This window comes from Sinomonas albida, assembly GCF_004919045.1.
Taxonomy (GTDB): Bacteria; Actinomycetota; Actinomycetes; order Actinomycetales; family Micrococcaceae; genus Sinomonas; species Sinomonas albida.
Map to the genome: position 1 here is coordinate 1 of NZ_SWDW01000011.1, position 56,400 is coordinate 56,400.

General features: G+C 70.1%; 55 protein-coding genes, 1 rRNA gene, 1 pseudogene and 1 riboswitch (1 of these 58 only partly in view). Of the genes and pseudogenes, 26 read left to right on the forward strand and 31 right to left on the reverse strand.

The features are described from left to right. Positions 1-98: ribosomal RNA gene (locus E6A26_RS11855) — 16S ribosomal RNA — on the reverse strand; the annotation flags it as partial. 602 nt (positions 99-700) lie between these two features. Between E6A26_RS11855 and E6A26_RS11860 the strand changes: the two genes are divergently transcribed. The 3 genes from E6A26_RS11860 (at position 701) to E6A26_RS11870 (ending at position 3,740) form a co-directional block, all read left to right on the forward strand. Then, positions 701-1,042, forward strand: coding sequence for a metal-sensitive transcriptional regulator (locus tag E6A26_RS11860; RefSeq protein WP_136611414.1), 342 nt, complete (start codon positions 701-703; stop codon positions 1,040-1,042). An 82-nt stretch (positions 1,043-1,124) separates the two neighbouring features. Next, positions 1,125-1,355: a heavy-metal-associated domain-containing protein gene (locus tag E6A26_RS11865; protein WP_136611415.1), complete on the forward strand. Its 231-nt coding sequence runs from the start codon at positions 1,125-1,127 to the stop codon at positions 1,353-1,355. A gap of 144 nt (positions 1,356-1,499) precedes the next feature. Continuing rightward, the gene (locus tag E6A26_RS11870) at positions 1,500-3,740 is read left to right on the forward strand and encodes a heavy metal translocating P-type ATPase (RefSeq protein WP_136611416.1); all 2,241 of its coding nucleotides are present in this window, start codon (positions 1,500-1,502) and stop codon (positions 3,738-3,740) included. A 21-nt stretch (positions 3,741-3,761) separates the two neighbouring features. Here E6A26_RS11870 and E6A26_RS11875 read toward each other — a convergent pair whose 3' ends face one another. Next, entirely contained in the window at positions 3,762-4,730 is a 969-nt protein-coding gene (locus E6A26_RS11875) for an EamA family transporter (RefSeq protein ID WP_211129100.1), read from the reverse strand. Between the two features lie 79 nt (positions 4,731-4,809). Between E6A26_RS11875 and E6A26_RS11880 the strand changes: the two genes are divergently transcribed. Together E6A26_RS11880 and E6A26_RS11885 are read left to right on the forward strand one after the other, a co-directional pair. Then, positions 4,810-5,355, forward strand: a complete 546-nt coding sequence (locus E6A26_RS11880) for a CGNR zinc finger domain-containing protein (RefSeq protein ID WP_136611417.1) — start codon at positions 4,810-4,812, stop codon at positions 5,353-5,355. Positions 5,356-5,481: 126 nt separating this feature from the next. Continuing rightward, entirely contained in the window at positions 5,482-6,204 is a 723-nt protein-coding gene (locus tag E6A26_RS11885; RefSeq protein WP_136611418.1) for a hypothetical protein, read from the forward strand. Between the two features lie 62 nt (positions 6,205-6,266). Here the strand turns inward: E6A26_RS11885 and E6A26_RS11890 are convergent, their stop codons facing one another. From E6A26_RS11890 to E6A26_RS11905, 4 genes are all read right to left on the reverse strand, one after another. Continuing rightward, positions 6,267-6,530: a TM2 domain-containing protein gene (locus tag E6A26_RS11890; protein WP_136611419.1), complete on the reverse strand. Its 264-nt coding sequence runs from the start codon at positions 6,528-6,530 to the stop codon at positions 6,267-6,269. A 90-nt stretch (positions 6,531-6,620) separates the two neighbouring features. Further along, the gene (locus E6A26_RS17920) at positions 6,621-7,022 is read right to left on the reverse strand and encodes a hypothetical protein (protein WP_234865402.1); all 402 of its coding nucleotides are present in this window, start codon (positions 7,020-7,022) and stop codon (positions 6,621-6,623) included. 96 nt (positions 7,023-7,118) lie between these two features. Beyond that, positions 7,119-7,703 carry a hypothetical protein gene (locus E6A26_RS11900; protein WP_136611420.1) on the reverse strand — a complete coding sequence of 195 codons (585 nt, stop codon included), beginning with the start codon at positions 7,701-7,703 and terminating at the stop codon, positions 7,119-7,121. Positions 7,704-7,733: 30 nt separating this feature from the next. Next, a complete protein-coding gene (locus E6A26_RS11905; RefSeq protein WP_136611538.1) occupies positions 7,734-9,041 on the reverse strand; it encodes an MATE family efflux transporter in 1,308 nt (435 codons plus the stop codon). A 188-nt stretch (positions 9,042-9,229) separates the two neighbouring features. Here E6A26_RS11905 and E6A26_RS11910 point away from each other — a divergent pair, with 188 nt between their 5' ends. Together E6A26_RS11910 and E6A26_RS11915 are read left to right on the forward strand one after the other, a co-directional pair. Beyond that, complete coding sequence (locus E6A26_RS11910; RefSeq protein WP_136611421.1) at positions 9,230-10,816, forward strand: MFS transporter; 1,587 nt, start codon at positions 9,230-9,232, stop codon at positions 10,814-10,816. Further along, positions 10,813-11,406, forward strand: coding sequence for an acyl-CoA-like ligand-binding transcription factor (locus E6A26_RS11915; RefSeq protein ID WP_136611422.1), 594 nt, complete (start codon positions 10,813-10,815; stop codon positions 11,404-11,406). The genes E6A26_RS11910 and E6A26_RS11915 overlap by 4 nt, the downstream gene beginning before the upstream one ends. Here the strand turns inward: E6A26_RS11915 and E6A26_RS11920 are convergent. Next, complete coding sequence (locus E6A26_RS11920) at positions 11,390-12,175, reverse strand: SDR family oxidoreductase (RefSeq protein WP_136611423.1); 786 nt, start codon at positions 12,173-12,175, stop codon at positions 11,390-11,392. The two genes, E6A26_RS11915 and E6A26_RS11920, sit on opposite strands and share 17 nt — an antisense overlap. A 76-nt stretch (positions 12,176-12,251) precedes the next feature. On the opposite strand from E6A26_RS11920, the gene E6A26_RS11925 reads away from it, so the two are divergent. Both E6A26_RS11925 and E6A26_RS11930 read left to right on the forward strand, forming a co-directional pair. Further along, entirely contained in the window at positions 12,252-13,130 is an 879-nt protein-coding gene (locus E6A26_RS11925) for a sigma-70 family RNA polymerase sigma factor (protein WP_234865404.1), read from the forward strand. A 46-nt stretch (positions 13,131-13,176) separates the two neighbouring features. Beyond that, on the forward strand, positions 13,177-14,154 hold the full coding sequence (locus E6A26_RS11930; protein ID WP_136611425.1) for an NAD-dependent epimerase/dehydratase family protein: 978 nt from the start codon (positions 13,177-13,179) through the stop codon (positions 14,152-14,154). 106 nt (positions 14,155-14,260) lie between these two features. Here the strand turns inward: E6A26_RS11930 and E6A26_RS11935 are convergent, their stop codons facing one another. Then, on the reverse strand, positions 14,261-14,722 hold the full coding sequence (locus E6A26_RS11935) for a hypothetical protein (RefSeq protein WP_136611426.1): 462 nt from the start codon (positions 14,720-14,722) through the stop codon (positions 14,261-14,263). A 119-nt stretch (positions 14,723-14,841) separates the two neighbouring features. Next, a complete protein-coding gene (gene dnaB / locus E6A26_RS11940; protein WP_136611427.1) occupies positions 14,842-16,236 on the reverse strand; it encodes a replicative DNA helicase in 1,395 nt (464 codons plus the stop codon). 586 nt (positions 16,237-16,822) lie between these two features. On the opposite strand from dnaB, the gene E6A26_RS11945 reads away from it, so the two are divergent. Beyond that, positions 16,823-17,506, forward strand: a complete 684-nt coding sequence (locus E6A26_RS11945; protein ID WP_136611428.1) for a hypothetical protein — start codon at positions 16,823-16,825, stop codon at positions 17,504-17,506. 85 nt (positions 17,507-17,591) lie between these two features. On the opposite strand, the gene E6A26_RS11950 is transcribed toward E6A26_RS11945, so the two are convergent. The 6 genes from E6A26_RS11950 to rpsF form a co-directional block, all read right to left on the reverse strand. Next, complete coding sequence (locus E6A26_RS11950) at positions 17,592-18,785, reverse strand: dipeptidase (protein ID WP_136611429.1); 1,194 nt, start codon at positions 18,783-18,785, stop codon at positions 17,592-17,594. Positions 18,786-19,103: 318 nt separating this feature from the next. Then, positions 19,104-19,754, reverse strand: coding sequence for an FMN reductase (locus E6A26_RS11955; RefSeq protein WP_136611430.1), 651 nt, complete (start codon positions 19,752-19,754; stop codon positions 19,104-19,106). Positions 19,755-20,198: 444 nt separating this feature from the next. Further along, entirely contained in the window at positions 20,199-20,651 is a 453-nt protein-coding gene (gene rplI, locus E6A26_RS11960; protein ID WP_136611431.1) for a 50S ribosomal protein L9, read from the reverse strand. A 19-nt stretch (positions 20,652-20,670) separates the two neighbouring features. After that, the gene (gene rpsR / locus E6A26_RS11965; protein ID WP_010144869.1) at positions 20,671-20,910 is read right to left on the reverse strand and encodes a 30S ribosomal protein S18; all 240 of its coding nucleotides are present in this window, start codon (positions 20,908-20,910) and stop codon (positions 20,671-20,673) included. Positions 20,911-20,972: 62 nt separating this feature from the next. After that, positions 20,973-21,578 (reverse strand): single-stranded DNA-binding protein, encoded by a 606-nt coding sequence (locus tag E6A26_RS11970; RefSeq protein WP_136611432.1) that lies wholly within the window; start codon positions 21,576-21,578, stop codon positions 20,973-20,975. A 62-nt stretch (positions 21,579-21,640) separates the two neighbouring features. Further along, positions 21,641-21,946 carry a 30S ribosomal protein S6 gene (rpsF, locus tag E6A26_RS11975; protein WP_136611433.1) on the reverse strand — a complete coding sequence of 102 codons (306 nt, stop codon included), beginning with the start codon at positions 21,944-21,946 and terminating at the stop codon, positions 21,641-21,643. Positions 21,947-22,245: 299 nt separating this feature from the next. Here rpsF and E6A26_RS11980 point away from each other — a divergent pair, with 299 nt between their 5' ends. Continuing rightward, positions 22,246-22,911: a DUF1345 domain-containing protein gene (locus E6A26_RS11980; RefSeq protein WP_234865406.1), complete on the forward strand. Its 666-nt coding sequence runs from the start codon at positions 22,246-22,248 to the stop codon at positions 22,909-22,911. Positions 22,912-22,991: 80 nt separating this feature from the next. On the opposite strand, the gene E6A26_RS11985 is transcribed toward E6A26_RS11980, so the two are convergent. From E6A26_RS11985 to E6A26_RS12015, 7 genes are all read right to left on the reverse strand, one after another. Continuing rightward, a complete protein-coding gene (locus tag E6A26_RS11985) occupies positions 22,992-24,269 on the reverse strand; it encodes a M18 family aminopeptidase (protein ID WP_136611434.1) in 1,278 nt (425 codons plus the stop codon). A 102-nt stretch (positions 24,270-24,371) separates the two neighbouring features. Then, on the reverse strand, positions 24,372-25,103 hold the full coding sequence (locus E6A26_RS11990) for a glutamine amidotransferase (protein ID WP_136611435.1): 732 nt from the start codon (positions 25,101-25,103) through the stop codon (positions 24,372-24,374). Positions 25,104-25,179: 76 nt separating this feature from the next. Further along, the gene (locus E6A26_RS11995) at positions 25,180-25,866 is read right to left on the reverse strand and encodes an HNH endonuclease signature motif containing protein (protein ID WP_136611436.1); all 687 of its coding nucleotides are present in this window, start codon (positions 25,864-25,866) and stop codon (positions 25,180-25,182) included. Positions 25,867-25,976: 110 nt separating this feature from the next. Continuing rightward, entirely contained in the window at positions 25,977-26,681 is a 705-nt protein-coding gene (locus tag E6A26_RS12000; protein WP_136611437.1) for a response regulator, read from the reverse strand. After that, positions 26,681-27,964 (reverse strand): histidine kinase, encoded by a 1,284-nt coding sequence (locus tag E6A26_RS12005; protein WP_234865408.1) that lies wholly within the window; start codon positions 27,962-27,964, stop codon positions 26,681-26,683. The genes E6A26_RS12000 and E6A26_RS12005 overlap by 1 nt, the downstream gene beginning before the upstream one ends. A 20-nt stretch (positions 27,965-27,984) precedes the next feature. After that, the gene (locus E6A26_RS12010) at positions 27,985-28,854 is read right to left on the reverse strand and encodes an ABC transporter permease subunit (protein ID WP_136611438.1); all 870 of its coding nucleotides are present in this window, start codon (positions 28,852-28,854) and stop codon (positions 27,985-27,987) included. Then, the gene (locus E6A26_RS12015; protein WP_136611439.1) at positions 28,851-29,831 is read right to left on the reverse strand and encodes an ABC transporter ATP-binding protein; all 981 of its coding nucleotides are present in this window, start codon (positions 29,829-29,831) and stop codon (positions 28,851-28,853) included. Before E6A26_RS12015 ends, E6A26_RS12010 begins: the two co-directional genes overlap by 4 nt. Before the next feature lie 222 nt (positions 29,832-30,053). Between E6A26_RS12015 and E6A26_RS12020 the strand changes: the two genes are divergently transcribed. Together E6A26_RS12020 and E6A26_RS17925 are read left to right on the forward strand one after the other, a co-directional pair. Beyond that, positions 30,054-30,956 carry an S-methyl-5'-thioinosine phosphorylase gene (locus E6A26_RS12020; RefSeq protein WP_136611440.1) on the forward strand — a complete coding sequence of 301 codons (903 nt, stop codon included), beginning with the start codon at positions 30,054-30,056 and terminating at the stop codon, positions 30,954-30,956. After that, the gene (locus E6A26_RS17925) at positions 30,953-32,020 is read left to right on the forward strand and encodes an NAD-dependent epimerase/dehydratase family protein (RefSeq protein ID WP_136611441.1); all 1,068 of its coding nucleotides are present in this window, start codon (positions 30,953-30,955) and stop codon (positions 32,018-32,020) included. Before E6A26_RS12020 ends, E6A26_RS17925 begins: the two co-directional genes overlap by 4 nt. Before the next feature lie 54 nt (positions 32,021-32,074). Here the strand turns inward: E6A26_RS17925 and E6A26_RS17930 are convergent. Beyond that, positions 32,075-33,226: pseudogene (locus E6A26_RS17930) on the reverse strand (sensor histidine kinase); the annotation flags it as partial. Continuing rightward, complete coding sequence (locus E6A26_RS12035) at positions 33,226-33,936, reverse strand: response regulator transcription factor (protein WP_136611541.1); 711 nt, start codon at positions 33,934-33,936, stop codon at positions 33,226-33,228. The pseudogene E6A26_RS17930 and the gene E6A26_RS12035, both read right to left, overlap by 1 nt. 185 nt (positions 33,937-34,121) lie before the next feature. Here E6A26_RS12035 and E6A26_RS18100 point away from each other — a divergent pair, with 185 nt between their 5' ends. Both E6A26_RS18100 and E6A26_RS12045 read left to right on the forward strand, forming a co-directional pair. Next, positions 34,122-35,513 carry a DUF2064 domain-containing protein gene (locus E6A26_RS18100; protein WP_168928736.1) on the forward strand — a complete coding sequence of 464 codons (1,392 nt, stop codon included), beginning with the start codon at positions 34,122-34,124 and terminating at the stop codon, positions 35,511-35,513. After that, the gene (locus tag E6A26_RS12045) at positions 35,510-36,274 is read left to right on the forward strand and encodes a class I SAM-dependent methyltransferase (protein WP_136611443.1); all 765 of its coding nucleotides are present in this window, start codon (positions 35,510-35,512) and stop codon (positions 36,272-36,274) included. The genes E6A26_RS18100 and E6A26_RS12045 overlap by 4 nt, the downstream gene beginning before the upstream one ends. A gap of 56 nt (positions 36,275-36,330) precedes the next feature. On the opposite strand, the gene E6A26_RS12050 is transcribed toward E6A26_RS12045, so the two are convergent. Beyond that, on the reverse strand, positions 36,331-36,543 hold the full coding sequence (locus E6A26_RS12050; protein ID WP_136611444.1) for a hypothetical protein: 213 nt from the start codon (positions 36,541-36,543) through the stop codon (positions 36,331-36,333). After that, on the reverse strand, positions 36,540-37,721 hold the full coding sequence (locus tag E6A26_RS12055) for a molybdopterin-dependent oxidoreductase (protein WP_136611445.1): 1,182 nt from the start codon (positions 37,719-37,721) through the stop codon (positions 36,540-36,542). The genes E6A26_RS12050 and E6A26_RS12055 overlap by 4 nt, the downstream gene beginning before the upstream one ends. Positions 37,722-37,832: 111 nt before the next feature. Here E6A26_RS12055 and E6A26_RS12060 point away from each other — a divergent pair, with 111 nt between their 5' ends. From E6A26_RS12060 to E6A26_RS12110, 11 genes are all read left to right on the forward strand, one after another. Further along, complete coding sequence (locus tag E6A26_RS12060; RefSeq protein ID WP_168928737.1) at positions 37,833-39,251, forward strand: glycosyltransferase family 87 protein; 1,419 nt, start codon at positions 37,833-37,835, stop codon at positions 39,249-39,251. 119 nt (positions 39,252-39,370) lie between these two features. Continuing rightward, positions 39,371-40,945 (forward strand): HlyD family efflux transporter periplasmic adaptor subunit, encoded by a 1,575-nt coding sequence (locus E6A26_RS12065; protein ID WP_168928738.1) that lies wholly within the window; start codon positions 39,371-39,373, stop codon positions 40,943-40,945. Continuing rightward, positions 40,914-41,705: an ABC transporter ATP-binding protein gene (locus E6A26_RS12070; RefSeq protein ID WP_136611448.1), complete on the forward strand. Its 792-nt coding sequence runs from the start codon at positions 40,914-40,916 to the stop codon at positions 41,703-41,705. Before E6A26_RS12065 ends, E6A26_RS12070 begins: the two co-directional genes overlap by 32 nt. Next, positions 41,702-42,931, forward strand: coding sequence for an ABC transporter permease (locus E6A26_RS12075; protein WP_136611449.1), 1,230 nt, complete (start codon positions 41,702-41,704; stop codon positions 42,929-42,931). Before E6A26_RS12070 ends, E6A26_RS12075 begins: the two co-directional genes overlap by 4 nt. A gap of 23 nt (positions 42,932-42,954) precedes the next feature. Next, positions 42,955-43,533, forward strand: a complete 579-nt coding sequence (locus E6A26_RS12080) for a hypothetical protein (RefSeq protein WP_136611450.1) — start codon at positions 42,955-42,957, stop codon at positions 43,531-43,533. Positions 43,534-43,664: 131 nt separating this feature from the next. Further along, positions 43,665-43,836: riboswitch (M-box (ykoK) riboswitch) on the forward strand. 223 nt (positions 43,837-44,059) lie between these two features. Continuing rightward, entirely contained in the window at positions 44,060-45,790 is a 1,731-nt protein-coding gene (locus E6A26_RS12085) for an Nramp family divalent metal transporter (protein WP_136611451.1), read from the forward strand. 76 nt (positions 45,791-45,866) lie between these two features. Continuing rightward, positions 45,867-47,123 carry a magnesium transporter MgtE N-terminal domain-containing protein gene (locus E6A26_RS12090; protein ID WP_136611452.1) on the forward strand — a complete coding sequence of 419 codons (1,257 nt, stop codon included), beginning with the start codon at positions 45,867-45,869 and terminating at the stop codon, positions 47,121-47,123. Between the two features lie 110 nt (positions 47,124-47,233). Beyond that, entirely contained in the window at positions 47,234-47,821 is a 588-nt protein-coding gene (locus tag E6A26_RS12095; protein ID WP_136611453.1) for a hypothetical protein, read from the forward strand. Positions 47,822-47,906: 85 nt separating this feature from the next. Further along, positions 47,907-48,638, forward strand: coding sequence for a YcnI family copper-binding membrane protein (locus tag E6A26_RS12100; RefSeq protein WP_136611454.1), 732 nt, complete (start codon positions 47,907-47,909; stop codon positions 48,636-48,638). 71 nt (positions 48,639-48,709) lie between these two features. Further along, a complete protein-coding gene (locus E6A26_RS12105) occupies positions 48,710-49,327 on the forward strand; it encodes a copper resistance CopC family protein (RefSeq protein ID WP_136611455.1) in 618 nt (205 codons plus the stop codon). A gap of 128 nt (positions 49,328-49,455) precedes the next feature. Beyond that, the gene (locus E6A26_RS12110; RefSeq protein WP_136611456.1) at positions 49,456-50,670 is read left to right on the forward strand and encodes a S53 family peptidase; all 1,215 of its coding nucleotides are present in this window, start codon (positions 49,456-49,458) and stop codon (positions 50,668-50,670) included. Between the two features lie 55 nt (positions 50,671-50,725). Here E6A26_RS12110 and E6A26_RS12115 read toward each other — a convergent pair whose 3' ends face one another. The 5 genes in view from E6A26_RS12115 to E6A26_RS12135 are tightly spaced (at most 50 nt apart) and all read right to left on the reverse strand, a layout consistent with a single transcriptional unit that may run on beyond the window. Next, a complete protein-coding gene (locus E6A26_RS12115; protein ID WP_136611457.1) occupies positions 50,726-51,982 on the reverse strand; it encodes an MFS transporter in 1,257 nt (418 codons plus the stop codon). Beyond that, entirely contained in the window at positions 51,979-54,054 is a 2,076-nt protein-coding gene (locus E6A26_RS12120) for a penicillin-binding transpeptidase domain-containing protein (protein ID WP_136611458.1), read from the reverse strand. The genes E6A26_RS12115 and E6A26_RS12120 overlap by 4 nt, the downstream gene beginning before the upstream one ends. Positions 54,055-54,104: 50 nt before the next feature. After that, on the reverse strand, positions 54,105-54,623 hold the full coding sequence (locus E6A26_RS12125; RefSeq protein ID WP_136611459.1) for a GNAT family N-acetyltransferase: 519 nt from the start codon (positions 54,621-54,623) through the stop codon (positions 54,105-54,107). Between the two features lie 21 nt (positions 54,624-54,644). Next, on the reverse strand, positions 54,645-56,108 hold the full coding sequence (locus tag E6A26_RS12130) for a sulfatase family protein (protein WP_136611460.1): 1,464 nt from the start codon (positions 56,106-56,108) through the stop codon (positions 54,645-54,647). Between the two features lie 25 nt (positions 56,109-56,133). Beyond that, positions 56,134-56,400, reverse strand: the 3' portion of a protein-coding gene (locus tag E6A26_RS12135) for an SDR family oxidoreductase (protein ID WP_136611461.1). It continues 762 nt past the right edge of the window; 267 of the gene's 1,029 nt are visible here — the last part of the coding sequence; its start codon lies off the right edge, out of view; it ends in the stop codon at positions 56,134-56,136.

Genomic DNA, 56,400 nt, shown 5'->3' on the forward strand with positions numbered 1-56,400 from the left:
TCGCCACTAATCCACCCCGAAGGGCTTCATCGTCCGACTTGCATGTGTTAAGCACGCCGCCAGCGTTCATCCTGAGCCAGGATCAAACTCTCCGTCAAAAACAAAAACAACAAAGAAAACCAGGACAAAGCGGAAAAACCCCGCCCCGGCAATCCGATCCAAGCCGAAACCCAGCCCACACACACGGGGTGCGCACAGACCAGGCAAACAGCCATCAAAAAAATGGCATCAATCCAAACATGGCACGCTATTGAGTTCTCAAACAACAGGCCCAACAGGAATAACCGGAAACCTCCCGGCATCGCCCCTGCGGACGAGGTACTAACTTACCAGATCGTCTCGCTCGCCTCAAATTCCTTTTCGGGAACTAATTGGTCCGCAAACAATCTGTTCCTTCGAGCGCACAACGCGCAGCGGTGCTGCCATTCTGGCTGGTTCGAAGGGGTTCGGCCGCCCGGTCTCGCGCTGTCCGCGCTCCCCGTGGCGACTCGGAATACATTACCGGGCCGGGTGGGGCGCAGCAAATCAGAACGCTGTGGGTTCTGCCACAACGCCCGGCGGCCTGGCGCCGTCGTCCGCGACACCCTTGGCCCCTCCGCCCTCATCGCCGCCCCGCCATGGGACGCCTCCGGAAAGCCGGTCCCTCGAATACCCCCTGGGGGTACTTGACCGATACCCCCTCTGGGTATAGGTTCGACTCGTGGAACCTACAGAATCCCTCCTGGACGGGGCGGACGCGGACGCGCCCATCTACGGCTACACCCCGAACAAGGCCGCGTATCTCCGCCGACTCAAGCGGATCGAGGGCCAGGTGCGTGGGATCGCGCGCATGGTCGAGGACGACAAGTACTGCATCGACATCCTCACGCAGGTCTCGGCCGTCACGAAGGCTCTGCATGCCGTGAGCCTCGGCCTCCTCGAGGAGCACATCGGCCACTGCGTGGTCGGCGCCGCGAGCGAGCCGGACCCCGACCGCCGCTCGGAGGAGATCGAGTCCAAGGTCAAAGAAGCCTCCGACGCCATCGGCCGGCTTCTCCGCTAGTCAGCGCGCTACGCCGTCCGTCAGACCACCGGCCACCCGAACCTCCAGACGCAGACGCAAACCCCACCCCGAAGGAGCCGAAATGACCCACTTCACCACCACCGTTCACGTAGAAGGCATGACCTGCGGCCACTGCGTCGCATCCGTCACCGAGGAGCTCGAGGCCCTCGAGGGCGTCGAGACCGTCTCGGTGGACCTCAACGCGGGCGGCGCGTCCCGGGTCACGATCGCGTCTGACCGCAAGCTCAAGCACGAGGCCATCAGCGAGGCGGTCGCGGAGGCCGGCTACCTCGTGATCGACAACAACGCGTAGCGCCGCCCACCGCACCAGCCCCACCCCCCCCACGGCTAGCCACGACCAGCCCGGCCGCCAGCCACCTGAGCCACCAGCCACCTGAGCCGCCAGCCACCTGAGCCACCCGCACCAGCCCCCGCCCCACCCATCGCGAGGAGAGACATGGAACAGTCCACGTACGCCACCGCGCGCGTCGTCGAACTCGACATCCAGGGGATGACGTGCGCTTCGTGCGTGGGCCGCGTCGAGCGCAAGCTGGACTCAATCGCCGGTGTCCAGGCCACGGTCAACCTCGCGCTCGAATCGGCGCGCGTGCTCGCACCCGCAGGCGTCGGCGACCAAGACCTCCTCGATCGCGTGGCGTCGGCCGGCTACAGCGCGAGGCTCCACGAGCGGAAGCCGGCCGCAGGGGCAGAAGGGGGCGAGCCCAGCCCCGGCGCGGACCTGCGCCCGCGGCTCGTGGTCGCCGCGGTGCTGACCGTCCCGACTTTCGCCATCTCCATGATTCCGCTCCTCCAGTTCCCCAACTGGGGCTGGTGGGTCGCGGTCCTTGCGCTGCCGGTCGTGACGTGGTCGGCGTGGCCGTTCCACCGCGCGGCGGCCATCAATGCCCGCCACGGTTCGTCGACCATGGACACCCTCGTCTCGCTCGGGATCGTCGCGGCCTATGCGTTCTCCGCGGGCCAGCTCATCGCGGATCCCGCGCTCACGGCCCACGGCATGGAAGACAGCGGGACGGGCATGGGAGGGCTCTATTTCGAGGTCGCGGCCGTCGTCGCGACGTTCCTCCTTCTGGGCCGCTATCTCGAGGCGCGCGCGAAGGCACGCGCAGGAAGTGCCCTGCGGTCGCTTCTCGACCTCGGCGCGAAGGAGGCCAATCTCCTCAAGGACGGCGTGGAGTACAGGATCCCCGCGGAGAGCCTCGTCCCGGGGGACACTTTCGTGGTCCGCCCCGGCGAGAAGATCGCGACCGACGGCCTGGTCCGCGAGGGCCTCTCGGCGGTGGACACCTCGCTGCTCACCGGCGAGTCCGTGCCGGTCGAGGTGGGGCCCGGCGATGCCGTCACGGGCGCCACGATCAACGCCTCCGGCCGGCTCACCGTCGAGGCGACGCGCGTGGGCGCGGACACGACCCTCGCCGCGATGGGACGGCTCGTCTCCGAGGCGCAGACCTCGAAGGCCCCGATCGCTCGGCTAGCGGACCGGATCAGCGGCGTCTTCGTGCCGGTCGTGCTGGCCGTCGCGGCCCTGACGTTCGTCGCGTGGCTCGCCGCGGGCGGCTCGCTCGACGCAGCGTTCGCCGCCGCCGTCTCGGTCCTTGTCATCGCCTGCCCGTGCGCGCTCGGCCTCGCGACGCCGGTGGGTCTCCTGGCTGGGTCGGGCCGCGGGGCCCAACTCGGCATCCTGATCCGCGGCCCGCAGGTGCTCGAGGACACGCGCACCGTCGACGCGATCGTCCTCGACAAGACCGGGACGGTCACCACGGGCCGCCTCTCGGTTGACGCGGTCGACGTCGCCGACGGCTGGGCTGCCGGCGAGGCGTTGCGGCTCGCGGGTGCAGTCGAGGCAGCAAGCGAGCACCCTATCGCGCGCGCCGTCGCCGACGCGGCACGGCAGTCGATCCAGGCGAACGACGGCGGCGCCCTCCCGAGCGTCGAAGGCTTCAGGTCCGCGCCGGGCGGCGGGGTCTCGGGCCAAGTCGAAGGCCGGCGCGTGGCCGTGGGACGCGAGACGTGGCTGCTGGACAACGGCATCGCCATCCCCGAGTCTCTGCGGGAGCGGTTCCGCTCGCGCGAGGCCTCGGGCGCCACGGCGGTGTGGCTCGCCGTCGACGGCTCCGCCGTGGGGACCGTCAGCCTCAGGGACACGCTCAAGCCGGGCTCTAGGGCCGCCGTCGAACGTTTCAAGGCGCTCGGCCTGCGCCCGTACCTCGTGACGGGCGACAACGCCGCGGTCGCGGCGCGGGTCGCGGCCGAGGTGGGCATCGCGCCGTCGGACGTGCTCGCCGGGGTGCGCCCCGAGGGGAAGGTCGACGCCGTGCGGCGGCTGCAGGGGGAGGGCGCCACGGTCGCGATGGCGGGCGACGGCGTCAACGACGCCGCGGCGCTCGCGCGGGCGGACCTCGGAATCGCCATGGGCTCGGGTACGGACGTGGCGCGCGAGGCCGCCGACCTCACGGTCATGGCGGACGACCTCGGGCAGGTCGCGACCGCCATCGAGCTCTCGCGGGCGACGCTTCGGACCATCAAGGTCAACCTGTTCTGGGCGTTCGCCTACAACTCGATCGGCATCCCGGTCGCGGCGCTCGGGCTGCTCAACCCCATGATCGGCGGGGCCGCGATGGCGGCGAGCTCGGTGCTCGTGGTGGCCAACTCGCTCCGCCTCACGCGCTTCGCCCGCTAGCCGACCATCGCGAGGGGCGGGCTACGCGGCCGGGAGGGCCTCGGGTGCGGCCTCCTCGAGGGCCGGCTCGGGGATCGGCGCACGCAGCTCGTCGACGCGGACCAGAAGGACGCCCGCCACGATGAGCACTCCGCCGAGCGCCTGGATCGGCGCGGGAACGTCCCCGATGAGGATCCACGACGCGAGCACCGAGAACAGGACCTCGGTGAGCGAGACGAAGCTCGCGACCTTCGGACCGAGGCGCTGAACCGCAACGATGCCGAGCGAATACGCGACGACGGCGGCCACGATCGTGATCCCGAGCACGGGCACGATCCAGCTCGTCTTCGTGCCGAGGAGCTGCACGGTGCCGAACGTGGCGGCGAGCGGGAGCACGCCTACGAGGGCGAGGACCCCGAGGCCCAGCGCGCCGAACACCATCCCGCCTCCGACGACGACGAACGGCGGCAGGACGCCGTCGGCCTTCGCGGACAGGACAAAGTAGACGGCGAGGCACGCGGCCGCGCCCATGCCCCACAGGACGCCAACCGGGTCGACGTGCGTCGCGCTGAACAGGTTGAGGACGAGCACCAGGCCCGCCATCGCGACGACCGTGCCAGCGACGGTGAGCATGCCCGGCCGACGACGGGTGCGCAGCCAGAGCCAGCCCACGATGACGATCGGCGCGAGGTATTCGAGCATGAGCGCGACCGGCGGACTCATCCTCGCGACCGCGTTGAAAAAGCAGAACTGGCACAGGGCCACGGCGACCATGCCGTACGCGGCCATGATCCCGATGCCGCTCCGCAACCGGCCCCACCGGCCGCGCATCATCACGAGCGCGGGCACGATCATCACGGTCGCTGCGAGGCCGATGCGGGTGCCGACCGTCGCGCCGGGGCTCCAGCCGGCCTCGAGGAGAGACTTGCCGAGCGGCCCGCTCACGCCGAACGTCGCGGCCGAGAGCACGGCATAGACAAGACCGGAAGCCGAGCGGTTCGCGGACAGCACAGGGCACCTCCAACAGGATGTCAGGACCAAAACGAGTGTATGGTGATGACAGTAGACCCGAGAGGAGTCATGAGTCAAAGTGTTGTTCGCCCCTGACACCGAAGTCGCGCTGCGCAGCGTGGTCAACCTCATCAACACGCTGGAATCGGACGGGACCGAGCACCTGAGCACGCGCGCGGACCTGGACCGCTTCATTGAGGAGGAGGAGTTCACGGGCTCCCGCACGCACGACGACGGCGAGCTCGCCTCAGTGCGCACCCTGCGGCAGCGCCTCAGGACGCTGTGGGACGCCTCGGAGGACGAGGCTGTGACCCTGGTCAACGCGATCCTGCTGGAGTCGCGTGCCCTGCCGCAGCTCGTCAAGCACGACCACTGGGACTGGCACCTCCACGCCACCACGCCCGAGGCACCCCTCGCGGAACGCATGAGCACGGAGGCCGCGATGGCGTTCGTGGACGTCATCCGTTCGAAGGAGCTGGACCGCCTGCGCGTGTGCGCCGCGGACGATTGCGAGGCCGTCCTCATCGACCTCTCGAAGAACCGCTCGAAGCGCTACTGCGACACCGGAAACTGCGCCAACCGCGCCCATGTGCGCGCCTACCGCGAGCGCAAGGCGGCGGGCTGACCGGCCCAGACCCGCTCGCTTGATACCCTTTTTGACAGGTCCTGGAATGGACCGGTCACATTGAGAGGTTTCCGTCGGCACCACCGGTTCACCGGCCCCCGACGCCGCAAAAGGGTGGTGATCGCTATGCCGACGAGCTCGCTGCTGGCAGGGCTGCGCAGAATGGTCCTTGGCGCGCGCCACGAGGGCCTCGCGTCGGCGTCCAACCTCGGCGGCGCTGGCCTCGGCGGCGACGGCCTCGACAGCGCCGGCCTCGAGCCGCTCGCTGGTGCCCGTCGCTTCACCCTTCCGGACCTTTCGCCGACGCCCGCTCGCGAGGACGTGGGCCGGATGCTGCACGGCATGGGGGCGCCTGTCGTGGTCGAGGACAACGTCGGCAGCGCCCCGCTGCGGGTGCCGGGCAGCCTCATCGTGGTCGCCGCACCGCACGACGCCGCCCTCGGACCCGCCATGGCTCTCGCCGAGGCGGTTCGGGGACAGCTGCACACATCCGGCCTCATCGAGGCCTACCGCATCCCGTCCCTCGAGGGCCGCCGGGAGGCGGCAGCCGCCCGGGCCGAGGCGGCCGCGGCCGGGCAGCCCGTGGTCGTCGCATACGGGCTCGGGCGCCCGGCATGGACGGCCACGCACGCCGCGAGCGCAGAGCGGCTCAGGGCCGATCAGACCTGGCTCGTGGTCGACGCGCGGCACAAGCACTCCGACACCGCGGCCTGGGTGGCTGCGGTCCAGACGCGACTCGTGGTCCACGCCCTCGCAGTGGTCGGGGCAGCCGAGACCTCGACACCGCGCACCGTGGAACGGCTCGGGATTCCGGTCGGCTGGACCGATCAAGGTCCCGTCTGGGGCTGAGCCCCGCGGAACCGCGCGCCCTCACCGCCTAGCCGCGCGCCTCGCGCCGAGCCGGGCGAGTCCTAGCGCAGCTCGCGACCGTACGCATCCGTGCGGAACGGTTGCGCGCCGAGCACGATGAGCGTTCCCTCGACGATCCCCCACAGGAAGATCGCGCCGTACGTGGCCCTCGCGAGCAGGATGGCTGCAAGCACCTGCGCGACGCCCATAGCGGTGTAGCCGAGGTAGAAGCGGTGCGCGCCGAACGCGCCCAGATAGATACCGAGCAGCCCCGCGACGGCGCGGCGGCGCGGCGAGGGGCTCGTACTCGCATAGGTCTGCATCATCCGGGCGGCTCACAGTTCACTCGAAGAGAGCATCAGCTTACGGCACGCGGAGGGCCCGAAGTGGACGTGTACAAGCCGGTGACGCGAGGGTCAGGCCTGGGGCTCGTCCCCGCCTGCGGAGTCCGCCCGATCGGTCCCCGGAGTGTGGCCTTCGGGGCGCTCCGCGGCCTGCCCCGACGAAGGGCTCTCGGCCCCCGGCCGCTCCGCGCCGTGACGCTTGAGGCGATCCTCCGAGCGCAGATTGACGCCCGAACCGTGGCCGAGGTGGTCGGCATTCTCCTTGTACGTCATGGAGAGCATCGCCGCGATGACGAGGCACACGATGAAGGCAATCCCGCCCGCGGAGAACGCGAGGTCGAAGCGCAGGCCGTGACCCGTCCCGCCGGAGCCGAAGATCAGCACGGTCACGAACGCGACCACGCCGAAGAAGGCGGAGAACATGAGGGGGCCCTTGATGCCGACGCGGGGTCCGCGCGGGGTCTGGTCAGTCATGGGCCCTCCTTGCGCTGTTCGCGCTCCTGTGGGTACGGCGGATGCGGGGTCTCCGTCAGATTCTGGGAGTTCTACGCCGAGTAGAACCACTCAATTCTAGGCCACGCGTGCGTCAGCGGCTGCATCGTGCCTGAGACTCAGGCCGGCAATGACGAGCAGCACCCCCGTGATAACGGCCGCCCCGCCCGCGACCCCAAGAAGCGCGTGCGGCCCGGAAGCCGCGAAGAACGGCAGGAGAATGCCCGCACCCAGATTGACGACCCCCGCAATCAGGGCGTCGCGCGCGAGTGGCGACACCCCGCTGCCGGACGCGCGCCGCGAGAGGGCTCCACGCACGACGTCGGAGATCCCCACGAGCGCCAAGGCGGCGGCCCCCGCGCCACCCACCACGGCGTCGCTCGGCAGGGCGGCGATCACGACGCCGAGAACGGCCGCGCCCGCGTAGGGGGCCAGGCCGATCAGGGCGGACGCGCGCCCCGGGGCCGGGCGCTCCGAGCGGATCAGCCAGACCTCCGCGGCGAGCAGGAGCCACAGGTAAGGCGCCACGGCCCAAGCCGCGCCCGCCGTCGTCGGATGTCCCCAGAACACCGTGACGGTCCCGAACGCCAACGCGACCACCGCGCGCCCCAGGACGGGTGGCCAGAGGCGGGCACGGGAAGGCGAGGACTTGTCGGCAGGCACGGGGCCAGTTTAGTCGCGCGGTCCGCCGAGCTAGGCCGCCCCGAGGACAACCCACTTGGCGCCGCGGGCCCGCAGCCCCAACGTGAGCGCCCGCGCGAGCATGTACCCGCCGGCGAACGCACCCCACAGCCATGCGAGCCCCGAGGGGCCGCTCAACCCGGCTGCCCCCACCCACACGAGGAGTGGTCCGTAGACCACGAGGTTGAGCACGCCCGCGAGCGCGAGGTACCGGGCATCTCCCGCGCCGATGAGTACGCCGTCGAGCACGAAGACGAAACCGCAGGCGGGCTGGCTCGCGGCGAGGACCCAGAGCGCGGGCGTGAGCGCCTCGTGCACGCCGGCATCTGTGGTGAAGATCCATCCGATCCACGGCGCGGCCGCTGCGAGCACCGCGCCGGTCACGAGCCCGAAGCCAAGGGACCACCGCACCATGATTCCCGTGAGCTCGCGGGCCCTGGCGGCGTTCGAGGCCCCGAGTTCCTTGCCGATGAGCGACTGTGCGGCGATCGCGAGCGCGTCGAGCGCGAAGGCTAGGAAGTTGAACATCGTCATCGCCAGCTGATGTGCCGCGAGATTCTCGGCGCCCTGCGCCGTCGCGACCACGACAGTCGCGAAGATCGCGGCGCGCAGCGTGAGCGTGCGGAGCATGAGCCACGATCCGACGTGGGCGGCGCCGAGGATCCCCCGCCAGTGCGGCGCGAGCGAGACCCCCTCGTGGCGCATCCGCGGGACGACGATCGCGAGGTACACGGCAGCCATGCCGAGCTGCGCCACGCTCGTGCCGATGGCTGAGCCCGCGATCCCCCAGCCGAAGCCGTAGACGAAGAGGAAGTTGAGCGCGGCGTTCGCCGCGAAGCCGCACGTCGCGACGACGAGCGGCGTCTTCGTGTCCTGCAGGCCGCGGAGCACGCCAGTCCCCGCGAAGACGAGCAGCATGCCCACGAGGCCTGGCATTGACCACGCGAGGTAGTCGGCCGCGTAGCCCTGGACTGCGGCGAGCCCACCCACGGCGTGGACGATCGCCGGCGCCGCCGCCCAGCCGACCACCGCGAGCACCAGGCCGAGAAGCAAAGCCAGCCAGACGCCGTCGCGCGCTGCGGCCATGGCCCGCCCAGACTGCCCGGCGCCCAGGTAGCGGGCGACCGCCGGCCCAGTTCCGTATGCGAGGAAGACCATGAGGCCCACAACTGTCTGCAGGACGGTCGTGGCCAAGCCCAAGCCCGCGAGCTCGTCGACTCCGAGATGGCCCACGATCGCCGAGTCGGCGAGGAGGAAGAGCGGCTCCGCGATGAGCGAGCCGAAAGCGGGCAGCGCGAGGCGCAGAATCTCGCGGGCCATGGGCGCCGAGCCCCCGCTGGCGCGGCCGCGAGGCCCGGTGCGCCCGCTCAGTGCGCCCGCGTGAAGATCGGCCTCTTCGGCCCCCGTTCGGTCCATGGCACCCACTGTAGGACTCGCCACCGACACTCGAAATTTAGCAAGCGACAACCTCTTGACAGCCATACGCTTCTGAGAGTTACTGTCAATTTATGGCTACTTCCAAGATCTCCTCGGTCGCGGCATCCGCGGAGGCCCAGGCGGGACACCCCCGCCGGTGGTGGATCCTCGCGGCACTTGCCCTCTCCCTCCTCGTCGTCGGCCTCGACGCCACCGTGCTCAACGTCGCGCTGAGCGACATCTCGCGCGCACTCGGCGCGAGCACCACGGAACTCCAGTGGATCGTCAACGGCTACTCGCTCACCTCGGCGGTTCTGCTCATCCCCGCCGGGCTTCTCGGCGACCGCCTGGGACGCCGCCGCGTGCTCGCGGTGGGCCTCGCCATCTTCGTGGCGGCGAGCGCAGCGGGCGCCTTTGCCCAGAATCCCTCCGAGCTCATCGCCGCCAGGACCGTCATGGGGATCGGTGCCGCGGCCGTCTTCCCTCTCGCGCTCTCGATCATCCCGACCGTGTTCGCGCCTTCCCAACGCTCCAAGGCCGTGGCCGTCATGACCGCAGCGATGGGCGTCGGCATGCCGCTCGGGCCGCTCGTGGGCGGCTGGCTCCTCGACAACTTCTGGTGGGGCTCCACGCTCCTGTTCAACGTGCCGACCGTCGCCGTGGCCCTTGCCGCGGGACTCGCGCTCATCCCCGATACGCGGGACGCCAGCCCGCGGCGCGTCAACCTCTTCGGGCTCGGGCTCACCGTCGCGGGGCTCACCGGCATCGTCTACGGGATCACGCAGGTCCCGATCGATGGCTGGGGGTCGGCGTCCACGCTCGCGCCGCTGTGCGGCGGGGTTGCGCTGCTCGTCGCGTTCGGCGTCGTCGAGTCCAGGAGCGGCGAACCGCTCCTGGACCGCCGCCTCATAGGATCGCCGCTCTTCGTGTGGCCGACCGTCGCGACGGCCCTCACCTCGTTCGTCATGATGGGGCTCCTGTTCGCGATCCCGCTGTACCTCCAGGCGTACGTCGGCGACTCGGCGCTCACCACGGGGCTCAAGCTCATGCCCATGATGCTCACCCTGGTCGTCGGCTCGGGCGTCTCGACGAGGCTCGGCTCGCGGCTCGGGCTGAGGGTGATCGTGCCCGCGGGCATCCTCATCTCGTCGGCGGGGTTCCTCGCCCTCCTGGGGATCACGCCGTCGTCCGACTACTGGCCGCTCTTCGCGACGCTCGCCATCACCGGCTTCGGGTTCGGCCTCGCGATGCCTCCCGCCATGACCGCGATGCTCGACTCCCTCCCCGACGGCGTGCAGAGCACGGGAACCGCGCTCAACCTCTCGGTGCGGCAGACCGTCGGCGCGCTCGGCGTCGCCGTCCTCGGAAGCATCCTCACGGCCGCGTACCGCGCCGGGATGAGCGCCCCGACCGCGCACCTGCCAGGTGCCGCGGCGAGCGCGGCGCGGGACTCGCTCGGCGGTGCCGTCGCCGTCGCGAGCCGCCTCGGGCCCGCGGGGGGCGCCCTCCGCGATGCGGCCGGATCCGCCTACCTCGACGGCGTCCACGCCGTAAGCCTCGTGTGCTTCGCAGCGGCAATCGTCATCGCCGTCATGATGGCGATCGTGCTCCCCCGCCGCGCACAGACCGCACGGACATTGGAGCCACGGACGACGGCGGCTGGCAAGATGGATTCATGACGGAACCAGGGCTACGGGAGCGCAAGAAGGCGAAGACGCGACGCCTCATCCAGGACGTCGCGCTTCGCCTTTTTGCCGAGCAGGGCTACGACGAGACCACGGTCGACCAGATCGCGGCCGAGGCCGAGGTCTCCCCGAGCACGTTCTTCCGGTACTACCCCACGAAGGAGGACGTGGTCCTCGAGGACGAGTACGATCCGTTCCTCCTCGAGGCCCTCGAGAGCGTGCCGCACGGCACCCCCCTTGTCGAGGCCTTCCGTCTTGCGGTGCACACGGCGTTCGAGGAGTTCTACGCGAGCGAGCGCGACCGCATCTACGAGCGGATGCGCCTCACGTTCACCACGCCGGCCCTCAGGATCCGGGCCCTCGCCGCGAACCACGACGTGGGCCGGATGTACTCGGGCGTGGTGGCGAAGACCTTAGGGGTCTCGCCAGATGACCCGATGATCTCGCTCGCCGCCGGGGCCCTCACGGGCGTGCTCCTGGTGGTGTTCGAGCGATGGATCGAGGACGAGGGCCGCAGCGATCTCCCGGCCATGATGGACGAGGCGCTGCGGCTCCTCGGCTCCGGGTTCAAGATCGAGGGCTAGCAAGGAAGTCTTCCCACGTCCGGTGGCCCACCCCGCGATCCGGGGCGATGTTGGCGCCCCCGCGGATGGCCCGCGCGGCCCCGCCGGGCATGGGCATCGGCACGAACAGCCGGTGCAGCCCGGCCGCGACGACGTACGAGCGGATCAGATCGTTCATGGCGTACACCGTGGGGCCAGCCATGTCGGGGACGAGGCCGACCGGGGATCCGAGGGCGAGCTCAACGAGCCGGTCCGCGACCTCTCCCGAATCGACCGGCTGGAAGCGGAAGCCGGACGGCACCGGGATGACGGGGAGCTTCGCCATGGCCTGGGCCGTGAGCAATGTGAGCTCGTAGAACTGGGTCGCGCGGAGCGTCGACCACGGGATGCCCGAGGACTCGATGACCAGCTCGGCGTCGCGCTTCGACTCGAAGTATGCGAACGCCGCGCGATCCAGGCCGCTCACCACGGGGATCGTGTCCGCGCCCACCACCGAGATGAAGACGATGTGGCCCACTCCGGCGCGCTTGGCCGCCTCGACGAGGTGCCGGGCCTTGTCGCCGTCGCCCTTCTGGGTCCCAGCGCAGTGGACGATCGTCGCCACGCCCTCGACGGCAGGGCCAATGCCCTCGCCCGTGGCGAGGTCGCCCGCGAAGTATTCGACGCCGTCGGCCGCGGGACGGGCGTGCCGGCTCAGGACGCGCACAGGCCGCCCCGCCGCGCGGAGCCGCGCGACCACCTGCCGACCCAACGTGCCCGTTCCGCCCGTAACCAGAATCGTGGAGGCCATGGCCCAACCTTTCTCCCGTCAGCAGGGCCCGATTTCGGACCCCTCTACTTGCCATGACCCGCACGGGTGCAGGAATGTGACAGGCGTGGATGTCGAGGAGATCCTGGCCAGCCGTTTCGAGTCCGAGCGCGGGCGCCTGCGAGCCGTCGCGTACCGCATGCTCGGGTCCCTGCCCGAGGCGGACGACGCCGTGCAGGACGCGTGGCTGCGGCTCGCCCGCACCGATGCCGGGGCGATCGAGAACCTCGGGGCCTGGCTCACGACCGTCGTCGCCCGGATCTGCCTCAATGCCCTCAGGTCGCGTGCCGCGCGGCACGAGGAGCCGATCGAGGGGCTTGAGGACGCGCTCCGTGCTTCCTCAGACGGACCTGAGGAGGAGGCCGTCATGGCCGATTCCGTGGGCCTCGCCCTCCTCGTGGTGCTCGACACCCTCCAGCCGGCGGAGCGGCTCGCGTTCGTGCTGCACGACATGTTCGACGTCCCGTTTGACCGCATCGCGCCGATCCTCGGCAAGTCCTCGGAGGCGACGCGCCAGCTCGCGAGCCGCGCACGACGGCGCGTGCGCGGCTCCGAGGCGCCCGATCCGGACCGCGCGCGGCAGCGGCGCGCCGTCGAGGCCTACCTTGCGGCCGTCCGCACGGGCGACTTCGATGCGCTCGTCGAGCTGCTCGCGCCGGATGTGGTCATCGACGCGGACGCCGCCTCGACGCCGTCGCGACTCGCAGTCACGCTTCGCGGCGCCGAGACCGTGGCGCATGCGGCCGTCGTGTCCGCGGCGCGCGCACCATTTGCCCGCGTTGCCCTGGTCAACGGCCAACCGGCGCTCATCGTCGCCCCGAAGGGTCACCTCCGGCTCGTGCTCGCCTTCACGGTCGACGGCGAGCGCATCACTCACGTCGGCGTCATCGCCGAGCCCTCGCGGCTGCGGGCGCTCGAAGTCGCGGTGCTCGAGTGAGCAGCCTTCCCGCAGACTCCCACCACGCCCAAGGATTGGAGAAACCGTGAAAATTGTCATCATCGGCGGGAGCGGCCACATTGGCACGTTCCTTGTCCCCCGGCTCGTGCGGGCCGGCCATGAGGTGATCAACATCAGCCGCGGGACTCACAAGCCCTATACCGATGCCGTCGAATGGCAGCAGGTGCGGCAGGTTGTGGCCGACCGCCAGCAGGAAGACCGGGAGGGCACGTTCGGGGACCTGGTCGCGCGGCTGGGGGCCGACGTCGTCGTCGATCTGGTCTGCTTCACCCTCGAGTCCGCCGCCGCGCTCGTGGACCGGCTTCGCGGCGAGACCGGGCATCTGCTGCACTGCGGGTCGATCTGGCGGTACGGGGCGAGCCTCAAGGTGCCCATCTCCGAGGACTCCGGCTCGGCCGCGGCGCCGTTCGGCGAGTACGGCGTTCAGAAGGACAGGATCGCGCGGATGCTGAAGGAGGAGACCACCAGCGGCGGCCTGGACACCACGTCCGTCCACCCTGGCCACATCGTCGGGCCGGGGTGGCACCCGATCGGCCCACTCGGGAACCTCGACCCCACCGTCTGGCACGCGCTCTCTGCCGGCGAGGCGCTGCACGTCCCCGGGAGCGGCAGCGAGTCGATGCACCACGTGCACGCCGACGACGTCGCCCAGGCGTTCCAGAGGGCCATCGAGCATCGCGACGCGGCGGCCGGCGAGGACTTCAACGTCGTGGCCCCGACCGCCCTGACCGTCCGCGGCTACGCAGAGATCGCAGCGGGATGGTTCGGTCAGGCGGCGGCGCTGGAAGCGGTCACGTGGGCGCAGTTCCGCGCATCGACCACGCCCGAGCATGCCGAGTCGAGCTGGGGCCACCTGCACCGGAGCCATTGCTTCAGCATCGAGAAGGCCAAGTCGCTCCTGGGCTACGCGCCGCGGTACGAGCCAGAGGCGGCCGTGCTCGAATCCGTCCGGTGGCTCGTCGAGAACGGTCAGCTCACCGTCGCGCGCGGTCTAGAGGTCTGACCAGGGGGTGCGCTTCGTCCAGGGCGCGCGGCTCGAGTGCGCGGAGGATCTGGCGGACGACGGCGGGTCGGCCGCAGCAGCGGCGCGGTGACGGTTCGCGGCGCGGTCAGCCCTTCTCCAGTTCGGCCAGGCCGCGCTTGAACGAAGCAGCGACCGGTTTGCCGTGGGACATCCGGATCATCCGGCACACGAGGCGTCCCATCAGGTTGCTGCCGGTGCGGTTCCACGCGATATGAACGACGCTGCCGCCGTCTCGACCGGGCTGGACTGTCGCGGCCACGTAGCTGCCCGGCGCCGAGAAATTGCTCTCCTGCACCGTCCAGCGAACCGTATCCGGATTGGACCAGTCGTAGCGCTCACGCGCCCAGATCTGGCCGCCGGGACCCTTGGTGCCCTCGCGTACTTCGGCGGCGGTTTCGCCGATCGAATAAGCCTTGTAGAGCGAAGGCTCAATGCCGGGCCACAGCTGGGGCCGGCGCTCCGAGAAGTCAATCAGCGCGCCGCGCACGGCAGACGGACTTGCGCTGGTCTCAAGGTCGAACTCGACCACTCTTGCCTTGCTGTTCATGCACCCAGCATCGCGCCGGAACCGAGCAGTGCACATCGCGCGATCGCGCGATCTTGTCGGGCCCGCTCTCGGAGCGGCCGGTCCTCGGGACAGCCGTCCCTAGGACGGCCGCCAGCAGGCTAGAACCCGCCGCCGCCCTCGCCGTCGCCAGAGTCCGCGGCCATGTTGGCGAAGCGCGAATAGTGGCCCTGGAACGCCACGACGATGTCCTTCGTGGGGCCGTTGCGGTGCTTGGCGACGAGGATGTCCGCCTCGCCGGCTCGCGGGGATTCCTTGTTGTAGACGTCCTCACGGTGGAGCAGGATCACCATGTCCGCGTCCTGCTCGATCGAGCCACTCTCGCGGAGGTCAGAGACCATCGGCCGCTTGTCCTGGCGCTGCTCGGAGCCGCGGTTGAGCTGAGAGAGCGCAATGACCGGCACCTCGAGCTCCTTCGCGAGCAGCTTGAGCGCGCGGGAGAACTCCGAGACCTCCTGCTGGCGGCTTTCGACCTTCTTGCCGGACGACATCAGCTGGAGATAGTCGAGGACCACGAGCTTGAGCCCGTGCTGCTGCTTGAGCCGCCTGCACTTTGCGCGGATCTCCATGAGCGACATGTTCGGGGAGTCGTCGATGAAGAGGGGCGATTCGTTGAGTGGTCCCATGACCTTCGCGATCTTGGCCCAATGCTCGTCGCGGAGCGTCCCGCGGCGCAGGTCTTGGAGCTGGATCGTCGCCTCGGCGCTCATGAGGCGCATGGCGATCTCGTTCCGGCCCATTTCGAGGGAGAAGAAGACCGTGGGCAGCTTGTGCTTGATCGCGGCGGAGCGCGCGAAATCGAGCGCGAACGTCGACTTGCCGACGGCGGGGCGCGCCGCAATGACGATCATCTGGCCGGGGTGCAGCCCGTGCGTGAGCTCGTCGAGCTCATAAAAGCCGGTCGGCACGCCCGTGATGCCCTCGCCCCGGTGACCGGCCGCCTCGATCTCGTCCATGGCGGACTCCATGACCTCGGAGAGCGCCACGTAGTCCTCGCCCTGGCGCCGCTCGGCCACGGCGTACACCTCGGCCTGCGCCTGGTTGACGAGGTCCTCGACCTCGCCGTCCTGTCCGTAGCCGAGCTGGACGATTTTCGTCCCCGCGCTCACAAGCCGGCGGAGGACGGCGCGCTCGGCCACGATCTCGGCGTAGTATCCGGCGTTCGCGGCCGTCGGGACCGACTGGATGAGCTCGTGGAGATAGGCGGGGCCGCCCACGCGGTTGATTTCGCCGCGCTTCGTGAGCTCGTCCGAAACCGTGACGGCGTCCGCCGGTTCGCCCTTGCTGTATAGGTCGGCGATGGCGTCGAAGATCGTCTCATGCGCCGGCCGGTAGAAGTCGACCGAGCGCACCACCTCGACGACGTCTGCGATGGCGTCCTTCGAAAGCATCATGCCGCCGAGCACCGACTGCTCCGCGACGATGTCCTGGGGTGGGGTTCGGCCCGAATCCGAGTCCCGGTACGACGAAACTGACTCGACCTGTGATGCGGACACCGGCGACACCTCACCTCGCATGTGACGCCCGGACCGAGGCAGTGCATGTCAGGGCGGTGCGCCGCGTTTACACGCCTCTTCCGGATGGTTGGAGCAAACGTATCCGGGCCCTCCGACATTAGCCAGCTGGCCGTCCACCCTGCCTGTGGACAACCTGTGGAATATGCCCCTAAAGTTGTTCACCGCGCCTGTGGACAACTGTGGACAACTTTCCCCACCCATGAATAATCTGCCTCTGACGTGGGAAAACTTACTCTACATCTTGTGGACTAAAGATTTTTTTCCACATTCGAAATCCACAGTGCTGACGGAGATTTTTAGACAAACGCTTGTGATTTCACGTGACCTACGGCACTTATGTGACCTTTGCCACATATTCCCACGTCCGGTCTCGTGGCGGTCCATGCCTGGCCATTCATGCACACTGAGCGCCGTCGAACTCGGCCTCGGGAAGCCTGAGGCGCCACCGAATCGGTCCCTCAGCCGTGTGCCGGTGCAACGGCTCCGTACTACGCTGGAGGTGCCCCGGGCTGGGGCCGCCCGCAACGTTCACCGCACCGATCCGGAAGCCCCGATGGAAAACCTGTTGCCCCCACTTATCATCCTTGTGTGCGTCGTCGCGATCGTCGTGGTCGTGCTGCGCCGGGGCGCCAGGCGCACACGCGCGTCGGTCGAGACGGCCCGCGCCAACGGGCCTGAGGCTGCCGCGGAGATGTCGGCCCGCCTCACGGAAGAGCAGCATCGGGCCATCTATTCGCTCATTGCCCAGGGCCTCACAGTTCAGGCCATCGCCGCGTACCGCCAGGCCACGGGCGCGAAGCTCATCGACGCCCGCAACGCGATCCTCCTCATGGAGAGCCACCCTCAGGCGTACGGCGAGCCGCGGGAAGCGCCGGTCGCTCCCGCCGAGCCTGCCCCTGCCGCGTCGTCGGCGCCGTCTGCCCCGTTGACTTCGTCGGAGCCAGCCGCCGCACTACCGCCGGCTGGAGAGCCCGAGGCCGCGCCGCCGTCGTCCGCGCACGAACCCTCCAAGGTACCCGCGGGCGCGCCCGGCGAACGCTCGACCACGCGGTTCCCCTATCGGTACCGCGCGATCGTGAGCAACGGCCGGCAGACGCTCGAGGTCGCGAGCAATCTCCTCAACGACCAGATCTACGCGGAGATCAAGGCACTCGCCCAGATCGGCGACGCCGAGGACGCCGCGCTCATGCTGTGGCGCCATTCCGAGATCAGCATCGAAGAGGCCCGTGCGTTCGTCGACCTCCTCTGAGAACTCGAGGATCCGACTTCACTAGCGCCCGGCTCTCACGCCGAATCAACGTCCGGCACCGGGGACGCCGTCAGGGGCCACCCGTTTAGTGCGCCGCCACCTTCTCGGTCTCTTCGAGCACCCGCAGCGCGTTGCCCCAGCACAGGGCATCCAGCTCCTCCGCCGGCCAACCCCGCTCAGACAGGGTTTCGAGCAGCGGGGCATAGCCGGCCACACCGTCCATCCCCTCGGGGAGCTCAGGTGTGCCGTCGAAGTCGCCGCCGAGCCCCAGATGCTTGGGCCCGACCACTGAACGGGCGTGCTCGAGGTGACGGACGACGTCGTCAATGGTCGCCTTGGGCGCCGGATTGGCGGCCAGCCAGGCGTCGAACTCGGCGGCCGCCTCGGGATCCTCCGCAGGGGCCACGTCGTGGAAGCCGACGGGCAGCCCCAGCTCGACCCGCCGCTCCTGGACCGCACGCGAATGGTCGTGGCAGGCCTCCGAGACGAACTTCGGGACGAACGTCACCATCAGCACGCCGCCGTTCGCCGGGAGCATCTCGAGCACCGAGTCCGGGACATTCCGCGGGTGGCTGCAGACCGCGCGGGCAGACGAATGCGAGAACATGACCGGAGCCCTCGTGCAGGCCAGCGCATCCACCATGGTCCGCTCGGAAACGTGCGACAAATCGACGATCATCCCGACGCGGTTCATCTCCGCGACGACCTCGCGCCCGAAGGGTGCCAGCCCCGTGTCCTCGCCCTCGCCCGTCGCCGAAGACGCCCACGGCGTGTTGTCGTTGTGCGTCAGAGTCATATAGCGCACGCCGAGCGCCGCCATGGCTCGGAGCACGCCGAGCGAGCCCGCAATGCTGTGCCCGCCCTCCATGCCCATGAGCGAGGCGATCTTCCCGCGTTCGACGGCGCCCCGCACCTCGGCGGCCGTGCTCGCCAGTTCGAAGGTGCCGGGGTGCGCCTCGACGAGCCGGCGCACGCAGTCGATCTGTTCGAGCGTCGCGACGGCCGACTGCTCCGGGCTCAGGGTCGACGGGACGAACACCGACCAGAACTGCGCGCCGACGCCGCCCCGGCGAAGACGCGGGATGTCGGTGTGGAGGCGAGGCTGCCCCGCCTCGAGTCCGGCCTCAGCGACGCTGTACCCGAACTCCTGACGGAGCGCCCAAGGGAGGTCGTTGTGGCCGTCGATGATGAGGGCGTGTCCGATGGAAGCTCCTCTGGTTGGGGATTGACCGATGGAAGCTCCTCTGGTTGGGGATTCACCGATGGAGCCCTGTCCCATTGGGGGTTGACCGATGGAGCCCTGTCCCATTGGGGCTTGACCGATGGAGCCCTGTCCCATTGGGGCTTGTCCGTGGGCTGGTTGCACCACGTCATCGTACGCCCGCCCGTCGACCCGCCTCCCCGCCCCGTCTCGGGTACAGATCCTGCCCGGTTTTCCACGTTTCGGGTACAGATAACCCGCCCAAACACCGTCTCGGGTACAGATAACCCGCCCAGAATCCGTTTCGGGTACAGATAACCCGCCCATCAACGGTTTCGGGTAGAGATCATCTGTACCCGAAACGAGGCGCCGGATTTACGGCGTCGGACCACCAGGTCAGCGGCCGCCGGTGAGATCCGCGAGCAGCTGCTCGAAGCCCTTCTCTTCGGGGCGGGTGGCGACCTGAGGCACCCGGGGGGCTCCGGCGTCGTCCGTGAGCTCGGAAGCAAGCTCGCCCGCGGCGCGCTCGATGCGCGCGCTCAGGCTGCCGGCCGCGAAGCCGTCCCCCTCCGAGCCGCGACCCCAGTCCATGGGAGCCGCGAAGACCGCGGTCGGGACGATCCGGGCACGCAGGTACGTGAAGAGCGGACGCATTGCAAAGTCGAGCACCATGCTGTGTCGCTCCGAGCCGCCAGTTGCCCCGAGCAGCACCGGAGTGCCGTCGAGAGCCTTGTTGTCGACCAGATCGAAGAACGACTTGAAGAGGCCGCTGTAGGAGGCGCTGAAGACCGGCGAAACTGCGATGAGGGCGTCGGCGTTCTCGACGGCCGCAATCGCCTCGGCGAGCTTCGGGGCGGCATAGCCGGTCACGAAGTTGTTCGCGATGTCGACGGCCAGGTCCCGGAGCTCATAAGTGGTGACCCGGACGTCGAGTCCGAGACCCACCACGAGGCGGGCGGTTGCGTCGCCCATCTGGTCAGCGAGAAGGCGGCTCGACGAGGGCGTTCCGAGCCCCGCGGAGATGACCACGATCTTCTTGGCATCCATCTGTTTGCTTCTCCGTTCCGGATGATCCATGTGTTTGCATCTATCCGAACAACGGATGGGATGCCGTACCTATTCCTTCCTCGTCTCGGGTACGGCAACTGCGTCGCTGTGGCGTTCCGGGTAGGCACCGCGGAGCCCACCCTAATGCAGGAAGAGTCGATCCTCGCTGCAAAGTTCCCGTCCCGGAAACGGGCGCCAGGGGCAGGATCTGTACCCGAAACGGGGAAGACCAGGCAGGATCTGTACCCGAAACGGGGAAAACCGGGCAGGATCTGTACCCGAAACGGGGAAAACCGGGCAGGATCTGTACCCGAAACGGGGAGAGGGGGCGGCGAGGGGCGTAGAACGAAGCGAGGGCCCCTGCCTCGTGGCAGGGGCCCTCGCTGGGGTCCAACAGCGTCAGCTCCAACAGCGTGAGCTGCAGCAGCGTCGGCAGGGTCCGGACTACTTCGCGGCGACAACCTGAAGGTTGATGGTCGCGGTGACGTCATCGTGCAGGCGCACGGAGACGTTGTAGTTGCCCGTGGCCTTGATGTGGCCGGGAAGGACGACCTTGCGCTTGTCGATCGAGCCGAGGCCAGCGGCCTCAACGGCGGAGGCGACGGCTTCGGTGCGGACGGTGCCGAACAGGCGACCTTCCTTGCCGGCCTTGACCTCAAGGCGAACGGGCGTCTTGGCGAGAGCAGCAGCCTGCTCCTGCGCGGCCTCGAGCGTCTTGTGGGCCTTCGCGGCGCGAGCCGCGTTGAGCGTCTCGACGTGAGCCTCGCCACCACGGGTCCACCGCAGCGCGTAGCCGCGCGGGTAGAGGTAGTTGCGGGCGTAGCCGTCCTTGACCTCGACAACGTCACCAGGGGTGCCGAGTCCGGTCACTTCCTGGGTGAGGATGATCTTTGCCATGGTTCTCTCGTTTCCCTTCTCAGCCGCGGCCAGCGCCGGAGTAGGGGAGCAGGGCAACTTCGCGGGCGTTCTTGATCGCCTGAGCGATCTTCCGCTGCTCCTGCACGGTCACGCCGGTCACACGGCGAGCGCGGATCTTGCCGCGGTCCGAGATGAACTTGCGCAGCAGGGCGACGTCCTTGTAGTCGATGACAGTGATGTCAGCGGCCTTCAAGGGGTTGGACTTTGGTTTCGGCTTACGGATTTCAGCCTTTGCCATCGTGGAGCTCCTTTAGTCTCGCGGAGCCCGTGGTCACGCCACGGGATGGTTGGATGTGATGATCAGAACGGCGGCTCGGAATCGGAACCCGATCCCCAGCCACCGGCGTTGCTGACGCCCGGGGTCGCCCACGGGTCGTCGTTCTGGGCGCCGCCGCCGCTCCAGCCACCCGAGTTGCCGCCCTGGTTCTGAGAACCCTGGCCGCCTCCCCAGTTGTTGCCGGAGCCACCACCGGGGTTGCCCCCGGAGTTGCCGCCACCGAAGTTGCCGCCGCCGCCGAAGTTCCCACCCTGACCGCCGGAGCGCTGGGTGCGGTTGACCTTGGCGGAGGCGTAGCGCAGGCTCGGGCCGATCTCGTCGACCTCAAGCTCGATGACGGTGCGCTTCTCGCCCTCCTTGGTTTCGTAAGAGCGGCTCTTGAGCCGGCCGGAAACGATCACGCGCATGCCCTTCGTGAGGGACTCCGCAACGTTCTCGGCAGCCTCGCGCCAGATCGACGCGCGGAGGAACAGGGTCTCCCCGTCCTTCCACTCGTTGGACTGGCGATCGAAGGTGCGCGGCGTGGAGGCCACCGTGAAGTTGGCCACCGCCGAACCTGACGGCGTGAACCGGAGCTCCGGATCGTTCGTCAGATTTCCGATGACCGTAATCGTGGTTTCGCCTGCCATGCTGCCTCCTGGTCCGAGCCTTATGACGTTCTTACGGGGTGCCGAAGGGGTTTACGCCAAGACTACTTGGCGGACACCTTCTGGTCTTCGGGGCGGATGATCTTCGTGCGCAGGATCGTCTCGTTGAGGTTCAGCTGACGATCGAGCTCCTGCGCCGTGGCGGGCTCAGCCGTGAAGTTGACGACCGCGTAGATCGCCTCGTTCTTCTTCTTGATGTCGTAGGACAGGCGACGACGGCCCCAGATGTCCACCTTGTCGACGGTTCCACCGTCGGTGGTGATCACACTGAGGAACTTGTCGAGCGACGGCTGAACGGTGCGCTCGTCAACCTCGGGGTCGATGAGGACCATCAGTTCGTAAGGACGCATGCGTGAACCCACCTCCTTTGGGCTAAGCGGTTGCGGTCTCTCCGCAACAGGAGGTTCATTTGCGTTTGCCGCGCCCCGGCCATCGACGCGATGCGCCGGCCGGCAGCACAGACTTCCCTATGTTACCGGATCCAGTGCCCCTGTCCCAGCCGGGCCGCCTCCTCCCCCGGTGACGTCAACGCTACGCCGAGCCGCCGCCGTCGTCCGTACTGCGCGAGGCGATGTGGACGACACGCCGCATCCCCTGCCTGGGGAGGGAAAACTGGCCGGTTGCGAGACTCGAATGCAACGATCGTGACATGACGCCACAGACCGTCCCCGCCCGATCAGCCCGCGCCAGGACCGCACGCCGCCGCATCTGGATCATGGTGGTCGTGGGCCTCGCCGCCGCCCTCCTGACCGGCTTCCTCAACTCGTGGTGGCACGCGCCCGCGGCCGGTTGGGGCGCCGCTGCGCTCCTCTACGACATCTGGGTCTGGGCCCGGATCAGCCGGATGGACCCCGCCGAGACTCGCGAGCACGCGCGCGAGGAGGATCCGCGCAGATCCACCCGCGACTTCCTCATCCTGTGCGCGAACGCCGCGGCCATCGTCGCGGTGCTCATCGTCATGGTCTCGGGCAACCAGGCCGAGAAGCCCATGAAGATCGCCCTCGCCCTCCTGGCCCTCATCGTGGTCGGAGCCTCGTGGCTCATGCTGCACACGCTCTTCACGCTCCGCTACACCGAGCTGTACTACGCCTCGGAACCCGAAGGCGGCATCAACTTCAACCAGGACATCCCGCCGAGGTACACGGACGTGGCCTACATGGCGTTCAGCCTCGGCATGACCTACCAGGTCTCGGACACGTCGATCACGAACCACAACATGCGCGCCGAGGCGCTCAAGCACAGCCTCCTCGCGTACGTGTTCGCAACGCTCATCCTCGCCGCGACGATCAACCTCGTGATCGGCCTCGCGAGCTAGACGCCCGAGCTAGACCCGCGGACGGGGCGCGCGGACGGCGCGGGCTGGGCGCCGCGGCCGGGCTCTCCGGCTGGGCCCGCTCAGCCCGCGAAGAAGCGCTCCGCGACGAGCGCCAGCCGCCACGGGTCCTGGACCCCGGCGAGTTCCCGCGCGGAATGCATGGACAGGAGCGGGACGCCGACGTCGACCGTGCGGATTCCCAGCCGGGTTGCGGTGAGCGGCCCGATCGTCGAACCGCACGGCACGTCGTTGTTCGAGACGAACTCCTGGTACGGAACCTCGGCCTCCGCGCACAGCCGGGCCCAGAGGGCCGCCCCCGCGGCGTCCGTCGCGTACCGCTGCTGGGCGTTGATCTTCAGGAGCGGGCCGCCGTTGAGCACGGGGCGGTTGGCCGGATCGTGCTTCTCGGGATAGTTCGGGTGGATTGCATGGCCGGCGTCCGCGGAGACGTGCCAGGACGCCGCGAACGCACGACGGCGCTCGGTCGCCGTCGCGCCGAGGACGTCGCCGATGCGGGCCAGGACATCCTCGAGGAACGGTCCGCATGCGCCGGACCGCGTGGACGAGCCGACCTCCTCGTGGTCGAACGCGGCGAGCACTGGGATCGCCGTCTCCCGGGCGCCGTCGAGGGCCCGGACGAGGGCCGTCACGCCCGCGTGCACCGATGAGAGATTGTCGAGCCGGCCGGAGGCGAAGAACTCGCCCTCCGAACCGAAGACCGCTGGCTCCTGGGTGTCCGCGACCACGAGGTCGTAGCCGCCGACCTCGCCCGGATCGACCCCCGCGAGCTCCGCGAGCACGCCGAGCAGGTCGGCGCCCGCCGGGTTGCCGAGGCCCCAGACGGGATTCATGTGCCGCTGCCTGACGAGCGTCAGTCCATCGTTGACGGCGCGATCGAGATGGATCGCAAGCTGTGGGAAGCGCAAGAGGGGCCCGCTCGCCACGAGGTGCTCTGCGCCGTCGACCGTCACGAGCCGGCCGGCGAGCCGCAGCTCGCGGTCCAGCCACGAGTTCAGCATCGGCCCGCCGTAGACCTCGACGCCCGCCTGGAGCCACCCGTGCGCGCCCGTGGTGGGCTTGGGCTTGAGCTTGAACGACGGCGAATCGGTGTGCGCCCCGAGGATCCGGAACGGCGTGAGCGGGCCCGTGCCGTCCGGGATGACCCACGCGATGAGCGCACCGTCGCGGACCACCGCGTAGCCGCCGGGCGCAGCGGGCCACTCGTCGGCCTCGGAGAGCACCCGGAAGCCACCCTCCTCGAGGCGCCGCGCACCCTCCCGGGCAGCGTGGAAGCTCGACGGCGAGGCCATCACGAAGCGGCCGAGGTCAAGGGCGTGCAGATGCGCGGCGGTAGGCATGAACCCGAGTCTAGCCAGCGCGCACCGCCCGAAATTGGCCAACGCCGCCCGGAAGTGGCCAGCGTCAGCCCGAAGTTGGCCGGCGCCCGCAGGAACCCCGGCTCAGCGCGCGTAGCGCTCCACGAAGTTCCGCAGGATCCGCTGGGGTTCGTGGACGTGCGCGACCCGGGCCCGCTCCTTCACGGACTCGGCCTCCTCCGGCGGGAAGTAGCCCGAGTGCCGGTACGCGTCGACGCGGCGCTCGAGGCCGGCGAGATCGAGCTCGGGATGGAACTGGGTCGCGTAGAGGTTCCGACGGAACCGGAACATCTGGACGGGACACGAGGCCGAGCCCGCGAGCAGGGCGGCGCTCGAGGGGAGCGTCCGCACCGCCTCCTTGTGGCCCACGAACGCGTCGAAGCTCGTCTCGAGGCCCGCGCACAGCGGGTCGATGAGCCCAGCGGGGCTGAGCCGGACCCGCACGGGCCCCACAGGCTCGCCGAAGCGGCGGTCCACGACCGCGCCCTCGTGGACTCCGAGGAGCCCGACGCCGTAGCAGGCCCCGAAGAACGGGAAGTCCTCGACGACAATGCGGTCGAGGAGCGCCCCGATCTCGGCTTCGACCCGGAGCTGGCACGCGCTCTTGGATTCAGGGGGATCTGACGCCGTGTACGGACTGCCGCCCAAGATCACCCCCGAATAGTCCTCGAGGCGGATCTCGGGAAGTGGGCCGGCCTCGGCCCGGACGCGGTGAAGATCGCGGGACTCGAGGCCGCCGTACTCGCAGAACGCCCGGTATTCGTCGTCCGCGACGACGTCGTGGTCTCGCGACGCGAGCAGCAGGAAGGGCCGCATGCGGACATTGTGCTCCCGGCGCCGACGCGCGCGATAGCTAGCCACGCCCGGGGCGGAGCGCGGAGCCAACGCGCGCCTAGTTCCCGTCGCTGCCCGAACCGCCCGTGTAGTGGCCCGTGGTCCAGTCTGTCGCCATCGTCCTCTGGATGGAGGCGAGGCTCGCCGTGCCCGCGCAGAGCGCCGAGAACGCGTCCTCCTCGACCTGATCCTTGTCGTTGTGGACGAACGACGACGCCGAGGGCTTGCCCGACGCGAAGGTGTTGGGCTCCGGCCACAGATTGCGGATATCCGAAGCGCCGCCGTCGGCGAGCGGCACGAGGTGGTCGAGCTCGTACTTCGAGGACTCGGACGCCGGAATCCCGTACGCCGCCATGATCTGGGCCTTGGCCTTGTCCGTGATCCCCACGGGAGGCCGCACGCTACTGGTGTAGCCGCCCTTGCGGCACACCGTCTGCGAGAGCGTGGCAGGCGTCACGGCGCCGTCGATCGCGCCGGGCGTGCACGCGGGGTCAGGCAGGGGCTCATGGCTCGAGGTGTAGCGGGTGTGGCACGAGCCCGGGGCGGGCATGGGGCCGTCGACTCCCTTGTCCGTCCATCCGTGGCCGGCCGCGACCACGAGGCCCGAAGCGTCCGAGCTGCCCAAACTGCCCGAGGATTCCTTGCTCGGGCCGGCCGACCCTCCGCACCCGGCGACTCCAACGGCCAGGCCGAGGAGGAGCAGCGAACACGCGGACAGGGAGCCGAGGCGGCGCGCAGAGATCACGGTCGTCCAGCCTAGGCGAAGGCAGCGTCGGGGCCGGTTCGCGACACCGCGGGAGGCCGGGGTGACGAGGCTCGAACGACGGCGGACGGCAGTGCGCTGGGCTATTCCGCTCAGTAGTCCGGGTTGCTCGGCACCACGAGGCCTGTCTCGTACCCGTACACGACCGCCTGCACGCGGTCGCGCAGGTGGAGCTTCGACAGGATGCGCCGGACGTGGCTCTTGACCGTGGCCTCGGAGAGATAGAGCCGGTGCGCGATCTCGGCGTTGCTGAGCCCCTCGCAGATGGCGCGGAGCACCTCGAGTTCGCGCGGGGTGAGGTCGGCGAGCAGCGGGTCGGGCTGGGCTTCGGGGCGTCCGACGGCGGCGCCCTCCGAACGCACGTACGTCTCGAGCAGGCGTTGGGTCACCCGTGGGCTCACGACCGCGTCACCACTCGCCACGAGCCGCACGGCGTGGACGAGCTCAGAGGGCGCCACGTCCTTGAGCAGGAACGCCGACGCCCCCGCCTGGAGCCCGGCGAACGCGTACTCGTCGAGGTCGAACGTGGTCAGGATGATGATGCGCGCGGAAGGAGACGCCGCGGCGATGCGACGCGTCGCCTCGATCCCATCCATGACGGGCATGCGGACGTCCATGAGCACCACGTCCGGCTCGAGCTCCCGCGCGAGACGCACGGCCTCGGAGCCGTCGCCCGCCTCTCCGACCACCTTGATCCCGTCCTCCGCCTCGAGGACCATCTTGAAGCCGACCCGCAGGAGCGGCTGATCGTCCACGAGCAGGAGCCTGAGCACCTGCGCCTCGTCGTTCTCCCCCATCAGTCCCTCTCCGTCCAGTGAAGTTCAGCGTCCACTCGCCATCCTCCCCCGGACCGCGGCGCAGCGCGGAGCGATCCGCCGAAGATCGCCGCGCGCTCCCTCATGCCGGCAATCCCCCCGCCGGTCCCAAGGTAGGCGTCGGGGCCCTCAGGTGCCGTCCCGCCGTCGTTCTCGACGCGCACTCGCACCACGCCAGCTTCCCGGGCCACCCGCACATCGACGCGGCCCACGCCGCGCGCGTACCTCAGGACGTTCGTGAGCGATTCCTGCACGATCCGGTAGACGGCGAGTTGGAGGGCGGCGTCGCTGGGGAGGGCCTCGCCGTCCTGCGTCAAGGTCACGGGGAGACCCGCGGCCCGGAACCCGTCGACGAGCGACTGGAGCCCGCCCAGGGCGGGCGTCCTGCCCGCCGAACCCGAGTCGGCGCGGAGCACACCGAGCACGCGCCGCATGTCCGCGAGCGCAGCACGGCCCGTGCCCGACAGCTCGCCGAGCACGGCTTTGGCGGATTCGGGATCTCGGTCGACGACGCGCGCGGCGCCGTCGCTCAGCGTGACCATGACGGTGAGCGAATGGGCGACGACGTCGTGCATCTCCCGCGCGATGCGGTTGCGCTCCTGCACCGACGCGAACTGGGCGCGGCGCATGGCCCACTCCCTGACCTCTGCCTGGTGCAGACGATTCCCGCGGACGACGATCCCCACGCCCACGGCCACGAGGTTGGACAGCACGACCGAAAGTGACGCGACGAGTCCGATGAAGGGCCCGTGCTCGGCCAGGAATTGCTCGCCGGGCCGGTACGCGAACGCGAAGTACGCGGCGATCGGCACGCTCGCGGCAACCGCGGTCACGAGCGCCCACAGCGTCCGGACATTCACCGCGACCGCGTAGAGCGCGAACCACACCGCCGCGCTCGTGCTGCCGACGTCCGGCGTCGCGAACAGCACTGCGGTGTCCGCCGCGACGATCGCCGCGAGCATCGGCCACGGGGCCTGGCGCCGGAGGAACAGGGCCGCCTGCTCGAGCACGACGACGGCCAGCTGCCACCAGTGCCCGCCCGCGGCGGTCTCGACGATGGCCCCGAGGGACAGCACGATGCTCGCCACGACGACCACGGCGTCCATCACGAGGGGCCGCTCGTACAGGTACTGGCGCACCCGTCCTCGCCGAGCGGGCGGGATGTACCCAGCGCCGACGGGCTCCGTGGGAGCGATCGCGGGCACGCCGGCGGGGGGCACGCCGTCCGTCCTGGGCGTACCCCCCGCCGGAGTGAGGCGGACCATGCTGTCCATTGTCCTTCGGGCTACACGTCCCGCTGCTTCAGGGCCGTGTACGCGGCCCCGAGGAGCACCACCACGTAGCCCGCGAGGACGAGTGCGCCCTGCCAGGGCTCGAGGTAGGTCGTGTCAAGCGGCGCACTCGAGCCCGCCTGGAACATCGCGTCCGCGGCGTTCGAGGGGAGGTACTTGCGCGCCTCCTTGAAGAAGTCGCCGGGGATGAGCTGGAAGATGATCGGCAGGACGAACTGCAGCGCGACGAGCGTGACAATCGATCCGGCCGAGTTCCGCAGCAGGCCCCCGAGCGCGAGGCCCATGAGCGCCACCGCAGCCACGTAGGCGGCGTTGAGCAGCATGAACCGCTGGACGTCCCAGCTCGCCATGTCGAGGTGCAGCCCGTTGTAGTTCCCGAGGATCGGCTGCGCGACGAGGCCGCCGAGGTAGCCGCCCACGTACGTGAGCACGAAGCCGATCACGATCGTGTACACGGCCTTAGCGGTGAGGACCGGCCAGCGGGTAGGCACCGCGGCGAACGTGGCGCGCGACATCCCCGTGGTGAACTCGCCGCTGATCATCAGGACCGCGAGCGAGCCGATGATGAGCTGGGAGAACGTCACGCCGGCCACGGGAAGGTGCGGGAGCAGCTGCGCGATGTTGACCGACTCACGCGGCCCGGGGCCCCCGCTCCTGAGCGACTGGCTGAGCTGGCCGGCGCCCCACGCCTGGAGCGCCGCGAAGCCGACCATGAGCGCGATCGCGCACAGCAGGAGGATGCGGGTGGAGAGGAGCGACAGGATCTTGATGCGCTCGGAGTTGAGCACCCGGAAGAAGTTGGGGCCCGGGACGCGCTCCGTCTGAGCGGACACGTGACGATGCGGCTGGACTGCGGTGCTCATCGGGATGCCTCCTGGGCCTCGGCGGGAGCGGGCTGGGCAGCGTGCGCGCCACTCGGGTGGGCGGCAGTGGCACCTTCGTCCGAGCGGTACTCCACCTCGTCCTTCGTGAGCTGCATGTAGGCCTCCTCGAGCGAGGCCTGGAGCGGCGTGAGCTCATACACGAGGACACGGTTGTCGAGCGCGATCTGCGCAATGGTGCGGGGATCGAGGCCACTGACCTCGAGCACCTCGCGCTCCGAGGCCTGGATCGAGACGCCGGAGCGCGCGAGCAGCCGCGAGAGGTCCTCGGGACGGTCCGTGCGCACCCGGGCGCGGGCCTTGCCCTGACTGTCGATGACGTCCTGGATCGGGGCGTCGGCGAGGATCTTGCCCCGCCCGATCACGATGAGGTGATCGGCCGTCTGCGCCATCTCGCTCATGAGGTGGCTCGAGAGGAAGACCGTGCGCCCGGTGCTCGCGAGGTACTTCACGAGATTGCGCACCCACACGACGCCCTCGGGGTCGAGGCCATTGACGGGCTCGTCGAGGACCACTACCTGTGGGTCGCCGAGCAGGGCTGCGGCAATGCCGAGCCGCTGGCCCATGCCGAGCGAGAAGCCCTTGACCTTCTTCTTGGCGACGGCCCCGAGGCCGGTCATCTCGATGACCTCGTGGACGCGCTTCGCAGGGATTGCGTGGGTCGCTGCGAGCGCCGAGAGGTGGCTGAAGGCGGTACGCCCCGGGTGGACGGCGCGCGCTTCGAGGAGCGCGCCGATCTCGCGGAGCGGGGCCCTGTGCTTGATGTACGGCGCGCCGTTGACCGTGACGGTCCCGCGCGTGGGCGCATCGAGGCCCATGATCATTCGCATCGTGGTGGACTTGCCGGCGCCGTTGGGCCCGAGGAAGCCGGTGACCCGGCCGGGCTCCACGGTGAACGTGACACCGTCGACGGCGGTCTTCTCGCCGTAGACCTTCGCCAGGTCGGTTGCCTGGATCATGTCGCCTCCTGAGGTAGCTGACGGTTCCACGCTAGGACGCTCCACCCCGTCGCGCGACGCCCAGCGGGATGAACCTCGGTCTCGCCCATCCTCCTCGAGGACTAGGGGTAGGTGGGGCTTAGGGGGCGCGGGTAGGTGGGCGCCGGGACGGCTCGCAGCGCCGTCACGGAATCGTAAGGCGTGCCCGGCACGCGGCCTGACGCGCTGGGGCACGATGGGTTCGTGGAAGCTGCGAACGAGCCAGAGACGAACGGTTCAGGGCCGACGGCCACCGTCGCGATCGTGGGAGGGTCTGGCCTGTACAGGCTCGAAGGTCGCGCGGTGGAACTGGAGATCCCGACGCCCTATGGCGCGACGTCGGCACCGATCTCACTCGTGGACGCTCAGGGCACCACGATCGCCTTCCTGCCGCGACACGGCAGGGGCCACACGGTCGCGCCCCAGGCCGTCAACTACCGTGCCAACCTCTGGGCGCTCAAGCGTCTCGGCGTCTCCGCTGTGTTCGCCTCCGCGGCGTGCGGGGCCCTCGTGCCCGAGCTCGCCCCAGGGACCTTCGTGATCCCGGATCAGTTCATCGACCGGACGTGGGGCCGGCGTGACACCTTCTTCGACGGCGAGGGCGCGGTGACCGGGGTCCTGCACCTTCCGGCCGCTGATCCATACTGCCAGACTCTGCGGGGCGTCCTCGCGGACGCACTGGACGAGGCCTGGGTGCCGTTTGTCCCGGCGGCGACCATGGCCGTTGTCAACGGACCCCGCTTCTCGACCCGGGCCGAGTCTCGGTGGCTCGCCCAAGCGGGCGCCCACGTGGTCGGAATGACCCAGTACCCCGAGGCGGTCCTCGCCGCCGAGCTCGGGATCGGTTACGCAGCTCTGGCGTTCGTCACCGACTCCGATGCCGGCGTCGACGCCGCCGAGGCAGTGACTGCGGACACGGTGTGGGAGCGCCTCTCCGCGGCGAGCGAGATCATCGAACGCGTCCTCACGGCCGCCGCCCGGCGTGTGCCTGCCGACTACGAACCCCGAACGCTCCTTCCCCGCGACGCCGTCGGCACCCTCATGGCCGCGAACGTCTCGGCCGCCGGAGTCCGGCCGGCGGCCGACTGGGCCGGAGCAGACCGATGAGGGTCCTTGTCACGGGGGGCGCCGGATTCATCGGCTCGGCGGTTGTCCGCACGGCGTTGTCGGAAGGCTGGGAGGTCCGCGTGCTCGATGCCGCGGCGCCCCCCGCGGAGGGCGGTCCGGTCTCCGGCGATGCAGCGTACGACGGCGCTGACTACGTCCGCGGCGACGTCGCCAACGCTGAGGTGCTCGACGCTGCCCTCCCCGGTGTCGACGTCGTCTGCCATCTCGCAGCGAAGGTTGGCCTCGAGCGGGGGATGGGGGACGCGCCGTCGTACACGAGTGCCAACGTCCTCGCGACCGCCGAGCTCTTGTCGGCGCTCGCCCGCCATGGGGTACGGGGACTCGTACTCGCGTCGTCGATGGTCGTCTACGGTGACGGTTCGTACGTCCACCCCGAGTCGGGGCGAAGCGTCCGGCCCGCGCCGCGGAAGGAGGCCGATCTCGCCGCCGGCCTTTTCGAACCTCGCGACCCGGACGACGGCTCCGTGCTCCTCCCAGCGCTCACGTCCGAGGACGCTCCGACGGATCCGCGCAGCGTCTACGCACTGAGCAAGCTCGCGCAAGAACATCTCGCCGCGGCGTGGGCGCGCGCGAGCGGTGGCACCGCCGTCGCCCTCAGGTTCCACAACGTGTATGGCCCCGGCATGCCGCGGAACACCCCGTACGCGGGGGTGGCTGCGCTGTTCGCGTCGGCCGTGAGGCGGGGCGAGGCGCCGCAGGTGTTCGAGGACGGCAGGCAGCGGCGGAGCTTCGTGCACGTCGACGACGTCGCAGCGGCGACCGCGCTAGCGGCCGGAAACGTCGCGGCGCTCGCTCGGAGCAGCACGGGTTCCGGGTCCTTCCGCGCCTTCAACGTCGGCGGCCCCGGGGTGCAGACCATCCTCGACGTGGCCCAAGCGCTCACCCGCCGGCCCGGCGCCCCGGCTCCCGTCATCACGGGCCGATACCGCGCCGGCGATGTCCGCCACATCACCGCGAGCTCGGCCGCGATCGCCGCCGATCTCGGCTGGCGTCCGCGCGTCGCCTTCGACGAGGGGATGCGCGACCTCGCGTCCAGCCTCTGAAAGCCGGCCGCCGGCGTCGACCGCCCCCTCATCGCCGCCGGCGTCGAGCGGAAAGGCGAGGGTGAACCGGCAGCCACCGTCGCGGTTCTCCACCGTGACGCTCCCGCCATGGGCCCGAACGATGCCCGCGACGACGCTGAGACCCACGCCCGCGCCCGCGTAGAGGAGCTCCCCGCCCCCAGACCCAGCTGCTCTACCCCGCGACGCCGACTTCCGCCAGCCCGGAGTGAAGAGCTGGGGCAGATCCTCGTCGGGAATGCCCCCGCACGTGTCCTGGACCCACACGAGTCCCTCGCTGCCTCCTTTGCCGAGGCCGACCGTGACCATGCCGCCGTCGACGCTGTACATGATGGCGTTGAGCACCACGTTGCGCAGGGCCCGACCCGCCGTGCGGGCATCCACCAAGACTCGGCACCCGGACGATTCGCCAGATTCGCCGCCACTCAGCGAGACGCCCTGCTGGGCCGCGAGCGGCGCGAGCTCGGCCATGACATCGCTCGCCAAGTCGTAGAGCTCGAGCGGTTCCGCGCGCAGCGTCAAGGTCCCGGCTTCGAGCGTCGAGAGCTCGAGGAGGTCGTTGACCATCACCGCCATGTGGTCGGTTTCGGCGATCATGCGGCGGTGGTAGTCGTCCGCACTGGTGGCCACGCCGTCCTCGAGGGCCTCCGCCATGGCCCGTACGGCGGCGAGCGGGGTTCGCAGATCGTGGGAGATCCACGCGACGAGCTCGCGGCGCGCCGATTCGATCGCGGCCTCGCGGGCCCGCGACTCCTCGAGTTTGCGGCTGGTTCGCGCGAGCTCGTCCGCGAGAGCGGTGAGTTCGGCGCTCCCGACCCCGCGTGCAGGCGGCGAGGGGCGCACGCCGAGGACCTCGCCGCGGCCGATCCTCGCGGCGTCGGCAATAAGCCGCGCGGTCGAATGCGAGAGGCGGAATCCGAGGAAGAGGGACATCGCGATCGCCACCGCGCCCGCCGCCGCGAGGATGACCCACAGCGCGAGCAGATCGCTTTCGGCGATGGCCATGGCGTCGAAGGCGTTGACGACTCCCGCGACGAAAACGCCGACGGTCGCGGCCACAACGATGACGAGCTGAATCCAGAAGGGCGCGCGCCTGGCGAGCCGCTGGAGGCCGATGCTCACTGCGGTGATCCCGGCCGCCCACGCGAGCAGCCAGCCGAGGATGCCGAGGAGGGCCTGTGCCTGCATCAGGTGCTCCCGTCGAATCTGTAGCCGACGCCCCACACTGTCGTGAGCAGCCGCGGGTGCTTGGGGTCCGCCTCGATCTTCTCGCGGAGCCGGCGGACATGGACGGTCACGGTCGAGAGGTCTCCGAAAGACCAGCCCCAGACGGCCTTGATGAGCTCCTCCCGGCTGAACGCCTGGCCCGGACGCCGCAGGAAGAAGGCGAGGAGGTCGAACTCGCGAAGCGTCAGCGTGAGAGGTTCGGCGCCGAGCTTCGCCGTGCGCGACCCGGGATCAAGCCAGATCCCGCCGCCTTCGACCGGAGGCTCAGGGTCGAACTCCCTGAGGCTCCTCCGGAGCACGGACTCGACCCGAAGGACGAGTTCGCGCGGAGAGAAGGGCTTGGTGATGTAGTCGTCGGCCCCGGCCTCGAGGCCCGTGATCCGGTCCTCCTCGGTTCCCAAAGCGGTGAGCATGATGAGCGGGACGTCCGTTGTGGCCCGCAGCCGCCGGCACACCTCGGCGCCGTCGAGGCCTGGGATCAGGCGGTCCATGAGGATGAGGTCCGGCTCGCGGGTCGCGGCGAGGTGCATTGCCGTGAAGGCGTCGTGGGCAACGTCGACCTGGAATCCGGCCTGGAGAAGGTACCCGCGCACCACATCGCTCAGAGTCAGCTCGTCCTCGACGACCAGGACCCTCCGATTGCCCAAGGGATTGCTTGCGGCGTTGCCCAGCGCCTTGCCTGAGGCGCTGCCCGAGGGGGCAGCCGCCGGCGTGCGGGGTCGCTCTGCGCTCACCCTCGCAGGATAGGCCCTCCCGCGCGGCACGGCGCCGGTCTGGCCCGTCTGGGCTGCATCGTTCCGCGTTCCGTAAGGTTATCCGGGCCCGCGGGGCGAACTGCCGCCCTAGCGTCGTTGGTGTGAACGCGATCCGTGCCGATGTCATCTTCCCGTGCTTGGACGAACGGGACGCGCTTCCGTGGGTCTTGGGCCGCGTGCCCAGCGGATGGCGAGCGATCGTGGTCGACAACGGGTCGTCCGACGGGTCGGGGCAGCTCGCCGCAGAACTCGGCGCGACAGTCGTCGTCGAACCGCGCCGCGGCTTCGGCGCCGCGGTCCACGCCGGGCTTGAGCGGGCGTCCGCCCCTTTCGCCGCCGTGTGCGACGCCGACGGCTCCCTTGATCCGGCCGACCTCCCGCGCCTGCTGAGCGCGCTCGAGGACGGCGACGCCGACCTCGTGCTCGGCGCGCGCCGCCCGGACCGCGGAGCCTGGCCGCTGCACGCGCGGCTCGCGAACGCTGCCTTGTCCGCGGTCCTGAGATCCGCCGCACTCAGGGTCGGATCCCGCGTGCCCCTGACCGATCTTGGCCCGCTGCGGATGGCCCGCACGGACGCACTCCGGGGCCTCGGGCTGCGCGACCGGCGCAGCGGCTACCCCCTCGAAATGGTGCTGAGGGCCGCGGAGGCGGGCTGGCGCATCACCGAGCTCCCGGTCCGCTACGCGCCCCGCGTGGGCCGCTCCAAGGTCACGGGAACCGTGCGCGGCACCCTGACGGCCGTCCGCGACATGGCGGCGCTTCTCGCCGAACATCGCCCGCCGCTCGGAAGGCCAGCGGACGACGGCGCGCGGCGGCCTGCCGCGCCCGAGCTCACCATCGCGGTGGTCGCGAAAGAATGCGTGCCCGGACGCGTCAAGACCCGTCTGTGCCCACCGTTCTCGCCCGAAGAAGCCGCACTCGTGGCGACGTCGAGCCTTGAGGCGACCCTCGGCGTCGTACGCTCTCTGCCGGCTCGCCGCCGCGTCCTGTTCTTCGAGGGGGACCCGAGCGCCGCCGACCCCGCAGGGTTCGAAGTTCTTGCCCAGCCCTCCGGCGACCTCGACGCCCGGCTCGCGGCGCTGTTCGACACAGTGGACGGGCCGCTCCTCGTGCTCGGCATGGACACCCCCCAGCTCACGCGGGACGACCTCGCCCCGCTCTTCGACGATTGGCGCCGCGCTGACGGGGCCGACGCCTGGTTCGGGCCCGCGGTCGACGGCGGGTTCTGGGCACTCGCCCTCGCTCGCCCCGACGGTCGGCTCATCCGCGGCGTACCCATGTCCCGGCCAGACACCGGCCGGCGGCAACTCGACCGGCTCCGCCGCGCGCGCCTCACCGTCGGCGAGCTCCCGCCGCTCCGCGACGTCGACACGGCCGCGGACGCCCGTGACGTCGCCGCGACCCTCCCCGGGACGGACTTCGCGGCGGCCGTCGCACGCGTTCTCGGTGCGGTGGCCCACGGCGCGCTCGGCAGCGCGGAGGCGGCGCCGTGACGCTTGCTGCTCCCCGAGCTGGCACCGCGCCCCAGCCCGGCCTGGCACCCCAGGCTGGCAACGCGCCCCAGCCCGGCCCGGCGCCCGAGTCGTTCGGTCGCGGCGGTGGCTTCCCTTACGCGCGAGCCCTGCGCCGCGGCCGCGGAACCCTCCACCTCGTGGCCGAGGGGCCCGGGCGGACTGAGGTCTACGCTCGGCTCGACGTCGGAGCGTGGTTCCGCGTCACGGCAGGCGAGCGCGCCCTGGTCGCCGCGTTGCGCGGGCCCGTCTTGGACGTGGGTTGCGGGCCCGGGCGGCTCGTGGCCGCCGCACGCTCCCTGGGGCTCGACGCCGTGGGGATCGACGTCGACCCCGAAGCCGTACGGCTCGCCCGCGAGAGCGGCGGCGAGGCCATCCATGGCTCTGTCTTCGACGCCGCGGCCGCCCTCGATGCGACGGGCCGCCGCGGCCCGGGATGGGGAGGCGCGCTCGTGGTCGACGGCAACATCGGGATCGGGGGCGACCCCGTGAGCCTCCTCGCGCGGATCTGGGAACTCACCGCGCCGGACGCGCTCGCGTGGGTCGAGACCGCGGCCAAGCCGTGGGTCAACCACCGCTTCACGGCTCGCGTGCTCGATGCCCGGGGTCGAGAGAGCGGCGCGTTCCCGTGGGCCGCGGTCGGATGGCAGGTGCTTCCGGCCCTCGCCGACGCGTGCGGCTGGGATACCCTCGCGACCCGCTCCCTCGAGGGCCGCGTGTTCTGCCAGCTCCGGCGCCGCTGAGGCCACAGGGCGTGAGGCTGTGCCGACCGGCGCGGCGTCAGCGGGCCGTGCGGGCGTCAGCGGGCCGTGCGGCGCAGCGCCCGCCGGGCCCAGCCGCCACCCCGCGAGGCCGCCGTAACGAGCGGCACCCACACGCCGTCGTGAAGGACGACGGCGCATGCGAGCCACACGCCGAGCCCCACGAGCTGGGGGACGGTCAGCATCGTGGCGAGGAGGACGGCTCCGACCCCGATCAGGACGGTGCCAGCGGCCACGATCGTGGTTCTCATGCCTTGCCTCCTGTGATCACGCGGAGTTCGGCGAGCCATTTGGTCTGGAGGACGCCGGGGCGGCCCGGCGCGATGAGCCGAGCCGGGAAGCCGTGGTCGAGGCTCAGCGGCTCGCCGCCGAGGCGGAGGGCCACAAGCGTGAGCGGATCCCAGGCGAAGCGTTCCGGCAGGATGGTCATGCGATAGTTCCCCGCCCGCTCGAGGCTTTCGACGACGACGTCCCCGGCGCTCGCTCCCGCGGCCTCGAGGAGCCCCGCGAGGGGCACGCCGCCCCACGCGGCGTCCTGGACCCACCCCTCGACACAGGCGATGGGAAGCGAACGCTCTGCCTGCGGGCGGGCGGCGAGCTCGGCGAGGCTGAATTCCGAGACCCTCTCGCCGACGACGACGCGAAGCCGCCAGTCCGCAGCGTCCGCGGGCACGGCAACCCCCGCAGCTTCCGCCGTCCGGTTCACCGCGAGCCCCTGCGATCCGCGGCCCGGCCGCCGCGGAGTGAATACCGCGAGGGCACGCACGGCCGGGACATTCTCACTCGCCGTGCCCACGAACGCGGCCGCGGCGGCCGCCCCGACGAGGGCCAGGACCCGCCGGCGAGCGCGGCCGGCGTCGGGCGCGCTGGCGGCGCGGCTCCCGCGCCAATGGGCCGCGATCTTGGGGTACTTGACCGCGACGTGGATCAGGAGCGAGCCCAGGATCACCCACGCAAGAGCGAAGTGCGTCTCACGGAACGGGAACGGCCACGGGTACCACTGGAACGTGTTGATGACCCCGATCGTGACCTCGACGAGCGATGCGGACACGAGGACCGCGATGCTCACCCGCTCGAGCCCATGCAGGACGGACGTGACCGGCGGCCATCGCAGGAGTTCGGGATACACCGCCCACAGCTTTCCCAGCAGGAGCGGAATGCTGACCGTGCCCGCGACGATGTGCACCGATTGCGTGACGGCGTAGAGCCACGCCGGACGGGAGAACGTGACTCCGGGCCACGTCGACGGGTCTTGAAGGAGGTGCGAATAGAAGCCCGTCACGAGGCACACCGCGAACGTCAGCGCGAGCCACCGGCCGATCACGACCGAAAGCCTTGTCCCCCGCGCAGGGGAATGCGCCGCGTCGAGCAGCTTCGCGGACACGGCTGCGGCGATCCGACCGCCGGCTCGAGTGCTTTCCCGGTCCATGGTTCTAGGACAGCACCGTCGGAGTCCAGGCCAGCCGCCCAGACCTTACGGAACGCGAACGGGCCGGGCAGATCGGGTCCGCGCGGGCCTGCGGTGCGGCACTGTGGAACCGTGGCTTCTCCCGCAGTCGACCGCGCCCCGCGACGGGCCGCCCACGCGCTCCGCGCTGCCACCGCAGCTGCCGGTCTAGCAACGGCGCTTGCGGCCCTGGCCGCGGCCGTGGCGTGGACCGTCGTCGAGCGCGAAGGCGGGCGGGCGCACATCCTCGTCGGGACGGCCGCTTGCTGGGTCGCCGCGGCAGGTGCATGGTACGCGCTCCGCCTCGCCGAGCGGCGCGGAGCCTCGGAGCGCTGGGTGACGATCGCCGTCGTCCTCGGCCTGCTCGTGGCTGGGGCCGCCGCCCTCGCCGCGCCGCCGTCGACGAGCAACGACTCCGCGCGCTACGCCTGGGACGGGATCGTGCAGAAGGCCGGAATCTCGCCGTATCGGGACGTCCCCGCCTCCGACACACTCGCGCCTCTGCGGCCCGCCTGGCTCTTCGCGGGCGGGTGCGACGGCCCTTCGCCCCACTTTCCGACGGGCGACGTCGCGACCGCCTCCATCCCGAGCGGGTCGCCGCTGTGCACAGCGATCAACCGCCCCCAGGTGCCCACGGCCTATCCGCCGGTCGCCGAGGGTTATTTCCTGCTGGTCCGGCTCCTGCTGCCCTCGAACGCAGCGTGGCTTGCGTTCCAAGCGGCGGGGTTGGCCCTCGCCGCCGCTGTGGCCCTCGTGCTCGTACGGCTGATGCGGCGCGAGGGACGTCCCGTCTCGTGGGCGGCGCTCTGGGCGTGGAACCCGCTCGTGTTCCTCGAGGCCGTCAACAATGCGCACGTCGACGTGCTCTCGGCCGCGCTCCTGCTCGGGGCCAGCCTCCTCTCAGCGCGGAAGGCTGGCTCGTCCGGGGTACTCTTCGGTCTCGCCATCGCGACCAAGCTCATCCCCGCCATCGCCCTCCCGGGAATGCTCCGCAACAGGCCGTGGCGTTTCGTCGCGGGGGCCACGCTCGCCGTCGTCGGCGCCTACGTTCCCTACGTCGTACTGTCCGGGCCGGCCGTCATCGGCTATCTGCCCGGCTATCTTTCCGAGGAGGGGTACGCGTCCGGCGACACGACGCGCTTCGCCCTCCCCGGGATCGTGCTGCCTCCGCTCGCGGCGCTCGTCGTCGGCCTGGCGGCGGTGCTCGGCGTGTGGATCTGGGTATGGACGCGCCGCCACGCCGTCGCGCCCGCCACCGCACAGGCCATGGCGGTCGGCTGGACCCTCGTCATCGTGTGCCCCAGCTACGCGTGGTACGCGCTCATGCTCATCCCCCTCGCTGTGCTCGGCCGGCGTATCGAGTTCCTCATCGTTCCGCTCGCGCTCGAAGCCGTGACGGCAACGGTCGGGACTGATGCCGGCCCCGCCGTGAGCCGCGTCGCCATGGCAACGGCGGCCGCTGTTGTGCTGCTGGTGGCCCTCAGGAGGCGCCGCGACGCCCGGTGCCGGTGAATCGCACCGACGGCACCCGATGTTGCGGCCGGGCGTGAGAGAGGTCACGCGAAGTCATGCATGGCCGAGACCCCGCCCCCGCACAGCCCACGCATAGGATTCGTCCTTACATTTCTGCCGTGAACCGAAGAACCGTCGTCATCAACTCCGCCCTCGGAGTCGCCGCCCTCCTGCTCGCGGGCGGCACCTACGCGACCATCACCGCCACCGCGAAGCCGGTGAGCGCGGTGAGCTCGCGCACCGTAGCGGTAAGCCGCGCGACTCTCGCGGCGACGGCAACGGCGACGGGGAACGTGTCCTCGACCTCGACGACCGCCGTCGGGCCAGGCAACTGCTCGGGTCCCGTCACGGCAGTCAAGGTCAGTGTGGGCCAGGCCGTCAAGGCCGGCCAGGAGCTCGTGGACCTCGATCCGACCAACCAGCAGAACGCCGTCGACTCCGCCCAGGCCGCGCTCGACTCCGCCGTGGCGCAGGCCGGGCAGCAGGCCGCCCAGTCGGCGAACTCGGTGTCGCAGGCCCAGCAGCAGCTCACGAACGCCCAGCAAACGCAGGCGCTCGACGCGCAGCAGCAGGCGGCTGCCGTGGCCAACGCGCAGAAGCAGGTCGACACGGACCAGGCCACCGTCGCCACGGCCCAGACGACGGCGACGGCGAACCCCAACAACGTGCCTGACCAGAACGCGCTGACCTCCGCGCAGTCCCAGCTCACCAAGGACCAGCAGGCGCTCACCCAGGCTCAGAACCAGCAGCAGAGCACGGCGCTCAAGGACCAGCAGTCGATCGCGTCGGCCCAAGTCTCGGTGAACTCGGCCGTGAACTCCCAGGCCAACGCGGCGCCAGGCAACACGACGTCCTCGCAGATCGCCCTCCAGACGGCCCAGAAGAACCTCGCGGACTGCACCGTGAAGGCGCCAGCCGACGGAACCGTCACTGCGGTCGGTGCGGTCGTCGGGGCGAACGCCGGCAGCGGCTCGAGCTCCGGTTCGTCCAGCGCCTCCGGCTCCGGCGGGTCCGGGTCGGCGGCCTCCGGATCGAGCTCGGCCTCGAGCACGTCCTCGTCCGGCTCGGGCCTCGTGACGCTCACGGACACCGGCCACCTCGAGGTCGTCGCGGGCTTCTCCGAGTCGGACGTGGCCGCGATGAAGGTCGGCCAGGCCGCGACGTTCACGTTCCCCGCGATCAAGACGGACGCCAACGCGGCCGCCGTCACCGGCGCCGTGACCTCGATCGCCGCGACGTCGACCACGACGAGCGGGGTGGTCACCTACGCGGTGACGGTCTCGATCGCGAACCCGCCCGCCGCCGTCCGGCTCGGCGAGAGCGCGAACATCTCCGTGACCACCTCGACGGCCGCCAACGCGCTCGTGGTCCCGACACTCGCCGTCACCACGACCGGTAACCGCCAGACCGTGAGCGTCGAGCGCAACGGGACCGAGCAAACAGTCGCCATCACCACCGGCATCACGGCGAACGGCCGCACCGAGGTCCTCACCGGGCTCACGGAGGGCGATCAGGTGGTCCTTCCGAGCGTCACGACGAGCACGGACACGAGTTCCCAGAGCACGCGCGGCGGGCTGTTCGGCGGAGGCGGCTTCGGCGGTGCGGGTGGCGCCGGCGGCGGAACCGGGGGTTCCGGCAACGGCACCACGCGAGGGGGCACTGGTGGCAGCAACAACACCGGCACCGGCAAGTGAGGTCCGGGCGGCGCCAGCCGCCCACCGCGCTCCGCGTCCCGTCATTGCGCTGGACCGCATCCGAAAGGTCTACGGGCAGGGCGAGGCAGAGGTCCGCGCGCTCGACGGCGTGAGCCTCACCATCAAGCGTGGCGAGTTCGTCGCGATCGTCGGCGCATCCGGCTCCGGCAAGTCCACGATGATGAACATCATTGGCTGCCTCGACGCCCCCACTTCCGGCCGATACTTCATGGACGGCATCGAGACGGGCGAGCTCGACGAGTTCCAGCTCGCGCAGATCCGCAACCGCAAGATCGGCTTCGTGTTCCAGAGCTTCAACCTCATCCCGCGGACGCGGGCCGTCGAGAACGTCGCCATGCCGCTTGCGTACCGCAAGGTGCCCCGGCGCGAGCGGCACGACCTCGCGCTGAAGGCGCTCGACGCCGTCGGCCTTTCGACGCGCGCAGGGCACCTTCCCTCCCAGCTCTCGGGCGGCCAGCAGCAGCGTGTGGCGATCGCCCGCGCCCTCGTGACCGAGCCCGTGCTCCTCCTCGCGGACGAGCCGACGGGCGCGCTCGACACGCACTCGTCCGAGGAGATCCTGGACCTGTTCGGGGCCCTGCACGCTCGCGGCCGCACGATCGTCATGATCACGCACGAGCCCGAGGTCGCCGCGCGGGCCCAGCGCGTAGTGCGCATGCAGGACGGGCGAGTGATCGCAGACACGGCCGCATCCGGGGCGCAGACGTCCGCGCAACACTTCGCGGGAGGTGCCCAATGATCACGGAAGCGGTCCGCTTCGCGCTCTCCGGCATTGCGGCGAACAAGATGCGCTCGGTCCTCACGACCTTGGGCATCGTGATCGGCATCAGCGCCGTCATCACGCTGCTCGCCGTCGGCGCGGGGACGTCGAACATGATCAAGGACCAGATCGGCAAGCTCGGCACGAACGTCCTCACGGTGAACCGCGCCGTCGCGACCGGCGGCCGCTCGACCGGAGGGAGCGCGACCGGGGCACGCACGCAGTCCACGAACCTCACGATCGCGGACCAGCAGGCGCTCAACGATCCGGTGCTCGCGCCGGACATCGCCACGACCGCCCCCGTAGTCCAGGCCCAGTCGGTCACCGCGACGCTCGGCACCTCGACGCACTCGATCGCGTCGACGCTCGGCACCTCGCCCTCGTACTTCGGGATCTCGAACTTCACCGTCGCGGCGGGCCGACTCCTCGACGACGCGGACTCCGGGCAGGCGGTCGTGGTGATCGGGAACAGCGTCGCCGTTGACCTCGCGACGGACGTCTCGACGCTCGTCGGGCAGACCGTCTCCCTCAACGGACAGAACTTCACGGTGGCGGGCGTGCTCGCGTCGAAGGGCACGAGCGGCCTCAACGACCCGGACGATGTGGCGATGGTCCCGTACGCGACCGCCCAGGACAAGTTCACGGGCTACTCGGCGAGCCTCTCCTCGATCGCCGTGCAGGCCAAGAGCGCGGACGTCATGACCCAGGCCCAGAACGAGATCCAGCAGATCCTCGACGCGCGCCACAACGTCACGAGCGCGAACCGCGACTACCAGGTCCGCAATCAGGCGCAGGTCCTTTCGACCGCGACGACGACGACCCAGACGCTCACGATCCTCCTGAGCGCGGTGGCCGGCATCAGCCTCCTGGTAGGCGGCATCGGCGTCATGAACATCATGCTCGTGACCGTCACGGAGCGAACGCGTGAGATCGGCATCCGGAAGGCGATCGGCGCGACGCGGGGGAACATCGTGATGCAGTTCCTCGTAGAGTCGCTCATCATCTCGATCCTCGGCGGCATCGTCGGAATCCTCATCGGATTCGGCGCCTCGAGCTTCACGATTGCCGGAATCCGACCCGAGGTCCAGTGGTGGACCGTCTGGCTGAGCGTCGTCGTCTCGGCCGGGATCGGGCTCGTGTTCGGCATCTACCCGGCGAACAAGGCCGCCAAGCTCCGCCCCATCGACGCCCTCCGTTACGAATAGGCCCCACCATGAGAGAGCCGCACATGTCCGAGCGCACCTCCGAGAACGAGCGCACCGAAGAATTGGGGCGCGCAGGCGAATTCGAGCACACCGCCGAATTCACGCCCGTCGAGAGCCCCACCCAGTCCTTCGAGTCCCCGTCCCCCGGCTGGGGCGCTCCCGCCTGGGGCGCGCCACAGCAGCAGGCGGCGTACGACGGCGGGGTGCCGGCCGCCGTCGTCGGCCATCCTGCCGAGCCGGCCTGGGCGGGCGAGCCGCTCGACCAGCCGGTTGACGACGACGAACCCTTCGTCCCAGCGAAGCGGTACCGCATGTCGCGGTTCACGAAGGTGCTCGTGTGCCTGTGCCTCGTGCTGGCTGGCGCGCTGGGCGGGGCGGCCATCCAGAAGGCCGTCGACGCAGGAAACGGCACGGGAACGACCGGCCGCAACTTCTCGCAATTCGCGCCCGGCAACGGGACCGGCACAGGCAGCGGCCAGAACGGCGCGGGCACGGGCCAGAATGGCACTGGCGGCTACGGCGGGCGGACCCGGGCCAGCCAGGGCGCGACTGCTCCGACGGCACCGGCCGTCGCACCGTCGGGCGGCTCGGGCGGCAACTGACGCGAGGACGGGACCCCGCAACCCGCGGGACGAGACCCCGCAACGTTGTGGGGTCTCGTCCCTTTCGTTGTGGGGTCTTGTCCTGTCCTGAGTTGTGCGCCGCGACAGAGCCTGTATCATGTACAGCGCAAGGTGCCGTTCGTTAGCTGAGGCTCCTTCGCGGATACAAGCCAGCGACCCTAAACGTCGAGAGACGCCACCGGTCAGGACAGGCTGCCCCGGTCTAAGGGGCAACCCCGATTGGCTCCCTCCCCTCGGAGGGTCACGACGCGAAGTGCCAAAGGTCTTACGAGGAAGGGCACCCCGGCATTTCTTGCCGGGGCCTCCTTCAGGTGCGTGAAAGACGAGCACAGGAGGTGACGGCCCGTGTCAAGCGGCGATAGTAGTACTTCCTTGCGTAACCCCTGAACCTCCCGCTCAGGGCTCTCCTCCTCTTTCCCAGCGCGTCGATCCCGGCCCAGACCCGGGCGAGTTCGGCGTGCCCGCTTCACAAACCCCGGCCACCGTCGGGAGGAAGCAGGTCCCCATGATCAAGACCTCACTGTCCCGTGCCCACCGCCCCTCAACCTCCAAGATCCAGGCGCCGCACGCGGCCGCTCATGAGGGCCCAACCACGAACGGCCCGACCACGGGGGCCTCTGCCGTCCTCGATACCGCACACGTCGGCGACATCAAGGGCGCGTTCGGCACCATCCTGCTCGACGAGAACTCGAGCCCGCAGAGCTGGAAGGCGCGGCTCAAGACGCTTCTGGCCATCATCGGCCCGGGCCTCATCGTCATGGTCGGCGACAACGACGCCGGTGCCTTCGGCACGTACACCCAGGCCGGGCAGAACTACGGCACGAGCCTCCTCTGGACTCTCGTGCTCCTGGTCCCCGTGCTCTTCGTCAACCAGGAAATGGTCCTGCGGCTCGGCGCCGTGACGGGCGTGGGCCACGCCCGTCTCATCCTCGAGCGCTTCGGCAAGTTCTGGGGTGCGTTCAGCGTCATCGACCTGTTCATCCTCAACGCACTCACGATCGTCACCGAATTCATCGGGATCAGCATCGGCCTCTCGTACCTCGGCGTGCCCCAGATCCCGGGTGTGATCGTCTCCGCGCTCGTAGTCATCGGCGCGACGAGCACCGGCTCGTTCCAGCGCTTCGAGCGCGTCTGCATGGTGCTCGTCTTCGGCTCGCTCCTGCTCGTCCCGATCTTCTTCATGTCCAGCCCCGACTACGGCCAGATCGCGCACGACTTCGTGGTCCCCGGCATTCCCTCCGGCTCGAGCATCTCCGACGTCACGCTGCTCATCATCGCGATCGTCGGCACCACGATCGCCCCATGGCAGCTGTTCTTCCAGCAGTCCTACGTGATCGACAAGCGCATCACGCCCCGCTACATGAAGTACGAGAAGGCCGATCTGTGGATCGGGATCGTCATCGTGGTCCTCGGCGCCGGCGCGATCATCTCGTTCACGGCCTTCACGTTCGCCGGCAAGCCTGAGTTCGGGCAGTTCACGGACGCCGGAGGCGTCGCGCAGGGCCTTGAGAAGTACGTGGGCCACATCGCGGGCATCCTGTTCGCGCTCGCGCTCATCGACGCGTCGATCATCGGCGCCGCGGCGGTCGGCCTCTCGACCTCCTACGCGCTCGGAGACGTCCTGGGCCTCAAGCACTCTTTGCACCGCAAGGTGAGCGAGGCGAAGGGCTTCTACGCCGCATTCGCGGGAATCATCCTCGTCTCGGCGATCATCGTTCTCATCCCCGGAAGCCCGCTCGGCCTCCTCACCGTCGGGGTCCAGGTCCTCGCGGGCGTCCTGCTTCCGTCCGCGACGCTGTTCCTCCTCCTGCTGTGCAACGACAAGCAGGTCATGGGTCCGTGGGTGAACGGCAGGGCCATGAACGCCTTCACGTCCCTCGTCATCGCGGTCCTGGTGATCCTTTCGGTCGTCCTCACCACCGCGACCCTGTTCCCGGGCATCGACGGCGGCACGATCTTGACGATCCTCGGCGGCGGTGCCGTCCTGGTCATCCTCGCGGCGCTCGTCTTCGCGGCGTTCCGGATCCGCGCCCGGGCCCTGGGCCAGGTCACGCAAGCGCCCGCCGTCGACCGTTCCGAGCGGCTCACGTGGCGCATGCCGCCGATCGCGCTCCTCGAGCGCCCACAGCTCTCGCTCACGCGCCGGGTCGGGCTGGGCGTCCTGTGGGTCTACCTCATCGTCGCGATGATCCTCGTGATCGTCCGTGTGGTCCAGCTCGCCCTCGGCGCCGCCTGATCTTCTCCTCCCGATTCCCCTCGTGCGTGACGTACAGTCACCTCGAGCGGACTGACGTGCTCCCGAAAGGCACCCGATGAACGTTGCAACCCAGACCCTGTCCCTGTCCACGATCCTGCGCCACCCGGTGACTGATTCCGAAGGCCTCCGCATGGGCACGCTCGCGGACGTCATCATCCGGCTGCGCCCGGACGACTACCCGCTCGTGACCGGCCTCGTCGTCGCCGTGGGTGGTGCCCACGTCTTCGTCTCGGCGGCGGACCTCGCGGCGCTCACGCCTGAGCGGGTCGAGCTCGGCAACACGAGCGTCAACCTCGGCGAGTTCCACCGGCGCGAGGGCGAGGTGCTCCTCTCCAACGACGTCCTCGGCCATCGCCTCATCGATCTTGCCCGCATCACGTTCGTGAAGGCCTACGACGTCCAGCTCACCCAGGTTCTCGACGGCTGGGCCGTCACGGGAATCGACGTGCACCGCCGCCGCTGGCTGGGCCTGGGCACGCGCCACTCTGCCCACCAGACCCGCGACTGGCTGGACTTCGAGCCCCTCATCGGCCACGCCGAGTCTGCTCGCGTACGCCAGGCCACGGGCCGTCTTCCTGAGCTCAAGCCCGCCCAGATCGCGGACATCATCGAGGAGGCAAACGACAACGAGCAGGACGAGCTCCTCGCCCAAGTCCACGCCGACCCCGAGCTCGAGGCGGACGTCTTCGAGGAGCTGGACGAGGACAGCCAGTCCGAGCTCTTCCGCGACCGGTCCGACGCCGAGGTGGCCGAAGTGCTGGGGCGCATGCAGGCCGACGACGCTGCGGACGCGATCATGGACCTCGCGCAGGAGCGCCGCTCGTCCGTCCTCAGCCGGCTCCCCGAAGCTCAGAGGGACACGGTGCAACGGCTCCTGGGCTACCACGACCTCACCGCGGGCGGGCTCATGGGCACGGACTTCATCGCACTCCCGGCCACGGCCACGGTCGCGGACGGGCTCGCGGCGGTCCGGGCGGCGAGCGCGCTGCAGCCGCAGGCGCTCGTCATGCTCTACACGCTGAATCCGGATGGCACGCTCGACGGCGTTGTGAGCCTCGTGCAGGCCGTGCAGGCGCCCGCGGAGCAGCGGCTTGCGGACGTCGCCGACACCGACGTCGTGGTCGCCTCCCCCACGGACGACGTCGTCGATGTCACCACGCGGATGGCCGACTTCAACCTCCTTGCGCTGCCCGTCGTCTCCGAGGACCGGCGCATCATCGGCCTCATCACGGTCGATGACGCGCTCGAGGCCGCGATTCCCGAGGACTGGTCCCGGCGCGAGTCAAACCACCGCGAGACCGGCTCCGAATAGTCTGCGGACGGACCCAGCGGTGGGCGGCGGATTCTGTTCCGCCGTCCACCGCCACGTACAGTGGATGACGATCCGGGGCAAGAGATCCGGGGCAGAAAGGCGGTGCGAGCATGCGTGCGGTATTCCGGCTTTCGCGCGCGGCCGCCGTCGCCGGCGTTTCGGTGCTCCTTGCCGCCGGGGCGCACACGGCCGCAGGCGGCGCCCTTCCGGACCCTCTGATCCTCGCGGCCCTGCTCGCGCTCTCGCTCGTTGCGGTCATGCTGATCTCGGGGCGAAAGATCTCCGCGACGGCCATGCTCGCGGTGCTCTCCGGCACCCAGCTCGTGCTGCACGAGGCGTTCATTGCGCTTTCGGAAGGGCCTAGCACCGCGCCGGTCCTTGCTCCCGGGAGCGAGCACGTCCACGTTCTCGGGATGATGGCCTCAAGCGGAGGCGCCCACGTGCACTCGGAGGGGCCGGCGATGCTCGCCGCCCACGCCGTCGCAACGCTCGCTACCGCGCTCGTCCTCGCGCGCGGAGAAGCCGCCGTCTGGGCCCTGCTCTCGTGGCTCCGCCCGCTCGTGCGCATGCTCGCGGCGCTCGTTCTCCTGCCCGCGCCGGCCGTGCCGACCTTCATCCAGGAACACCTCCCGCGCGTCTGGCGGTCGCTTCGGCTGCCGGCTCGTCGCGGCCCCCCGTCTGCCTTCGCCGTCGCCTGAGACGGCACGCGCCGCCCGCTCCCGCGGGTTCCCCATTTTCGTCCTGACCGAGCGTTGCCCGGCGACACCGAAGGCAAGACACATCATGAAATTCACCCTCCGCCGTACCCTCAAGACCGTGGGCACCGTGGCGGCGACCGCCGCCCTCATCTCGGCCGGCGCGGCCGCCGCGTCGGCCCACGTGACCGTGAGCCCCGACGACCCCGCGGCCAACGGCTACACGCATCTCACGTTCAACATGCCGAACGAGTCGGCCACCGCCAAGTCGAACAAGCTCGACGTCAAGCTCCCGACTGATACGCCGTTCACGTCCGTGTCGGTCAAGCCCATCGAGGGGTGGACGGCCCAGGTCATCACGGGCGATCTTCCCAAGCCCGTGACCATCGGCGGCTCGACGGTCACGAAGGCCCCGACCGAGGTGATCTGGACGGCGAACGACGCCGCCCACGAGATCGGACAGAACCAGTACCAGTCGTTCTCGCTTTCCGTCGGCAAGCTGCCCGGCGCGGGCACGAAGATCGTGCTCCCCGCGGCCCAGACGTACACCGACGGCACGGTGGTCAACTGGAACGAGACAGCCGAGGAGGGCCAGCCCGAGCCCAAGCACCCCGCGCCGTCGTTCACGACCACCGCGGCTGACGACGCGAAGCCGTCCGCCTCAGAGAGCGCGACCCCGGCGGCCGCCGCACCGGCCTCGCAGACCACGAGCGACTCGGGCGCGTCGACGTGGGGCATCGTCCTCGGGGCGGTCGGCGCGATCCTCGGCGCGGCCGCGCTCGTGCTCGTCCTGACCGGACGCCGCAAGTCGGCCAAGTAGCACAACACAGCACAACACAGCCGGTCGGCCGGAGGCACGCTCCCGGCCGACCGGCATCCCGAGGGGGAGCCATGCCAGTCTTCATCCGCCGCACCCGCGCCGGATCGCTCGCGATCAAGGCGGGCGCGGCGCTAGCCCTCGCCGCCGCCCTGCTCGTCCCGGCAGCCGCCGCGCAGGCCCACGACGTTCTCGAGGCGACCAACCCGGCCAACGGCTCGACGGTCGCGACCGTGCCCGCCGCCGTCGTCCTCACCTACGACCACACGCCCATCGCGATCGGCACCGAGATCCAGGTGAAAGATGCGGACGGCACGAATCAGGCCGACGGCGCGGCCACGGTCGTCGACAACAACGTCACCCAGGCCATCAAGCCCGGCGCGCCAGCGGGCAGGTACACAGTGGTGTGGCGCGTGGTCTCCTCCGACTCGCATCCCATCGAGGGCACCTTCACGTTCACCGCGACCGCGAAGGGCGGCGGCACGGGAGGGACGGCGGCGGGGACCGCTGGCGGCGCTGCGTCCACGAGCGCCGCGACCACAAGCGCCGCGGCCCCGGGCGGCCCCACCGAGGTCGTCGGGGCGGGCGTTCCACTCTGGCTCGTCGTCGGCGGAATCCTTGTCCTGCTGGTGATTGCCGCGCTCGCGTACTTCGTGCGCCGGGGTCTTTCGGGACCCTCCTCGGAGGACTAGCCGAAACTGGGAATAAGCTGGGAAAGGCCGTTGGGCTCTTGTAACGTGCGTCACAAACCTGCAACAGTCCTCAAGACCGCGTTGACAAAAACTGTCAATGCCTGCGGTCCTGAGCAAAGGGGACGTACTTGAAGCGGAAAATCTTCGCGGCGGTAGCATCCGCGCTGCTGCTGGGAGGCAGTCTGGCGCTCACCACGACACCCTCGTGGGCGACGCCGAACGGCGCAAATCACTCAGACAACTCGATCAAAGTGTGCTCGACGCCCAAAGCGGGCGAAGCGGCGTGCACGGCCCGGCAGGCGGTTGACCCGAACGGGCATCCGGTGACTAGCGCGAGCGCCCCGCCCGCCACGGGGCTCACGCCGACCCAGCTTCAGAACGCCTACAAGCTCACGGGAACGTCCTCGGGCGGACGCACCGTCGCGATCGTCGACGCCTATGGCTACCCGAACCTCGAGAGCGACCTCGCGACCTATCGCTCGCAGTTCGGCCTCCCGGCCTGCACGACCGCGAACGGCTGCCTGAGCATCCGCGACGAGAACGGCGGCACGAAGCTCCCGCGGTTCAACACCGGTTGGGCACAGGAGCAGGCGCTAGACGTCGACGCGGTCTCGGCCACGTGCGCCGACTGCAAGATCGTGGTCCTCGAGGCGAACAGCGCCTCGTTCACCGACCTCGGGACGGCCGTCCAGACCGCTGCCAAGATCCCCGGCGTCGTCGCGATCTCGAACAGCTACGGCGGCTCCGATGCCGCCGACTCGACGTACGGGCCCTACTACAACTTCCCGGGGATCGCAGTGACGGCGAGCGCCGGCGACAACGGCTACAAGGGCGCGTCCTACCCCGCGTCGTCCAGCTACGTCACGGCCGTGGGCGGCACGTCCCTCGTGGCGGCGTCCAACTCGCGCGGATGGAGCGAGAGCGTCTGGTCGGGCACCGGCTCGGGCTGCTCTAGCCTCAACGCGGCGCTTCCGGCTGCGTCCTCGTACAACACCGGCTGCGCCGGTCGCGCGATGAACGACGTCTCGGCTGCCTCGGATCCGAACAACGGCGGCCTGGCTGTCTACTACCCGACCGCGAGCAACAGTTCGACGTGGGGCCAGTTCGGCGGCACGAGTGAGGCCTCGCCGATCATCGCCTCGGTATATGCCCTCAACGGCAACACCGGCTCCGCGGCGACCGGTACGTACGCGAACTCGCTCCCGTACGGTCACTCGAGCAGCTTCTTCGACGTCACGTCCGGGAACAACGGAACGTGCCCGACGTCGCAGTGGTGCACCGCAGGAACCGGCTGGGACGGCCCGACCGGCCTCGGCACCCCGAACGGCACCGGCGGGTTCTGACCCTTCCGCAGATCGACCGTCCCCATCGGCTCCCCGAGCCGATGGGGACGGTCGTTTAAGCGGATTCCTTACGGGTGGCGCCCGCCAGGATGAGCGCGACGGCGATCGGCACGAGGATCGCGAGGAGCGCGGGCCGCAGCCCCACCTGGTCGCCGAGGAACCCGAGGAACGGCGGTCCCGCAAGGAACGCGATGTACCCGATGGTCGCGACGACCGAGACGCGGGAGGCCGCGTGCCGAGGATCGTCGGACGCCGCCGACATTCCCATGGGGAACGCGAGCGCCGCGCCGAGCCCCCACAGGAGCGCGCCGACGCCGGAGATCCAATAGATGCCCGAGAGGGAATACACGGCGAGCCCGATGAGGGCCGAGACCATGCTCAGACGGAGGGCCATCACGCGTCCCAGCCGGTCGATGATCCGACCTCCGAACCACCGCGCAACGGTCATCGCGCCCACGAACACGGCGAAGAGCCCGGCCCCCGCAGACTCGCTCGCGTGCAGGCCGTCCACGACGCCCTTCGAGATCCAGTCGTTGCCGGCTCCCTCGGTCAGCGTCGCCCCGAGGACGACGACGCCGATGAGCAGCGTGCGCCGGTCCGTCCACGCGGCGCGTGCCCCGCCCGGCCCTTGGGGCGCGGGAGCCGGGGACGCGCCGTCGTCCGCGGCCTGGGCTGGGGCAGGCGCGTCGTGCGTGGTAAGCGGCAGGAAGTGCCGCGGGACGAGCACCATGATCAACAGGACGGCAACCATGATGGCCGCGAGGTGCACGGGAAGTGGGACGCCGGCCGCGCTGAGTGCCGCACCGACCAGCGCGCCGATCACCGCACCGCCGCTGAAGCCCGCGTGGAACTGCGGCATGATCGTGCGGCCCAGACGATGTTCCACGTCCGCGCCGGCGATGTTCTGCCCCACATCCCAGAAGGCGATCCCGACGCCGAACAGCGCAAGGCCAGCCGCTACGACGACCACCGAATGCAGCACGAGGGCCGTCGCGATCAATCCGCCCGCGATCACGGCGAGCAGCCCGCCGAGCCGCACCGTGCGCACGATCCCGATCCGCCCTGCGGTGGGGCCGACGAGCGGCATCGCACACAGGGATCCGATCGCACCGATGAGCAGGATGAGGCCCATCTCGCCGGTCGTGAGGTCGAGGGTCTGGGTGACGGCGGGGATGCGCGCGGCCCAGCTCGCAAAGATGAAGCCGTTCGTCCCGAAGATGATGAACGTCGCGATGGCGGCGCGACGGACGACGGCGCGGTCCGCCGCAGGTGCCGAGGCGGCGGTTGTGGACGCGTCGCCTTGGAAGCTCACTGGGCGGCCTTCGTGAGGAAGTCGGTGAGGATCGGGCCCGAGATCGTCGCGCCGAGGCCGCCCTCGTCGACGAAGACCGCTACCGCGAGATCGCCCTGGACCCCGATGATCCACGCGTGGGTCTTGGGCGGGTTGTCGCTGCCGAACTCGGCGGTTCCCGTCTTGGCCCCCACGGGCGCGCCCGGGACGGACAGGAGGAAGCCCGCGTGCCCGCTCGTGACGACCCCGCGCATGAGATCGCGCAGCGTGCCCGCCTCGGCCGCCGTGACCGGCTTCGCGACGGCCAGCGCAGGCTGCGACGCGGACGCGGACGCCGAAGCGCTCGGCGAACCCGAGGCGGAGGCCGACGCAGTCGCCGCCGGCGAGCCGGTTGCCGAGGGCTGGTCCTTCTCGCCCACACTCAGCACGAGCCGCGGCGAGACGACGCCGCCCTTCTCGACCGAGGCCGCCATGACCGCTGCGGCGAGCGGGGAGAACAGGATCTTGCCCTGGCCGATCATCGACGCGGCGTGCTCGGTGCTCGTCGCGTCGGCGGGCACCGAGCCCAGGAAGCCGGGGGCCCCGAGGAGGCCTGGGTTCAGGCCGATGCCGAGTGAGGTCGCGGTCGACTGGAGCTGCTCCTGGGTGACCTTGTCGCGCTGCGAGATGAACGCGGTGTTGCACGAGTGCGCGTACGCGTCCCGCAGCGGAATGGTGCCGAGGTGCGCGGTCGGATAGCCCGTGGCGTTCTGGAACGTCTTGCCGTCCACCGTGAGGCTGGGCGTGCACTCCACCGGGAGGTCGGGCATGGCACCGGTGCGGAAGAGGGCGAGCGAATCGATCGTCTTGAAGATGGACCCCGGCGCGTACTGGCCGAGCATGGCCGTGTTGTAGCCGTTGCTTCCGGGGCCGCTCGCCGCCGCGAGCACGGAGCCGTCCGAGGGCCGGATCGCGACGATCGCCGACGCCGGTCCGATCTTCGCGAGCGCGTCGTCGGCGATCTGCTGGAGGCGCGGGTCGAGCGTGGTCCGGAGCGGATTTCCCGCTGCCGGGGCGGCAGTGAACAGCTGGCGCTTCGGAGCCGCGGACGGCGACGCCGACGGCTTCGCACTCGGCGTGGGGTTCGCGCTTGCGGTGGAGCTGGCGCTCGGCGAGCCCGAGGGTCCGCCGGCGTCGGGCGAGGCGACCGCGTACACCGTGACGCCGGCCTGGCCGCGGAGTTCGTCGTCGTACTGTTCCTCGAGGCCGCCCGTACCCGTCTCGTCGCCCGCCTCGAGTTCGCCCTTCGACTTCTGAATCTGCTCCGCGGTGGCCTGTCCCACCGTTCCGAGCACTGCGCGCGCGAAGGTGCGGGTCGGCGCGAGCGGGAGGGTATCCGGAAGCAGGACGGCGCCGCTGATGGCGGTTACCTGCTCGTCCGTCGGGGTGCGCCCGGGAACGTCGCGGAGCACGATCGCCTCGACGAAGGCCTGGGAGCCCGCGGACGCGACCTGCTTCGCGTAGTCGGCCGGATCGAGGCCTACGAGCGTCGCGAGCGCGCGGGCGGACGCGTCTTGGTCCTTCGCGACGACCTTCGTCTTGTCGATTCCCACGCGGAGGACGGGCCGCTCGGTGATGAGCTTCGCGTCGCCGGCCCCGAGGATGTCCGCGCGCGCCGGGGCCTTGGTCTGCGCGACGAGCACCTCGCCGGGCTGGAGACCGGGCGCCAGGAGCTCCGGGGACCACTCGACGGTCCACTTGTCTCCGTTCTGGGCGAGCCGCGCCGTCGTGGTGTAGTGCCAGTCGCGGCCGGAAAGCTGCCAACGAAAATCGAACGGCACCGTGGTGGTGCCGTTCGAGGTGTTGGCCTGACCGGCCGAAACCGTCGGCTTGACGTCGCCGAGGCCCTCGACGATCGCCTTGAGGCGCGTCTGGGCCGCCGACGGATCGGTGCCGCTCAGGGGCGCCTGGGAGACGTCGAGGGCCGAGATCGCCTTGGATACCTGGTCGGCGGCCGCCTTGGCGGCGGCCTGGGAGCCGTTGTCGCAAGAGGTCAGGGCAACGCCCACCACGGCGACAGACAAGGCGAGAGACAGAGTGCGCAGATTCCCCACTGGCTCAGCCTACGCACTCGCGCGCGCGGGCGATAAGGGGCGTCCGAAAATTATTCCGATCGATGGCCTAACCGCCGCTCAAGCAGCACTGTGTCGCGCCAGGTCCCGCCGAGCGGGCCGTGCGGCATGAGGGCGATTCGCTCGCGGCGGCCCACCTCGCGGAATCCGAACTTGCGGTGCAGCCCAAGGCTCGCCACATTCTCGGGAAAGACCGTGGCCTGGACGGTCCAGATCCCCTCGCGCTCCGCCGCGTCGAGCAGCCCGGCCATGAGCGCGCTTCCGACCCCACGCCCCGCGGCACCCGGATCGACGTACACGGAGTGCTCGACGACGCCGCGGTAGACGGCCCGCCGGGAGGCCCGGGCCGCGCTGGCCCAACCGAGAACCCCGAGTTCGTCCTCGCAGACGATCACGAAGACCTTCGAGGCCGCGAACTCCTCCCACGATTCCGGCGGTGCCGATTCGAAGGTCGCATCACCCGCTCGGATCCCGGCGGCGTAGATGTCACGGATACGGGGCCAGTCGTCGGAGGTCGCTGGGCGGCACTGAAGGCTGGGCGAGGAGCTCACTGGGCCATCGTACGGGGGCAGTCAGAGCCCCCGCTGGTCAGATCCCCAGTCCGGATGCGCGGTCTGCGGCCCCTCATACGGCCGGTCCCCGTAGAACTCCTGGAGCCTGGCCAGCTCGTCCCGCAGCTCGGCGAGCACGGAGGCGTACGCCGGGTCCGCGATGACGTTCCTCAGCTCGTGCGGATCCGTCTCCAGGTCGAACAGCTCCCACTCTTCGACGTCCCTCTCCGGAGAGGAACCCGGAACGCCCAGCCCGTCCCCGTAGTAGTGGATGAGCTTGTTGGTCCGCGTGCGGACGCCATAATGGGCCGGCACGTGATGGCTCGGGTCGCGGTGCTCCCAGTAGCGGTAGTACATCGACTCCGGCCAGTCCGCCGGCGTCTCCCCGCGCAGGATCGGGCGGAACGAGCGGCCCTGCGACGTGGGGAGGGCGGAGGCCGGATCAAGACCGCAGAGGTCCAGGAACGTCGCGGCGAAGTCCGCATTCGTGACGATCGCGTCCCAGCGGCTGCCCGCGGGGATCTCCGCCGGCCAGCGCAGCAGGAGCGGCATCTGGAGGGACTGCTCGAACATGAGCCGCTTGTCGAACCAGCCGTGGTCGCCGAGGAAGAACCCCTGATCCGACGAGTAGGCCACGATGGTGTCCTCGGCGAGCCCCTGCGCGTCGAGGTACTCGAGGAGGCGGCCCACGCCGTCGTCGATGGACGCGACGCACTGCAGATAGTCCCGCATGTACCGCTGGTACTTCCAGCGGGCCCTCTCGGCGGTGTGTTCGGGCCCCTCGAGCTCGGGCGGGAGGGGCTCCTTGATGTCCTCCTCGGTGAGATCGTCCGCGATGCTCATGCGCACGGACCGCACGCTTGAAGACAGAGCCGCATGGTCGTCGTCGAACGTCTCCGGTTCGGGGATCGAGCCGAGCGGGAACAGGTCCCGGTGGCGCTCGTCCGGGATCCATGGCCGGTGCGGCGCCTTGTGGTGCACCATGAGCGCGAACGGGCGCTCGGGGTCCCGGTTGATGAGCCAGTCGAGGGCCAGATCGGTCACGAGGTCTGTCGCGTAGCCGGCCAGCCGCCGCTCGCCCTCCGGCCCCACCATGACGGGGTCCACGTACTCGCCCTGGCCCGGGAAGACGAGCCACTCGTCGAAGCTCCGTGGGCGGGCTCCCGCAGACTCCCCAAGGTGCCACTTCCCGAACAGGGCGGTCGCGTAGCCGGAGTCGTGGAGAGCGTCGATGAACGTGGGCACGCGATAGTCGAACTCGGCGAAGATGCCGGGCACGCCGTTGACGTGGCTGTAGGTCCCGGTGAGGATGGTGGCGCGCGAGGGGCTGCAGATCGAGTTCGTGCAGAACACAGACCCCAGGAGAGCCCCCTCCCGGCCGATCCGGTCGATCGCCGGCGTCGAGTTCAGCCGGCTCCCGTAGGCCGAGATGGCGTGCGCGGCGTGATCGTCGGAGAGCACGAAAAGCAGATTCGGGCGGTTCATGGTGAGCTCCTCGTCGAGCGGGCGGTCAGGGACGGACGATCGCCTGTCCCAGGAGGCTCTCCGCGCAGGCGACGGCGGCTTCCTCGTTCGAGCGCGGCTCCCACCGAAGGACTCTGCGCGCCTTCTCATTGCTGGCCGCACGGATGATGTTGAGCTGCGGCGAGATCTCCCGGACCGGAGGGACGACGACGCCGAGCGCCTTGAACACCCACGCGGGCGCCGTGCGGGTGGTCACCTTCGAGGCCCGCGCCCCGAGGGCCGACCGGAGTGCGAGCGCGATCTCGTGGAACGA

Bases quoted from the DNA above. Each gene is read 5' to 3' on its own strand.
- E6A26_RS11980 (WP_234865406.1), top strand. From the start codon at position 22,246: ATGACGCCACAGACCGTCCCCGCCCGATCAGCCCGCGCCAGGACCGCA.
- E6A26_RS12100 (WP_136611454.1), top strand. From the start codon at position 47,907: ATGAAATTCACCCTCCGCCGTACCCTCAAGACCGTGGGCACCGTGGCG.
- E6A26_RS12105 (WP_136611455.1), top strand. From the start codon at position 48,710: ATGCCAGTCTTCATCCGCCGCACCCGCGCCGGATCGCTCGCGATCAAG.
- E6A26_RS11955 (WP_136611430.1), bottom strand. From the start codon at position 19,754: ATGGATGCCAAGAAGATCGTGGTCATCTCCGCGGGGCTCGGAACGCCC.
- E6A26_RS11905 (WP_136611538.1), bottom strand. From the start codon at position 9,041: ATGGCCCGCGAGATTCTGCGCCTCGCGCTGCCCGCTTTCGGCTCGCTC.
- E6A26_RS11950 (WP_136611429.1), bottom strand. From the start codon at position 18,785: ATGGGACAGGGCTCCATCGGTGAATCCCCAACCAGAGGAGCTTCCATC.
- E6A26_RS11890 (WP_136611419.1), bottom strand. From the start codon at position 6,530: ATGATGCAGACCTATGCGAGTACGAGCCCCTCGCCGCGCCGCCGCGCC.
- E6A26_RS17925 (WP_136611441.1), top strand. From the start codon at position 30,953: ATGAGGGTCCTTGTCACGGGGGGCGCCGGATTCATCGGCTCGGCGGTT.
- E6A26_RS12075 (WP_136611449.1), top strand. From the start codon at position 41,702: ATGATCACGGAAGCGGTCCGCTTCGCGCTCTCCGGCATTGCGGCGAAC.
- E6A26_RS12000 (WP_136611437.1), bottom strand. From the start codon at position 26,681: ATGGGGGAGAACGACGAGGCGCAGGTGCTCAGGCTCCTGCTCGTGGAC.
- E6A26_RS12050 (WP_136611444.1), bottom strand. From the start codon at position 36,543: ATGAGAACCACGATCGTGGCCGCTGGCACCGTCCTGATCGGGGTCGGA.
- E6A26_RS11935 (WP_136611426.1), bottom strand. From the start codon at position 14,722: ATGAACAGCAAGGCAAGAGTGGTCGAGTTCGACCTTGAGACCAGCGCA.
- E6A26_RS11885 (WP_136611418.1), top strand. From the start codon at position 5,482: ATGCCGACGAGCTCGCTGCTGGCAGGGCTGCGCAGAATGGTCCTTGGC.
- E6A26_RS12095 (WP_136611453.1), top strand. From the start codon at position 47,234: ATGCGTGCGGTATTCCGGCTTTCGCGCGCGGCCGCCGTCGCCGGCGTT.
- rpsF (WP_136611433.1), bottom strand. From the start codon at position 21,946: ATGCGTCCTTACGAACTGATGGTCCTCATCGACCCCGAGGTTGACGAG.
- E6A26_RS11985 (WP_136611434.1), bottom strand. From the start codon at position 24,269: ATGCCTACCGCCGCGCATCTGCACGCCCTTGACCTCGGCCGCTTCGTG.
- E6A26_RS11915 (WP_136611422.1), top strand. From the start codon at position 10,813: ATGACGGAACCAGGGCTACGGGAGCGCAAGAAGGCGAAGACGCGACGC.
- E6A26_RS11870 (WP_136611416.1), top strand. From the start codon at position 1,500: ATGGAACAGTCCACGTACGCCACCGCGCGCGTCGTCGAACTCGACATC.
- E6A26_RS11970 (WP_136611432.1), bottom strand. From the start codon at position 21,578: ATGGCAGGCGAAACCACGATTACGGTCATCGGAAATCTGACGAACGAT.
- E6A26_RS11920 (WP_136611423.1), bottom strand. From the start codon at position 12,175: ATGGCCTCCACGATTCTGGTTACGGGCGGAACGGGCACGTTGGGTCGG.
- E6A26_RS11910 (WP_136611421.1), top strand. From the start codon at position 9,230: ATGGCTACTTCCAAGATCTCCTCGGTCGCGGCATCCGCGGAGGCCCAG.
- E6A26_RS12130 (WP_136611460.1), bottom strand. From the start codon at position 56,108: ATGAACCGCCCGAATCTGCTTTTCGTGCTCTCCGACGATCACGCCGCG.
- E6A26_RS11990 (WP_136611435.1), bottom strand. From the start codon at position 25,103: ATGCGGCCCTTCCTGCTGCTCGCGTCGCGAGACCACGACGTCGTCGCG.
- E6A26_RS12055 (WP_136611445.1), bottom strand. From the start codon at position 37,721: ATGGACCGGGAAAGCACTCGAGCCGGCGGTCGGATCGCCGCAGCCGTG.
- E6A26_RS12015 (WP_136611439.1), bottom strand. From the start codon at position 29,831: ATGATCCAGGCAACCGACCTGGCGAAGGTCTACGGCGAGAAGACCGCC.
- E6A26_RS12080 (WP_136611450.1), top strand. From the start codon at position 42,955: ATGTCCGAGCGCACCTCCGAGAACGAGCGCACCGAAGAATTGGGGCGC.
- rplI (WP_136611431.1), bottom strand. From the start codon at position 20,651: ATGGCAAAGATCATCCTCACCCAGGAAGTGACCGGACTCGGCACCCCT.
- E6A26_RS12090 (WP_136611452.1), top strand. From the start codon at position 45,867: ATGAACGTTGCAACCCAGACCCTGTCCCTGTCCACGATCCTGCGCCAC.
- E6A26_RS12085 (WP_136611451.1), top strand. From the start codon at position 44,060: ATGATCAAGACCTCACTGTCCCGTGCCCACCGCCCCTCAACCTCCAAG.
- E6A26_RS17920 (WP_234865402.1), bottom strand. From the start codon at position 7,022: ATGACTGACCAGACCCCGCGCGGACCCCGCGTCGGCATCAAGGGCCCC.
- E6A26_RS11865 (WP_136611415.1), top strand. From the start codon at position 1,125: ATGACCCACTTCACCACCACCGTTCACGTAGAAGGCATGACCTGCGGC.
- E6A26_RS12010 (WP_136611438.1), bottom strand. From the start codon at position 28,854: ATGAGCACCGCAGTCCAGCCGCATCGTCACGTGTCCGCTCAGACGGAG.
- rpsR (WP_010144869.1), bottom strand. From the start codon at position 20,910: ATGGCAAAGGCTGAAATCCGTAAGCCGAAACCAAAGTCCAACCCCTTG.
- E6A26_RS12005 (WP_234865408.1), bottom strand. From the start codon at position 27,964: ATGGTCCGCCTCACTCCGGCGGGGGGTACGCCCAGGACGGACGGCGTG.